At 65.6% G+C, this 53,537-nt stretch carries 56 protein-coding genes (2 of these 56 cut by a window edge); 33 read left to right on the top strand and 23 right to left on the bottom strand.

Translation table 11 applies throughout. The annotated features are described in order from the left end of the window. From ACFOKJ_RS01195 to tpx, 5 genes are all read left to right on the top strand, one after another. Positions 1-789, top strand: partial view of a sodium:solute symporter family protein gene (locus ACFOKJ_RS01195; protein ID WP_390276153.1) — the 3' portion only. It extends 660 nt beyond the left edge of the window; the window shows 789 of its 1,449 coding nt (coding positions 661-1,449); its start codon lies off the left edge, out of view; it ends in the stop codon at positions 787-789. A gap of 236 nt (positions 790-1,025) precedes the next feature. Then, a complete protein-coding gene (locus ACFOKJ_RS01200) occupies positions 1,026-1,931 on the top strand; it encodes a DMT family transporter (RefSeq protein WP_390276154.1) in 906 nt (301 codons plus the stop codon). A gap of 12 nt (positions 1,932-1,943) precedes the next feature. Further along, positions 1,944-3,017: a histidinol-phosphate transaminase gene (hisC, locus tag ACFOKJ_RS01205; protein WP_390276155.1), complete on the top strand. Its 1,074-nt coding sequence runs from the start codon at positions 1,944-1,946 to the stop codon at positions 3,015-3,017. Next, the gene (locus ACFOKJ_RS01210) at positions 3,014-3,403 is read left to right on the top strand and encodes a carboxymuconolactone decarboxylase family protein (protein ID WP_390276156.1); all 390 of its coding nucleotides are present in this window, start codon (positions 3,014-3,016) and stop codon (positions 3,401-3,403) included. Before hisC ends, ACFOKJ_RS01210 begins: the two co-directional genes overlap by 4 nt. A gap of 104 nt (positions 3,404-3,507) precedes the next feature. Further along, positions 3,508-4,005: a thiol peroxidase gene (gene tpx, locus ACFOKJ_RS01215; RefSeq protein ID WP_390276157.1), complete on the top strand. Its 498-nt coding sequence runs from the start codon at positions 3,508-3,510 to the stop codon at positions 4,003-4,005. A gap of 494 nt (positions 4,006-4,499) precedes the next feature. Here the strand turns inward: tpx and ACFOKJ_RS01220 are convergent, their stop codons facing one another. Continuing rightward, positions 4,500-6,086: a methyl-accepting chemotaxis protein gene (locus ACFOKJ_RS01220; RefSeq protein ID WP_390276158.1), complete on the bottom strand. Its 1,587-nt coding sequence runs from the start codon at positions 6,084-6,086 to the stop codon at positions 4,500-4,502. Between the two features lie 151 nt (positions 6,087-6,237). On the opposite strand from ACFOKJ_RS01220, the gene ACFOKJ_RS01225 reads away from it, so the two are divergent. After that, a complete protein-coding gene (locus tag ACFOKJ_RS01225) occupies positions 6,238-6,648 on the top strand; it encodes a flagellar protein FlhE (protein WP_390276159.1) in 411 nt (136 codons plus the stop codon). Here ACFOKJ_RS01225 and ACFOKJ_RS01230 read toward each other — a convergent pair. Next, positions 6,633-7,202, bottom strand: coding sequence for a gamma carbonic anhydrase family protein (locus ACFOKJ_RS01230; RefSeq protein ID WP_390276160.1), 570 nt, complete (start codon positions 7,200-7,202; stop codon positions 6,633-6,635). The two genes, ACFOKJ_RS01225 and ACFOKJ_RS01230, sit on opposite strands and share 16 nt — an antisense overlap. A 252-nt stretch (positions 7,203-7,454) precedes the next feature. On the opposite strand from ACFOKJ_RS01230, the gene ACFOKJ_RS01235 reads away from it, so the two are divergent. From ACFOKJ_RS01235 to ACFOKJ_RS01255, 5 genes are all read left to right on the top strand, one after another. After that, complete coding sequence (locus tag ACFOKJ_RS01235) at positions 7,455-9,497, top strand: M3 family metallopeptidase (protein ID WP_390276161.1); 2,043 nt, start codon at positions 7,455-7,457, stop codon at positions 9,495-9,497. 202 nt (positions 9,498-9,699) lie between these two features. Beyond that, positions 9,700-10,149 carry an Imm50 family immunity protein gene (locus ACFOKJ_RS01240; protein ID WP_390276162.1) on the top strand — a complete coding sequence of 150 codons (450 nt, stop codon included), beginning with the start codon at positions 9,700-9,702 and terminating at the stop codon, positions 10,147-10,149. Between the two features lie 140 nt (positions 10,150-10,289). After that, positions 10,290-10,631, top strand: a complete 342-nt coding sequence (locus tag ACFOKJ_RS01245) for a low molecular weight protein tyrosine phosphatase family protein (protein ID WP_390276163.1) — start codon at positions 10,290-10,292, stop codon at positions 10,629-10,631. Between the two features lie 107 nt (positions 10,632-10,738). Then, entirely contained in the window at positions 10,739-11,164 is a 426-nt protein-coding gene (locus ACFOKJ_RS01250; RefSeq protein ID WP_390276164.1) for an SRPBCC domain-containing protein, read from the top strand. Positions 11,165-11,328: 164 nt separating this feature from the next. Continuing rightward, a complete protein-coding gene (locus ACFOKJ_RS01255) occupies positions 11,329-11,793 on the top strand; it encodes a luciferase domain-containing protein (protein WP_390276165.1) in 465 nt (154 codons plus the stop codon). Positions 11,794-11,798: 5 nt separating this feature from the next. Here the strand turns inward: ACFOKJ_RS01255 and ACFOKJ_RS01260 are convergent, their stop codons facing one another. Next, positions 11,799-12,704 (bottom strand): LysR family transcriptional regulator, encoded by a 906-nt coding sequence (locus tag ACFOKJ_RS01260; RefSeq protein ID WP_390276166.1) that lies wholly within the window; start codon positions 12,702-12,704, stop codon positions 11,799-11,801. Positions 12,705-12,979: 275 nt separating this feature from the next. Between ACFOKJ_RS01260 and ACFOKJ_RS01265 the strand changes: the two genes are divergently transcribed. Beyond that, entirely contained in the window at positions 12,980-13,528 is a 549-nt protein-coding gene (locus ACFOKJ_RS01265) for an NADPH-dependent FMN reductase (RefSeq protein ID WP_390276167.1), read from the top strand. A 220-nt stretch (positions 13,529-13,748) separates the two neighbouring features. Here ACFOKJ_RS01265 and ACFOKJ_RS01270 read toward each other — a convergent pair whose 3' ends face one another. Then, positions 13,749-14,369, bottom strand: a complete 621-nt coding sequence (locus ACFOKJ_RS01270; protein ID WP_390276168.1) for a LysE family translocator — start codon at positions 14,367-14,369, stop codon at positions 13,749-13,751. 603 nt (positions 14,370-14,972) lie between these two features. Here ACFOKJ_RS01270 and xth point away from each other — a divergent pair. The 4 genes from xth to ACFOKJ_RS01290 all read left to right on the top strand — a co-directional run bounded on the left by xth (position 14,973) and on the right by ACFOKJ_RS01290 (position 18,023). Then, on the top strand, positions 14,973-15,743 hold the full coding sequence (xth, locus tag ACFOKJ_RS01275; RefSeq protein WP_390276169.1) for an exodeoxyribonuclease III: 771 nt from the start codon (positions 14,973-14,975) through the stop codon (positions 15,741-15,743). Positions 15,744-15,761: 18 nt separating this feature from the next. Then, positions 15,762-16,121, top strand: a complete 360-nt coding sequence (locus tag ACFOKJ_RS01280; RefSeq protein WP_390276170.1) for a 5-carboxymethyl-2-hydroxymuconate Delta-isomerase — start codon at positions 15,762-15,764, stop codon at positions 16,119-16,121. Next, the gene (locus ACFOKJ_RS01285) at positions 16,118-16,771 is read left to right on the top strand and encodes a ribonuclease T2 family protein (protein ID WP_390276171.1); all 654 of its coding nucleotides are present in this window, start codon (positions 16,118-16,120) and stop codon (positions 16,769-16,771) included. The genes ACFOKJ_RS01280 and ACFOKJ_RS01285 overlap by 4 nt, the downstream gene beginning before the upstream one ends. Before the next feature lie 298 nt (positions 16,772-17,069). Then, positions 17,070-18,023 (top strand): GlxA family transcriptional regulator, encoded by a 954-nt coding sequence (locus ACFOKJ_RS01290; RefSeq protein WP_390276172.1) that lies wholly within the window; start codon positions 17,070-17,072, stop codon positions 18,021-18,023. A gap of 8 nt (positions 18,024-18,031) precedes the next feature. Here the strand turns inward: ACFOKJ_RS01290 and ACFOKJ_RS01295 are convergent, their stop codons facing one another. The 7 genes from ACFOKJ_RS01295 to ACFOKJ_RS01325 form a co-directional block, all read right to left on the bottom strand. Beyond that, a complete protein-coding gene (locus ACFOKJ_RS01295; protein ID WP_390276173.1) occupies positions 18,032-19,993 on the bottom strand; it encodes an acetoacetate--CoA ligase in 1,962 nt (653 codons plus the stop codon). Further along, complete coding sequence (locus ACFOKJ_RS01300) at positions 19,990-20,478, bottom strand: thioesterase family protein (protein WP_390276174.1); 489 nt, start codon at positions 20,476-20,478, stop codon at positions 19,990-19,992. Before ACFOKJ_RS01300 ends, ACFOKJ_RS01295 begins: the two co-directional genes overlap by 4 nt. Positions 20,479-20,902: 424 nt before the next feature. Further along, complete coding sequence (locus ACFOKJ_RS01305; protein WP_390276175.1) at positions 20,903-21,856, bottom strand: L-carnitine dehydrogenase; 954 nt, start codon at positions 21,854-21,856, stop codon at positions 20,903-20,905. 58 nt (positions 21,857-21,914) lie between these two features. Continuing rightward, positions 21,915-22,805 (bottom strand): BKACE family enzyme, encoded by an 891-nt coding sequence (locus tag ACFOKJ_RS01310; protein WP_390276176.1) that lies wholly within the window; start codon positions 22,803-22,805, stop codon positions 21,915-21,917. A gap of 245 nt (positions 22,806-23,050) precedes the next feature. After that, the gene (locus ACFOKJ_RS01315; protein ID WP_390276177.1) at positions 23,051-23,986 is read right to left on the bottom strand and encodes a choline ABC transporter substrate-binding protein; all 936 of its coding nucleotides are present in this window, start codon (positions 23,984-23,986) and stop codon (positions 23,051-23,053) included. A 772-nt stretch (positions 23,987-24,758) separates the two neighbouring features. Then, positions 24,759-26,000, bottom strand: coding sequence for an NAD(P)/FAD-dependent oxidoreductase (locus ACFOKJ_RS01320; protein ID WP_390276178.1), 1,242 nt, complete (start codon positions 25,998-26,000; stop codon positions 24,759-24,761). A gap of 207 nt (positions 26,001-26,207) precedes the next feature. Continuing rightward, positions 26,208-26,987, bottom strand: coding sequence for an ABC transporter substrate-binding protein (locus ACFOKJ_RS01325; RefSeq protein ID WP_390276179.1), 780 nt, complete (start codon positions 26,985-26,987; stop codon positions 26,208-26,210). A gap of 337 nt (positions 26,988-27,324) precedes the next feature. On the opposite strand from ACFOKJ_RS01325, the gene ACFOKJ_RS01330 reads away from it, so the two are divergent. Beyond that, entirely contained in the window at positions 27,325-28,296 is a 972-nt protein-coding gene (locus tag ACFOKJ_RS01330; protein ID WP_390276180.1) for an ornithine cyclodeaminase family protein, read from the top strand. 44 nt (positions 28,297-28,340) lie between these two features. Continuing rightward, positions 28,341-28,976, top strand: coding sequence for a helix-turn-helix transcriptional regulator (locus ACFOKJ_RS01335; protein WP_390276181.1), 636 nt, complete (start codon positions 28,341-28,343; stop codon positions 28,974-28,976). A gap of 19 nt (positions 28,977-28,995) precedes the next feature. Here ACFOKJ_RS01335 and ACFOKJ_RS01340 read toward each other — a convergent pair whose 3' ends face one another. From ACFOKJ_RS01340 to ACFOKJ_RS01365, 6 genes are all read right to left on the bottom strand, one after another. Continuing rightward, positions 28,996-29,322 (bottom strand): type II toxin-antitoxin system RelE family toxin, encoded by a 327-nt coding sequence (locus ACFOKJ_RS01340; protein ID WP_390276182.1) that lies wholly within the window; start codon positions 29,320-29,322, stop codon positions 28,996-28,998. Further along, the gene (locus ACFOKJ_RS01345; RefSeq protein WP_390276183.1) at positions 29,312-29,563 is read right to left on the bottom strand and encodes a type II toxin-antitoxin system Phd/YefM family antitoxin; all 252 of its coding nucleotides are present in this window, start codon (positions 29,561-29,563) and stop codon (positions 29,312-29,314) included. Before ACFOKJ_RS01345 ends, ACFOKJ_RS01340 begins: the two co-directional genes overlap by 11 nt. Before the next feature lie 395 nt (positions 29,564-29,958). Next, positions 29,959-30,684, bottom strand: coding sequence for an anaerobic ribonucleoside-triphosphate reductase activating protein (locus ACFOKJ_RS01350; RefSeq protein ID WP_390276184.1), 726 nt, complete (start codon positions 30,682-30,684; stop codon positions 29,959-29,961). Next, positions 30,647-30,808: an anaerobic ribonucleoside-triphosphate reductase gene (gene nrdD, locus ACFOKJ_RS01355; RefSeq protein ID WP_157725060.1), complete on the bottom strand. Its 162-nt coding sequence runs from the start codon at positions 30,806-30,808 to the stop codon at positions 30,647-30,649. The genes ACFOKJ_RS01350 and nrdD overlap by 38 nt, the downstream gene beginning before the upstream one ends. 139 nt (positions 30,809-30,947) lie before the next feature. Further along, the gene (locus tag ACFOKJ_RS01360; protein WP_390276185.1) at positions 30,948-32,669 is read right to left on the bottom strand and encodes a ribonucleoside triphosphate reductase; all 1,722 of its coding nucleotides are present in this window, start codon (positions 32,667-32,669) and stop codon (positions 30,948-30,950) included. 128 nt (positions 32,670-32,797) lie between these two features. After that, on the bottom strand, positions 32,798-33,364 hold the full coding sequence (locus tag ACFOKJ_RS01365; protein WP_390276186.1) for a helix-turn-helix domain-containing protein: 567 nt from the start codon (positions 33,362-33,364) through the stop codon (positions 32,798-32,800). An 81-nt stretch (positions 33,365-33,445) separates the two neighbouring features. Here ACFOKJ_RS01365 and ACFOKJ_RS01370 point away from each other — a divergent pair, with 81 nt between their 5' ends. Then, on the top strand, positions 33,446-34,348 hold the full coding sequence (locus ACFOKJ_RS01370) for a DMT family transporter (RefSeq protein ID WP_390276187.1): 903 nt from the start codon (positions 33,446-33,448) through the stop codon (positions 34,346-34,348). Positions 34,349-34,354: 6 nt separating this feature from the next. Here the strand turns inward: ACFOKJ_RS01370 and ACFOKJ_RS01375 are convergent, their stop codons facing one another. From ACFOKJ_RS01375 to ACFOKJ_RS01385, 3 genes are read right to left on the bottom strand one after another with little or no spacing between them, the layout of a single operon-like run. Continuing rightward, positions 34,355-35,122 carry a hypothetical protein gene (locus tag ACFOKJ_RS01375; RefSeq protein WP_390276188.1) on the bottom strand — a complete coding sequence of 256 codons (768 nt, stop codon included), beginning with the start codon at positions 35,120-35,122 and terminating at the stop codon, positions 34,355-34,357. A gap of 40 nt (positions 35,123-35,162) precedes the next feature. Continuing rightward, a complete protein-coding gene (locus tag ACFOKJ_RS01380) occupies positions 35,163-36,239 on the bottom strand; it encodes a glycosyltransferase family 4 protein (RefSeq protein ID WP_390276189.1) in 1,077 nt (358 codons plus the stop codon). Then, complete coding sequence (locus ACFOKJ_RS01385; RefSeq protein ID WP_390276190.1) at positions 36,230-37,087, bottom strand: UDP-2,3-diacylglucosamine diphosphatase; 858 nt, start codon at positions 37,085-37,087, stop codon at positions 36,230-36,232. The genes ACFOKJ_RS01380 and ACFOKJ_RS01385 overlap by 10 nt, the downstream gene beginning before the upstream one ends. 177 nt (positions 37,088-37,264) lie before the next feature. Between ACFOKJ_RS01385 and ACFOKJ_RS01390 the strand changes: the two genes are divergently transcribed. From ACFOKJ_RS01390 to ACFOKJ_RS01445, 12 genes are all read left to right on the top strand, one after another. After that, complete coding sequence (locus ACFOKJ_RS01390; RefSeq protein WP_390276191.1) at positions 37,265-38,890, top strand: phosphoethanolamine transferase; 1,626 nt, start codon at positions 37,265-37,267, stop codon at positions 38,888-38,890. Between the two features lie 70 nt (positions 38,891-38,960). After that, complete coding sequence (locus ACFOKJ_RS01395; protein WP_390276192.1) at positions 38,961-39,662, top strand: phosphatase PAP2 family protein; 702 nt, start codon at positions 38,961-38,963, stop codon at positions 39,660-39,662. A 95-nt stretch (positions 39,663-39,757) separates the two neighbouring features. Further along, positions 39,758-40,024, top strand: coding sequence for a PepSY domain-containing protein (locus ACFOKJ_RS01400; RefSeq protein WP_390276193.1), 267 nt, complete (start codon positions 39,758-39,760; stop codon positions 40,022-40,024). Between the two features lie 168 nt (positions 40,025-40,192). Continuing rightward, positions 40,193-40,729 carry a cytochrome b/b6 domain-containing protein gene (locus tag ACFOKJ_RS01405; protein WP_390276194.1) on the top strand — a complete coding sequence of 179 codons (537 nt, stop codon included), beginning with the start codon at positions 40,193-40,195 and terminating at the stop codon, positions 40,727-40,729. 9 nt (positions 40,730-40,738) lie between these two features. Beyond that, the gene (locus tag ACFOKJ_RS01410; protein ID WP_390276195.1) at positions 40,739-41,398 is read left to right on the top strand and encodes a response regulator; all 660 of its coding nucleotides are present in this window, start codon (positions 40,739-40,741) and stop codon (positions 41,396-41,398) included. Continuing rightward, entirely contained in the window at positions 41,399-42,700 is a 1,302-nt protein-coding gene (locus tag ACFOKJ_RS01415; protein WP_390276196.1) for an ATP-binding protein, read from the top strand. Positions 42,701-42,836: 136 nt separating this feature from the next. Then, on the top strand, positions 42,837-43,838 hold the full coding sequence (locus tag ACFOKJ_RS01420; protein WP_390276197.1) for a sulfate ABC transporter substrate-binding protein: 1,002 nt from the start codon (positions 42,837-42,839) through the stop codon (positions 43,836-43,838). Beyond that, complete coding sequence (locus ACFOKJ_RS01425) at positions 43,838-44,302, top strand: hypothetical protein (protein WP_390276198.1); 465 nt, start codon at positions 43,838-43,840, stop codon at positions 44,300-44,302. Before ACFOKJ_RS01420 ends, ACFOKJ_RS01425 begins: the two co-directional genes overlap by 1 nt. 521 nt (positions 44,303-44,823) lie before the next feature. Continuing rightward, the gene (gene cysT / locus ACFOKJ_RS01430) at positions 44,824-45,663 is read left to right on the top strand and encodes a sulfate ABC transporter permease subunit CysT (RefSeq protein WP_390276199.1); all 840 of its coding nucleotides are present in this window, start codon (positions 44,824-44,826) and stop codon (positions 45,661-45,663) included. After that, positions 45,663-46,538: a sulfate ABC transporter permease subunit CysW gene (gene cysW, locus ACFOKJ_RS01435; protein WP_390276259.1), complete on the top strand. Its 876-nt coding sequence runs from the start codon at positions 45,663-45,665 to the stop codon at positions 46,536-46,538. Before cysT ends, cysW begins: the two co-directional genes overlap by 1 nt. A gap of 180 nt (positions 46,539-46,718) precedes the next feature. Continuing rightward, positions 46,719-47,795, top strand: a complete 1,077-nt coding sequence (locus tag ACFOKJ_RS01440) for a sulfate/molybdate ABC transporter ATP-binding protein (RefSeq protein ID WP_390276200.1) — start codon at positions 46,719-46,721, stop codon at positions 47,793-47,795. Continuing rightward, positions 47,792-48,721: a CysB family HTH-type transcriptional regulator gene (locus ACFOKJ_RS01445; protein WP_390276201.1), complete on the top strand. Its 930-nt coding sequence runs from the start codon at positions 47,792-47,794 to the stop codon at positions 48,719-48,721. The genes ACFOKJ_RS01440 and ACFOKJ_RS01445 overlap by 4 nt, the downstream gene beginning before the upstream one ends. A gap of 69 nt (positions 48,722-48,790) precedes the next feature. Here the strand turns inward: ACFOKJ_RS01445 and ACFOKJ_RS01450 are convergent, their stop codons facing one another. Continuing rightward, positions 48,791-49,669, bottom strand: a complete 879-nt coding sequence (locus tag ACFOKJ_RS01450; protein WP_390276202.1) for a DMT family transporter — start codon at positions 49,667-49,669, stop codon at positions 48,791-48,793. Positions 49,670-49,756: 87 nt separating this feature from the next. Here ACFOKJ_RS01450 and ACFOKJ_RS01455 point away from each other — a divergent pair, with 87 nt between their 5' ends. Continuing rightward, positions 49,757-50,683 (top strand): LysR family transcriptional regulator, encoded by a 927-nt coding sequence (locus ACFOKJ_RS01455; protein WP_390276203.1) that lies wholly within the window; start codon positions 49,757-49,759, stop codon positions 50,681-50,683. Here ACFOKJ_RS01455 and chrA read toward each other — a convergent pair. After that, positions 50,663-51,988: a chromate efflux transporter gene (chrA, locus tag ACFOKJ_RS01460; RefSeq protein WP_390276204.1), complete on the bottom strand. Its 1,326-nt coding sequence runs from the start codon at positions 51,986-51,988 to the stop codon at positions 50,663-50,665. The genes ACFOKJ_RS01455 and chrA overlap by 21 nt on opposite strands. A 79-nt stretch (positions 51,989-52,067) precedes the next feature. Further along, positions 52,068-52,847 (bottom strand): ferredoxin--NADP reductase, encoded by a 780-nt coding sequence (locus tag ACFOKJ_RS01465; RefSeq protein WP_390276205.1) that lies wholly within the window; start codon positions 52,845-52,847, stop codon positions 52,068-52,070. A gap of 216 nt (positions 52,848-53,063) precedes the next feature. Between ACFOKJ_RS01465 and ACFOKJ_RS01470 the strand changes: the two genes are divergently transcribed. Further along, positions 53,064-53,537 carry the 5' end (the start) of an isocitrate/isopropylmalate dehydrogenase family protein gene (locus ACFOKJ_RS01470; RefSeq protein ID WP_390276206.1) on the top strand. 546 nt of this gene lie beyond the right edge of the window, so only the first 474 of its 1,020 coding nucleotides appear in the window; it begins with the start codon at positions 53,064-53,066; its stop codon lies off the right edge, out of view.

Here is a 53,537-nt window from a genome sequence, read left to right on the forward strand (position 1 = left end):
ACCAGCCCGAAAGGCATTGTCGCCTTCATCGGCGCCGCGCTGACCATGATGCTGGGTTCCATTCCGCAGCAGGACGTGTACCAGCGCGTGATGTCGGCCAAGAACGAGAAGGTGGCAGTACAAGGCTCCGTGCTGGGCGCCATCATGTACCTGACTTTCTGCATGCTGCCGATCTTCCTGATCAGCGCCGCTTCCATCATCGACGCGAAGATGGTGGCTACCCAGCTGGGCATCGATCCGCAGATGGTGCTGCCGCGCCTGATTCTGGACAAGACCCCGCTGTTCGCGCAGATCATGTTCTTTGGCGCGCTGCTGTCGGCCATCATGTCCACCGCCTCCGGCACGCTGATGGCACCGTCGGTGACCTTCGTGGAAAACGTGCTCAAGCATTTCGTTCCCAAGATGAGCGACCGCCAGTTCATCAAGGCCATGCGGGTGTCCATCGTGGTGGCCGCGGTATCCACCACCGCGTTTGCGCTGTACTCCGATGCCAGCATCTACGAGATGGTGGGTAACGCCTACAAGGTCACCCTGGTGGCGGCCGTGGTGCCGCTGTTTGCCGGCCTGTTCTGGAAGCGTGCCACTACCCAGGGCGCCCTGCTGGCCATGCTGCTGGGTGCCGGCAGCTGGATCATGCTGGAGATCGGCTATACCGACGATGCCTTCTGGCCGCCGCAACTGGCCGGCCTGCTGATGAGCGTGCTGGGCATGCTGATCGGTACCCTGGGGCCGCAACTGGTTGCCCATACCGAAGGCAGCCACAGCAAGGCGCAGACCCAGACCGCCTGATTTCCTGATCCGTCTGCTGCAACCGGGGCATATGCCCCGGTTTTTTCTTGTAGGGTGGGCAAAGCGTAGCGTGTCCACCATCGGCCAGCAGCGCTACCTTGCCGGTGGGCACGGCCCAAGGCCTTTGCCCTCCCTACGCTGGGCGCACCCCTGTAGCCCCTTTTTTATGGAACTGAACACACTGTTGCCGCTGGCAGGCTTGTAATCGGGGTTGGCCGCATGGCATGGTCGGGGGCATGACTGCCATTTCCCAACGTTCCCAACGTACCGCCTACCTGCTGCTGGCGCTGACTGCCTTGTTCTGGTCCGGCAATTTCGTGCTGGCGCGGGCCATGCATGCCAGCGTGGCGCCGCTGACTCTCTCTTTTGCCCGCTGGGGCATCGCGCTCCTGCTGCTACTGCCGTTTGGCGCGCTACCGGCCTGGCGTCAGCGTGCGCTATGGCTGCCGCACTGGCGGCGCCTGCTGTGCCTGGGGCTGCTGGGTGTCAGCGGCTTCAATTCACTGGTGTACTGGGGGCTGCAGTACACAGCCGCCACCAATGGCGTATTGCTCAACTCCTTCATTCCCATCCTGATCGTGCTGTTCGGCGCGCTGTTTTTCGGCATGCGCATCGGCGGGCGGCAGGTGCTGGCGGTGGCGGTATCGTTTGTCGGCGTGCTGCTGATCGTGGCGCATGGCGACTGGCAACGGCTGGCGGCGCTGGACATCAACCGTGGTGACGCGGTGCTGTTCCTGGCCATGGTGGCGTGGGCGTTGTACACCCTGCTGCTGAAAACACTGCCCGCCGAGCTGGACCGCATCGGCCTGCTTACCGTGCAGGTGGCCATCGGCCTGGCCGGCATCGCGCCGTTCTTTGCCGCGGAGCTGTACTCCGGGCGCAGCACGCCGCTGAATGCCGCCACGCTGGCTACCTTTGCCTATGTTGGCACCCTGCCATCGGTGGCCGCCTACTATTTCTACAATCTGGGTGTCAGCAGGGTGGGGGCGGCGCGTGCCGGCATGTTCATCCACCTGATGCCGATGTTTGGCGCGCTGCTGTCGATGCTGTTCCTCGGCGAGCAGCTGCATGGCTATCACCTGGCCGGTATCAGCCTGATTCTGGGCGGCGTGTTCCTGGCTACCCGCGCCCCGCAACATTGAAAGAGCACTGTCATGAGCCGTTTCTGGAGCCCCATCGTTCACGCGCTTACCCCCTATGTGCCGGGCGAGCAGCCGCGCATCACCCAGCTGGTGAAGCTCAACACCAACGAAAACCCCTATCCGCCATCGCCGAAGGTGCAGGCCGCCATTGCCGCGGCCAACGCTGACAGCCTGCGGCTGTACCCGGACCCTGAATCCACCGCGCTGCGCGCCAGCATTGCCGGCTACTACGGCGTGCAGGCGGAGCAGGTATTCGTCGGCAATGGCTCGGACGAAGTGCTGGCGCTGGTGTTCCAGGCGCTGCTGCAACACCAGGCGCCGCTGCTGTTCCCGGACATCAGCTACAGCTTCTACCCGGTGTACTGCAAGCTGTATGGCATCGATTACCGTACCGTGCCGCTGGATGATGACTTCGCCATCGACCCGGCGACATACCGCCAGCCCTGCGGCGGCATCATCTTCCCCAACCCCAACGCACCTACCGGCCGCCTGCTGGCGCGCGAGGCCATCGAGGCCATGCTGCAGCAGCATCCGGACACGGTGGTGGTGGTGGACGAGGCCTATGTGGACTTTGGCGGCGACAGCATGATCCCGCTGGTGAACCAGTACCCGAACCTGCTGGTGGTGCAGACGCTGAGCAAATCGCGCTCGCTGGCCGGGCTGCGCGTCGGCCTGGCGGTGGGCAATGCCGAGCTGATAGACGGCCTGAAGCGGGTGAAGAACAGCTTCAATTCCTACCCGCTGGACCGCCTGGCGCAAGCCGGCGCCCAGGCAGCGTTCGAGGACGAGGCCTACTTCCAGCAATGCCGCGAGCAGGTAATCGCCAGCCGCGAGGTGCTGGTGGCCGGCTTGCACGCGCTGGATTTTGCCGTGCTGCCGTCTGCGGCCAACTTCGTGTTCGCCCGCCACCCGGCTTACGACGCGGCAATGTTGGCCGCACGCCTGCGCGAGCGCGCCATCATCGTGCGCCACTTCAGGCAGCCGCGTATCGACCAGTTCCTGCGCATCAGCATCGGCACCGAGGCGGAATGCCAGCTGCTGCTGGCTGCGCTTACCGATATTTTTGCCTCTGGAGTCGAAGCATGAGCGAGCAGGACAAACAGGCGGGCTTGGCACGCCGCACCCAGGTGATGGGCGAGGCCTTCGCCAACCGCGCGATGAGCAATCTGGACGGGTTTTCGCGCCCGCTGCAGGACTGGCTGAACGAACACGCCTGGGGCAGCACCTGGCAGCGCGACGGCATCGACCTGAAAACCCGCAGCCTGCTGACCTGCGCCATGCTGGCAGCGCTGGGGCGCAGCAACGAGCTGAAAGGCCATGTGCGCGGCGCCATCAACAACGGCGCCAGTCTGGTGGAAATCCGCGAGACGCTGCTGCACTGCGCGGTATACGCCGGCGCACCGGCGGCGGTGGAAGCGTTCCGCGCCGCGCGCGAGGTGCTGGCAGAGCTGGGCCTGAGCCTGCCGGAGTAATGCCGCGCGCGACCTGCGGCCAACCCTGCTGTGCGCAGGGTTGAAATTCTGCCGCCATGCGCCAAACTGCCAGCTCTCTCCCTCACCTGAACAAAGGAATTCTCATGGCAAGCGTTACCCTGCGCGGCAATCCCGTAGAAGTCGCCGGCAATCTGCCGGCAGTTGGCAGCCAGGCGCCGGCCTTCAGCCTCACCTCCGGTGATCTGGCCGACATCGGTCTGACCGCTTTTGCCGGCAAGAAGAAGATCCTCAACATCTTCCCGTCGGTGGATACTCCGACCTGCGCCACTTCGGTACGCAAGTTCAACGCCCAGGCCGCCGGCCGTGACGGCGTGGTGGTGCTGTGCATCTCCGCCGACCTGCCGTTCGCGCAGAAGCGCTTCTGCGGCGCCGAAGGCATCGAGGGCGTGGTGAACCTGTCCACCTTCCGCAACCCGGGCTTTGCCGAAGCCTACGGCGTGAAGCTGGCTTCCGGCCCGCTGGCCGGCCTCACCGCGCGCGCGGTGGTGGTACTGGATGAAAACGACCAGGTGCTGCACAGCGAGCTGGTGGCCGAGATCGGCAGCGAGCCGAACTACGACGCCGCGCTGGCCGTGCTGTAAGCACTGCGCCATGCGGCCAAAGTTGGCCGCAAGCGTGATCAGGCAGGCTCCCTTCGGGGAGCCTGTTTTGTTTTTGGAGGGGGTGATGCCGTCTTGGTGGTCAAACCGCTATAAGCCATGCGGCCAACGTTGTGAGGCACCCAATTGCCCTACGGGGAGCGCCGGTCAAAATGGTGTTCGCCAGGTTTTAAGACGGCAGCTGAGCCGTTTGACGTTAGCAAACGGCGAATTGCCGGCGCCTGGCGAATGCCTTTTTGGCCGGGGTTTCGCGGACCATTAGGGCGAGCGGGGTCGCGAGGGGGCGGCGGCACGCCCCCTGGCCCGTGCGCCGGGCGGAACCGGCGACTTCAATCATCATCCGCGTAGCGGATTCCACTCCTGAGACAGCACAAGCAAAACAACGCGGTAAACGTTGGGCTTCGCTGCGCTCAACCGCAACCTACACGGCAGGCGGACACCATTGTGGCCGGACTACGGTTTGCGGCAGTAGGCGTTCACACCCCCTGCATGCGGAACCAGCCCAGGTCCTGGTTGAGCTGCTGCGAGGCGCTGGTGAGCTGCTGCATCGCCGGCGCCAGCTGCTGCATGCGCTGGAAAATATCGCTGGCCAGGCTGGATACCTGCTCGCCGTGATCCAGAATGCTCTGGCTGGCGCTGTTCTGCTGGCCACTGCTGGCGGCAACGTCCTGCAGTACGCGGTGAATGCCGGCCATGGCGGCGTCCACGCCCTGCAGTGCGGTGCTCAGTGCTTCCTGTGCGCGGGTGCTGTCGCTGCTGGCCTGGCTGGCGGTATCCATGGTGCCGGTCAGCGCGGCGGTGGCGCCCTCCACCCGCAGCAGGGTGTCGAAGATGCGGGCGGTGGCGTCGGCGGTGCGCTCCGACAGCTTGCGCACCTCGTCGGCCACCACGGCAAAGCCGCGTCCCTGCTCGCCGGCGCGGGCCGCCTCGATGGCCGCGTTCAGCGCCAGCAGATTGGTCTGCTCGGCCACGTCGCGGATCAGGGTGCTGATCTGGGCGATATCGCTGATCGAGGCTTTCAGCTGCTCGGTTTCCTTTACCGCGCCCAGAATGCGTTGCGACAGCGCCTGCAGCGTGCCGGCGGTGGTGTCGGCCAGCTGGCGGGCGTGGCTGGCCCTATCATTGGCCTGCTCGCTGTCGGCCAGTGCCAGCGCGATGGCGCGGTCGATATTGGCGGATACCCCGGCAATGGCCTGCGCCGACTGCCGGCTCTGCTCGCTCTGGCCGGCCTGTTGCTGGGTGATGCCGGTTACCTGGCTGGTGAGTGCCAGCACCTGGTGTGCTTCGCGCTCGCTGGCGGCGGCGGTACGGCTGACGCTGTGCAGCAGCTCGGCCAGCTTGTCGAGGAAGCGGTTGATGTGGCCGGCGGCCTGCGACAGCTCATCCTGGCCTTGCTGCGGCAGGCGGGCGGACAGGTCGCCTTCGCCCAGGCGGTCGGCGGCACGCTGCATGGCGGCAATCTGCTGTTTCAGGCGTCGCGCCAGCAGTACCTGCGACAGCACCACCACCACGCTGGCCAGCAGCAGTGGCCCCAGCAGCCACAGGCCCAGCTGCAGCATGCGCTGCTGCATGTCGGCCTCGGCCTGTTGTTGTTGCTGGCGGCCAGCCTGCAGCCGGCTGTCGATCTGTGCCACCAGCGGCACGATGCTCATGTTGTAGGCCTGCTCGGGAATGGACAGCGCATCCTGTGGCGCGCTCTCGGCAATCTTCAGCGCCGATTGCAGATTGGTATGGAAGCTCTGCCAGTGCTTGCCGGCGCTGCTGGCAAACAGCTTGCCTTCGTCGGCCGGCAGCGCGGCGGCGATGGCCGGTAGCAGGCGGCCAACCTCGCCATGCACGCTGGCCAGCTTGCTGGCGGTTTCCGGCAGCAGCGGGTCGGCGCGCGACAGCGACAGCACATCGGCTTTCAGGGTTTGCAGATCGGAAGACAGCTGTTGCTGACGGCTGTAGCCGGCAAACTCGCTGCGCAGGGCAAGCCACTGCTGGCCGCTGCTGAGTGCCACTGCCAGCAGGCAGGCCAGGGTAAGCGCCACGGTGAGCCACAATCTTTGTACCAGCGTCATACGGTCTATCCTTATTTCGATAGGCCGAAGTTTATGTAGCGCGCATTACAGCAGGATGACGTGTTATACGCGGCATGCCCTGCGGGAAACCGTTGCGTCAGCAAGCGGTCTAGCCCTGATCTGCCGCCGTTGCGGCCAACAGGAGGTCAGCATGCAGCTGTTACGTGTTGCCGTTGCCGGCGCTTTATGGCTGCTGGCCGCTAGTGCCGGTGCGGCGTCCGGCTCCTATGGCGCGGATGCCGCCGGTCAGGCGGTGCATGCCCGCAATGTCTACTACTACGCCCATTTCGCCGTGCCGCCGGCCACCCCGGCCGATGGCCGCATCAGCAGCGTGAGCTACCGCTGGCAGTTTTCCGCACAGCCAGAAGGCCTGCGCGTCTACCTGTGCCTGGGCAGCCAGTGCCTGGATGTCAGCCAGCAGCCGCAGGGCAGCAGCGATGTCTTCAAGGGCGCCAGCCCGAGCCTGCCGTTCCGTTTGAAGTACCTGCTGCCGGGGCGGGGAGGTGTGGCGCCACTGTACCCCGGCCGCCAGCAGCTGGCGGTGAATTACACGCTGCCCTGATCCGCGCCATCCGCCACCAGGCTGGCCTTGTGCTTTTCCATCACTTTCACATAGTGCTGGGCGGAATATTTGAAGTAGGCCAGCTCGCCCTCGGTGAGCGGGCGCACCTGTTTTACCGGGTTGCCCAGGTACAGGTAGCCGGATTCCAGCCGCTTGCCCGGCGGCACCAGGCTGCCGGCGCCGATCAGCACGCGGTCTTCGATTACCGCGCGGTCCAGAATGATGCTGCCGATGCCGATCAGCACCTCGTTGCCAATGGTGCAACCGTGCAGGGTAACGTGGTGGCCGATGGTGACATCGCGGCCGATCACCAGCGGCGCGCCCAGCGGGTCGCTGTCCTTGCGGTGGCTCACGTGCAGCATGGCAAAATCCTGCACATTGCTGCCTGCGCCGATGCTGATGCTGTTCACATCGCCGCGCACCACCGCGCATGGCCACACCGACACGTTGGCCGCCAGGCTGACCTCGCCGATCACCACCGCGGCCGGGTCGATATAGCAGGAGGAGTCGATCTGCGGCCGGTGGCCGTCGTAGCTGCGGATATTGCGATTCACCGAGTTGTCCTTATCTATCTTGAAAATATTGCGAGGTTCGTATGGGCGCCTCCAAAAACCCCGGTTTCTAAGCGAGACAAGGCGCGAACGAAAAATCCCGACGCCGCATAGGTTTGCTATGTCAGGAGGGATTTTTCGTGAGCAACGCAGTATCGCAACGAAAGCGGGTGTTTTTCGAGGTGACCTTATAATATCGCTCGCGTCTGCTTGCCACATCGTCCGCGTACCACGCGGCTGCCACAGGAAACCGCCATGAGCCAAACCAACCCGCTGCTCGACTTTACCGACCTGCCCCGTTTCGATGCCATCAAGCCGGAACACATCACCCCGGCGCTGGACGTGCTGCTGGCCGAAGCGCGCAGCGCCATCGATGCCGTAATCAAGCAGGGCGGCGACAGCTGGGAAGAGGTGGCCGAGCCGCTGTCCGACGCCACCGAGAAACTGTCGCGCGCCTGGGGCGTGGTGGGCCACCTCAACGGTGTGGTGGGCAATACCGAAGGCCTGCGTGAGGCGTACAACGCCGAGATTCCGCGCATCTCCGCCTTCTTTACCGAGCTGGGGCAGAACCTCGACCTGTTCGCCCGCTTCAAGGCCGTGGCGGCCAACCCTGCGTTTGCCGGCGCCAGCGCCGCGCGCAAGAAGGTCATCGAAAACGATCTGCGCGACTTCCGCCTGTCCGGCGCCGAACTGCCGGATGCACAGAAGGCGCGCTTTGCCGAGCTGTCCAGCCGCCTGGCCGAGCTGTCCAACCAGTTCTCGCAGAACGTGATGGACGCCACCGACAGCTTCGCGCTGTACATCGACGACGTGGCCGAGCTGGCCGGTATTCCGGAAGACAGCCTGGCCATGTACGCGGCGCTGGCCGAGGCCGACGGCCAGCCGGGCAAATACAAGCTGGGCCTGCAGTTCCCGCTGCTGTTCCCGGTGCTGCAGTACGCCGACAACCGCGCGCTGCGCGAGAAACTGTACGAGGCCAACGCCAAGCGCGCCTCCGAATTCGGCCCCGCCGAGCAGGACAACGGCCCGCTGATCCGCGAGAAGCTGCAGTTGGCCGCAGAAGAGGCGCAGCTGCTGGGCTTCGCCAACTTCGCCGAACTGTCGCTGTACACCAAGATGGCGGAAAGCCCGCAGCAGGTCATCGACTTCCTGCGCGACCTGGCGCAGCGCGCCAAACCGTACGCGCTGCAGGATCGCGCCGAACTGGAAGCCTTCGCCCGCGACGAGCTGGGCCTGGCCGAATTGCAGGCCTGGGACATCAGCTACGCCGCCGAGAAACTGCGCGTGGCACGCTATGCCTTCTCCGAGCACGAAGTAAAACAGTACTTCCCCGAGCCCAAGGTGCTGGCCGGCCTGTTCGGCGTGGTGGGCAAGCTGTACGGCGTGCGCTTTGCCCCGCGCAGCGTGGCAGCCTGGCACCCGGACGTGCGCTACTACGAAATCTTCCAGGGCGATGCGCTGCTGGGCGGCTTCTACCTCGACCTGTACGCCCGCGACGGCAAGCGCCCCGGCGCCTGGATGGACGACGTGCGCGGCCGCCGTGTGAAGGGCGGCCAGGTACAGACGCCGGTGGCCTACCTGGTATGCAACTTCAGCCGCCCGGTGGGCGACAAGCCGGCTTACTTCACCCACGACGAGGTGATCACCCTGTTCCACGAGTGCGGCCACGGCCTGCACCACCTGCTCACCCGCGTGGACGAGCTGGGCGTGGCCGGTATCAGCGGCGTGGAATGGGACGCGGTGGAACTGCCGAGCCAGTTCATGGAGAACTTCTGCTGGGAATGGGATGTGCTGCAGGGCATGACTGCCCACGCCGACAGCGGCCAGCCGCTGCCGCGCGAGCTGTACGACAAGATGATCGCCGCCAAGAACTTCCAGTCCGGCATGCAGATGGTGCGCCAGCTGGAATTCTCGCTGTTCGACATGCTGCTCTACACCGCGGCCAACCCCGGCAGCATCGACTGGCTGGCGCTGCTGGAACAGGTGCGTGACGAAGTGGCGGTAAACCGCCCGCCGGCCTACAACCGCTTCCCCAACAGCTTCAGCCACATCTTTGGCGGCGGCTACGCGGCCGGCTACTACAGCTACAAGTGGGCGGAAGTGCTGTCCGCCGACGCCTACGCGGCATTTGAGGAAGCCGGCGGCGCCAACCCGGTGGTGGGCCGCCAGTTCTGGGACGAGATCCTGGCCGTGGGCGGCAGCCGCCCGGCGCTGGAATCCTTCCGCGCCTTCCGCGGCCGCGACCCGCAGATCGATGCGCTGCTGCGGCACAGCGGCATGAGCGAGCCGGGGGCTTGAGCGCTGCTTAGCGGGTGAGTGCGGCCAAGCTTGGCCGCAGGGTAGTGTGAACAAGGGCAAGCCTGTAATGGGCTTGCCCTTTTGTCATGTTGGGTGGAACTATGATGGCTGGCCGGTTCTTGCCAGCAAGTAGCCCGGATAAGCCGCAGGCGCATCCGGGTTAGCGGCGACTTAGCTGTATCGATTTTCTGATGGAGTCACTATGCAGGCGCACGAGTTCATCGAGGGGCATGAGCTGGTTATTGCCCGGTTCGGGCTGTGGCCCAGTTTTCATGATGGGGAAGTGCTACGCATTATTCTGGATCGGTCACCCCGCGTGCCTGACGGGGCAAGCATTCCTTCTGTCGAGGTTCATCTGCGGGGCTGGATCATGGGGCCAGAGTTGGCCGAGGATGGCCACTATAAACTTCACAACGACTCCGTTATTCGCTTCCTGTTTGAAGACATTTCGGAGTTTGAGCTTGAAGGCTTCAATCAACAGAATGTGGTGACCTCGTTAAACCTTGAACTGCGTGACGAGCCACAGAGCGGTGCTAATGTGCTGCATGTCGAGTTTGAGCACTGCTACCAGTTTTGCTGCGCTTTCATTGCTCGGTGGGCCAAGGTTGTTGATATCCGTCCATATGCTGAGCCGCCTGCTAGTTTGGCTTGAACGTATCAAGTAGCCCGGATAAGCCGCAGGCGCATCCGGGGAGGTATGCTCACTTGGCCCCGGATGCGCTGCGCTTATCCGGGCTACATAGAGCCCGTTGGCCGCAAGGCAGCTTCTGCAACTTTCTGGATAGCCACTCGATGCAGCACCTCCTCTTCCTCTGCTCGCAAAACCGCCTGCGCAGCCCCACCGCCGAGCAGGTGTTTGCCTGCTACCCGGGTATCGCCTGCGACTCAGCCGGGCTGCACGAGTCGGCCGAGGTCTATCTGAGCCCGGAGCAATTGCTGTGGGCGGACATCGTCTTTGTGATGGAGAAGGCGCATCGCAGCAAGCTGTCGCGCAAGTTCCGACGCTACCTGAACGGCAAGCGGGTGATCGTGCTGAACATTCCCGACAACTACGGCTATATGGACCCGGTGCTGGTGGACCTGTTGCAGCGCAAGGTGGCACCGTTTCTCAAGTCGGCCAGCCTGGCTGACTGATGGCAGGCGTGGTTCACCCCCGGCCAGCCGCAGCGAGGCTGCATATCGGCCTCACTGCTATAACGAAACCTCCCCACGCCGTCCGGCCACCACTACGAGGCATCCACATGAGCACCACCTTCCGCACCAGCCGCCAGTTCGCCGTGCCGCCCGCCACCGTGTTCGCCGCCATTGCCGATGCGGCGCGCATTGCCCGCTGGTGGGGGCCGGCCGGCTTCAGCAACCGCATTGCCGAATTCGATTTCCGCCCCGGCGGGCGCTGGCTGTTCGACATGATCGGGCCGGATGGCACGGTGTATGCCAATGAGTCGGTGTTCGTGACGATCGCCCCTGACCGGCAGCTGGTGTTGCGTCATCTCTGCCAGCCGCACTTCCAGCTGACCATTACCCTGCAGCCGGCGGCTGGCGGCACGCTGCTGCTGTGGGAGCAGACCCTGGACGACGATGCGGTGGCGGCAGCGGTGCGGCATATCGTGGAGCCGGCCAACGAACAGAATCTGGATAGGCTGACTGCTGAATTGGCGGTGCATTAAGCCGCAGTAATTGCAGTTGTCTGGTCGTAAAGGGTTGGCCGCAAGTCTTGCAATGCAGTATTTCCGCTGCTGAATTTTTCCGGCAGTGCGGTTTGGCTATGCTGGTTTCCCGTCACCTGTGGCAGCCATGCCCGGTGGCTTATTCACCCGTGAAAGGAAACCGCATGTTCACCCTCCCTGCCCGCAGCGGCCCGCGCCCCAATGTGCGCCAGACCACTCCCCACCAGCAGCTGGACCAGCTTGCGCCTGTGCATCTGCAGCAAGCGTTGGCCGCGCGCGTGTTTGCCTTGCCGGATGTGGTGGAGCACGAGTCGCTGGTGAGCGTGCCGGGCGCGCGGGCGCTATGTCTGCGCCAGGAGGTGCCTGCCGGCGCGCCGGAAGCCTTCATCGCCGCACGCGAGTTTGCCCATCTGCATCCGCATTACGATGGCAGCCTGCATATCCGCCTGCCGCCGGCACTGGCGCAGGAGGCGCTGGACAAGGGCTGGGCCGAGCCGCATTTCCTGGTGCACTCCGGCCATCTGCCCGGGCATTACGTGATGCTGTATGGCCCGCGAGACGAGGCGGAGCTGGACATCATCTACGGCATGATCGAGGCGTCCTACCACTGGGCAGGCGGTAGGAGCTGATGCGGTCAATCGGCGGTGGTATCGGCCTCGGGGCGGAAGGCCGCCAGCAGCATGTCGATGAATAGCCGGCTTTTGGCGGGCAGGTGGCTGCGGTTGGCATACACCACCCATGCTGGCATCTCGATGGGCGGGATGTCCGGCAGCAACCGCAGCAGCGCGCCCCGGGCAATGTCTTCCGCAGCCTGAAAGGCCGGCAGCATGGCGATGCCCATGCCTTGCCGCGCAAGGGCACACATCATGTCGCCGCTGTTGGCGCGCAGCCGGTAGCGAACTTGCAGGCGTGGTGCGTCGCTGCCATCCGCAAATCGCAGCGCATCACGGTTGGGGTTGTAGGCGTAGCCCAGAAACGGGTGCTCCGACAGCGCCTCCCGCGTGGCGGGCTGGCCGTGTGCTGCCACATAGGCTGGCGAGGCACAAAACCAGAACGGAATGGTAGCGAGCTGGCGGGCGATCAGGTTGGGCGGTACCGCGTTGGCGATGCGTATAGCCAGGTCGTAGCCTTCTTCCACGATGGATACCGGGCGGTCGGTGGCCAGCAGGTCCACTTCGATATCCGGGTACAGCCGGCTGTATTTGGCCAGCACGGCGGCGAAGGTGCCGTGATGGAAGCCACCCGGCACCGTCAGGCGCAGTGTGCCGCACAGCGCTTGCCGCTCGTTGGTCAGCAGCGACATGGCCTCATCGTAGGCATCCAGCAGCAACAGACATTTCTCATGGTAGGCCGCCCCTGCCGGCGTCAGGCTGACCGAACGCGTGGTGCGGTTGAGCAGCCGGGTCTTGAGCTCGCTTTCGAGATAGGCGACCTGGCGGGTGGCATGGACAGCGGAGATGTCGAGAAAGTCGGCAGCCTCGCGAAAGCTGCGCCGTCTGGCGACTTCAACAAAAGTACGGATGCAGTCGATGCGGTCCATGGTGGTGTCCGGGTAAGGCCGTGGTGTCGGCGGTGTGACGGTTCAGCATAGCCAGGCCAGGCAAACGTGCAGTAATAGCTGTTCTGACGGTGCAAGCGGCATCGGAATCTTCGGGTAGTGGTTGCGCTATGGCTGCCCCCGCCGTAATCCCCTTGCATGATGGCCGCGCCGTGCTGACAGCTACCGGTAGCCAGCGCAGCCGCATGACACCGGGCCGTGTGATTCATCCCGCCTGTAATAGCCGTTTTTCATTCTTACACCCACATGGAGCACACATGGACACCATCAAACTACTGGGCATTGCCGGCAGCCTGCGCAAGACCTCCACCAACAAGGGGCTGCTGCGCGCGGCGCAGGCCGCCTTGCCGACAGGAGCAACGCTGGATATCGCGGAACTGGCGGATATCTCGTTCTACAACCAGGACATCACTGAAAAGCCGGAAGCGGTAAAGCGCGTACTGGCGCAGATTGACGCTGCCGATGCGCTGGTGCTGGCCAGTACCGAATACAACTACTCGCTGGCGCCGGCACTGAAAAACATTCTGGATTGGGCATCGCGTGAACCGGGCAACACCTTGCTGGCTGGCAAGCCGGTGGCAATCATGGGTGCCGGTGGCGGCATGGGTAGCTCGCGGGCACAGTACCATTTGCGCCAGGTATGCGTGTTTCTTGACCTGCAGCCGCTGAACAAGCCGGAGGTGTTCGCCAACGCCTTTGCCGGCAGTTTCGATGCGGATGGCAATCTGGTGGATGAGCGCCTACAGACGCTGATCGGCGAGCAGATGCAGCTACTGGCCGACCGTGTACTGGCACGCCGTAACTGAACGCCGGGAGCGGAATTAATTTGCCGGAGGCGGAACCATTACCCCGGCAGCGGCTCCCACTTGCTGTTGCATGTCGTCATGCTTCAAGGTAGCAAGAGCGAACAAGACTGATTTCCCCCGCCACACGCGGGGGATTTTTTTGCCTGCGACAAATGAAAAAAGCCGCGAGCAAGTCGCGGCAAGGGAGAGCAGGCGCCTGTCAGGCAGGCGGCCCACGTGATCAGCGTTGTACCGCCGCCAGCATCAGACCGGCCACCACGAACAGGCCGGCGCTGGTGCGCGAGAAGCGCTTCAGGCGCTGGCCGTGTGCCAGCCATTCGCCCAGGCGGCCACCGGCGGCAGCCAGCAGCACGGCAATCACCAGGTCGGCCACTACCCAGGTCACGGCCATGGTTAGGTACTGCGGCCACAGTTCACGCGCCGGGTCCAGAAAGCGCGGCAGCAGGGCGGAGAAGAACACGGTGTCTTCCGGGTTGCTCACCGCCAGCAGGGAGGCGGGGCGGAAGCCGCTCCACAGCTTGCTGGCCGGGCCGCTCTGGCTGTTGCTGCCCAGGCTGAACGGCTTGCGCCACAGGGTGATGCCCAGCCACACCAGGTAGCCGGCGCCCAGCAGCTTCACGATATTGAAGGCGGTGGGCGAGGCGAACAACAGCGCGGTGATGCCCAGCGCCGACAGCGCCATCAGCAGCAGCGCGCCGGCGGAAAAGCCCAGCGCATTGGGGATGCCGCCACGGGCACCATGCTGCGCGCCGTGCGACAGGGTAAGCAGCGGGCCCGGGCCGGGCGCCGCCATCAGCAGCACGATGGTGCCAAGATACAAAATCCAGTTACTGAAAGTCATGATTCGTCCAGTGCGCCACGGCGCGGGGCCGTAAACGCGGTTTCCTGCCCGTGCACAGTGTTGGCGCGGCGTGCGGCCAACATGGCGGCGGGCATGATGAAGTCTGCGTGCGGCAGTGTGTGGCTGCTGGCACGGGCAGACGGTTGCTCTGGGCGCGCGGGTAGCGGGCTCAGGCGCTATTCAATGGGGAAACGGGCAGGAAACGACGCTAACGCGGCGGTTTGGACTGGGTGTCTGGCTGGGCTGCCGGATGCTCGCGACGGGCGAGTGGCTTGGCGGCGGTGCGGATGGAGAAGTCGACGGCCAATGGGGCCAGGCGACGTTGATGCGGGTTCTTGGTAGGGCACTCGGTGCGTGCCTGATTTGCCGGATGGCGGGAATGACGAGAGAACAATTGGATCTTCCGGTTACGACGATGGGGGCATTCTAGGTGGCCACCGGGGGGCTTGGCAAGCTTACTGTTTATTTTGTTAGACGGCTGCGTGCAATAAATGGCTGATTATTGGCACTGTTGCCGGCATGGGTGTTTGGTATTTTAGCCGCGTTGTCAGCCTGCGCCGGCCGCGCTAAGGTGACGCCCTGCAATCTGAACCGGAGCCTCCCATGCAACTTGCCACCTGGAACGTCAACTCGCTGAAAGTGCGCCTGCCGCACGTGCTGCAGTGGCTGGCGGAAAACCCCGTAGACGTGCTGTGCCTGCAGGAGCTCAAGCTGGACCAGCCTGCGTTCCCGCTGGCCGAGATCGAGGCTGCCGGCTACCAGGCGGCATGGCTGGGGCAGAAGACCTATAACGGTGTGGCCATCCTGGTGAAGAACGGCTGCAGCATGGCCGACGTGGTCACCGGCATTCCCGGCTACGACGACGAGCAGCGCCGGGTGATTGCCGCCACCGTGGATGGCGTGCGGGTGATCTGCGCCTACTTCGTCAACGGCGAGGCGGTGGATTCGCCCAAGTACCAGTACAAGCTGCAGTGGCTGGCCAACATGGAGCGCTACGTGGCCGCCGAGTTGGCCGCACATACGGATTTTGCGCTGCTGGGCGACTACAACATCGCGCCGGAAGACATCGACGTATATGACCCGGAAGGCTGGCACGAGCAGGTACTGTGTACCACGCCGGAGCGTGATGCCTTCCGCCGCCTGATCGGCATGGGCCTCACCGACAGCTTCCGCCACTTCAACCAGGAGCCGAAGATGTACAGCTGGTGGGATTACCGCGCCATGATGTTCCGCCGCAACATGGGCGTGCGCATCGACCATATCCTGATCAGCGACAGCCTGAAGGCGCGCGCCAGCGGCTGCATCATCGACAAGGCGCCGCGCAAGTGGGAACGCCCGTCCGACCACACCCCGGTGGTACTCACCCTGAACTGATAACAAGAGGATTCCGCCATGCCGCATCTCACCGTTGAATATTCGGCCAACCTGCAGGCGCTGCCTGCCGCGCCGCTGCTGCAACGCCTGAACGACGTGCTGCTGCAAAGCGGCCTGTTCGCCGGCCCGGACATCAAGAGCCGCGCACTGCCGCTGCCGGTGTTCCTGGTGGGCGACGAGCCGGAAGGCCACGCCTTCGTGCACGTGAAGCTGGCGCTGCTGTCCGGCCGCCCGCCGGAAGTGAAGAAGATGCTGTCGCAACAGCTGCTGGACGCGTTGCAGCAGGCCTGTGCCTGGCCACGCGGGTTGGCCGTGCAGCTGTGTGTGGAGCTGATGGATATCGAGCGCGAAGGCTACAGCAAGGTAACTGTGCAATGAGGGCAGGGCTGCTTGCCACCCTGCTGACTGGCGTACTGGCCGGGCTGCTGCCCGTGGCCGCTCGCGCCGGCGATGTGCCGGGGCGCTTCGATTTCTATGTGCTGGCATTGTCGTGGTCGCCGGATTACTGCGCCGCCCGGCCGCAGGATGCCGAACAGTGCGGCCGGCCATATGGCTTCGTGCTGCATGGCCTGTGGCCGCAGTACCAGCGCGGCTACCCGGCCGATTGCAGCAGCGAGCTGTTGCAGCCGCAGATCGAGCGCCAGTTCGCCGGCCTCTACCCCAGCCGCAAACTGTACCGCCACGAATGGCAGAAGCACGGCAGCTGCAGCGGGCTGAGCCAGCAGCAGTTCCACCAGCTGGCGACCAGCCTGAAGGCCAAGGTGCGCATCCCCGCCGCCTACCAGGCACCGGCACAGCCGCTGCGCCGCAGCCTGCCGCAGCTCAAGGCTGATCTTTCGGCGGCCAACCCCTGGCTGCCGGCCAGCGCCATCAGCGTGGCCTGTAGTGGCGGTGGCCGCTTCCTGCAGGAGGTGCGGCTGTGCCTCGACAAGCAGGGTAGCGCCGCGGTGGCCTGCAGCGAGCAGATGCAGCGCGCCGAAGCGCGCAGCTGCCGCCAGCCGGACCTGCTGGTGCGCAGCGTGCGCTGACGGCTTGTGGCCAAGTTTCGCGCACGATGACGATGGGTAGGGTGGGCAAAGCGTAGCGTGCCCACCAGCGGCATCTTTTCGGTGGGCACGGCCTGCGGCCTTTGCCCACCCTACGCACTACGCACTGAACGGCGGAACGCCCGGTGTTACCGGGCTTCCGCCCTACGCCCGCAGCAGCCCTGCTGCGGGTTGGCCGCAACAGTTATCGCCCTTCACCCTGCACCGCCGGACAGCAGGGCTGCCGGCCGGCAGCGGGCGCAGGTATGCTGGGCATCCTGTTCCGTAGCGCTGGCGTGCCATGTCCGAAGACATCCATTTCCTGCTGTTGCCCGAATTCTCCATGCTGGGCCTGCTGTCTGCCATTGAGCCGCTGCGCGTGGCTAACCGCTTTCGCAGCGAGCTGTATCGCTGGCACCTGCTGAGCATGGATGGTGCGCCGGTGCGGGCAAGCAACGGCATGACGCTGGAGGCGGAAGGCAACTTTGCCAGTGTGGCCGCGGTGCAGACCCTGTTCGTGGTGGCTGGCTTCAACCCGCTGGCGCATGGCGCGGCCGGGCTGAATGGCTGGCTGCGGCAGCTGGATAGGGCCGGGGCCACGCTGGGCGGCATCGATACCGGCTGCTTCGTACTGGCCGATGCCGGGCTGTTCCAGCAGCAGCGGCTGACCCTGCACTGGGAGGCGATTGCTGCCTTCCGCGAACGCTTTCCGCTGCTCAACGTCACCCAGGAGCTGTTCGAGATCGATGGCCGACGCATCAGTTCCGCCGGCGGCACTGCCTCGCTGGACCTGATGCTGGAGCTGATCGGCCGCCGCCACGGCGTGGCGCTGGCCACCCAGGTATCGGAGCAGTTCGTGCTGGGGCGCATCCGCGCCAAGAGCGATCACCAGCGCATGCAGTTGGCCGCACGCTATGGCGTGCACAACAAGAAGATCGTGCAGGTGCTGGCTGCCATGGAGGCCAACACCGAATGCCCGCTGTCCAGCGACGAACTGGCCGACGGTGTGGGGGTGACGCGGCGGCAGCTGGAGCGGCTGTTCCGCGCCCAGTTCGACGAGACGCCGAGCAGTTTCTACCTGCGGCTGCGGCTGGAGCGGGCGCGCGAGCTGCTGCGCCAGACCGATATGAGCGTGCTGGAAGTGGGCGTGGCCTGCGGTTTCGAATCGGCGACCTATTTTGGCCGCGCCTATCGCAAGCAGTACGGCACCACCCCCAGCCACGACCGCAACGCCATCGCGCCCGGCCACGGCTAGGGGGAGTTTCAGCCCGCCAGCTGCGGCAGGTCGCGGAACAGTGCCAGCGCTTCCGGGTTGGCCAGCGCCTCCTGGTTGCGCACCGCGCGGCCATGCACCACGTCGCGCACCGCCAGCTCTACCGGCTTGCCGCTGCGGGTGCGCGGGATGTCCGCCACCTGCACGATGCGCGCCGGCACATGGCGCGGGCTGGCGTGCTGGCGGATGCGCTGGCGGATGCTGTCTTCCAGCGCCGCATCCAGCTGCAGCCCGGTGGCCAGGCGCACGAACAGCACCACGCGCACATCGCCCTGCCAGTCCTGCCCGATGCACAGCGCTTCCTGCACCTGCGGCACGGTTTCCACCTGGCGGTAGATTTCGGCGGTGCCGATGCGCACCCCGCCGGGGTTGAGCACCGTGTCGGAGCGGCCGTGGATGATCATGCCGCCGCGCGCGGTCAGCTCGGCATAGTCGCCATGCACCCAGGTATTGGCGTAGCGGGCGAAATAGGCGGCGTGGTACTTGCTGCCGTCGGCATCGTTCCAGAAGCCCAGCGGCATGGACGGAAACGGCGCCACACAGACCAGCTCGCCCTTGTCGCCCACCACCGGCTGCTGCGCTTCGTTCCACACCTCTACCGCCATGCCCAGCCCGCGCACCTGCAGCTCGCCGCGATGGATAGGCAGCGTCGGGCAGCCCAGCGCGAAGCAGGACACGATGTCGGTGCCGCCGGAGATCGAGCACAGCGCCACATCGGGCTTGATGGCGCGGTATACGTAGTCGTAGCTCTCCGGCAGCAGCGGCGAGCCGGTGCTGTACAGCACGCGCAACGCGGACAGATCGTGTCGCGCCGGCTCCACGCCAGCCTTTTCCAGGCCGGCCTTTTCCAGCGCCGACAGGTATTTGGCGCTGACGCCGAGGTGGCTCACGCCCAGCCGGGCGCATAGCCGCCACAGCAGGTCTTCATCGCCGGACGGCAGCGCCGCGCCGTCGTACAGTACCAGGCCGGCGCCGCAGGCCAGCGCGCTGGCCATCCAGTTCCACATCATCCAGCCGCAGGTGGTGTAGTACAGCAGGCGGTCGTCCGGGCGCAGGTCGCCGTGCAGTTGGTGTTCCTTCAGGTGCTGCAGCAGCGTGCCGCCGGCGCCGTGCACGATGCACTTGGGCACGCCGGTGGTGCCGGAGGAATACAGGATGTACAGCGGCGCATCGAAGGGCAGTGGCTCGAAGGCAATTTCCGCTGCCGGGTAGGGGGCGATGAAGTCGTCCCAGCTGCAGATGCGCTCGCCGGCCGGCAGCTGCGGGCTGTCGCCGTCTGCGGTGCTGACGATCAAGCGCTCCACGCCGGGCAGCGCGGCGGCCAGTGCGGCCAACTTGTCGATGAGCGCGATGCGCTTGCCGTTGTAGCGGTAGCTGTCGCTGGCGAACAGCAGCCGCGGCGCGATCTGGCCGAAGCGGTCCAGCACGCCCTGCACGCCGAAATCCGGCGAGCAGCTGCTCCACACCGCGCCAACGCTGGCGCAGGCCAGCATTGCCGCCATGGTGTGCGGGCTGTTGGGCACCAGCGCGGCCACGCGGTCGCCAGGCTGGATGCCGTGCGCGCGCAGCGCCTGCGCCAGGCGGCTGACGGTGTCGTACAGCTGGCGCCAGCTCCATGCCACCGGCTGCAGCCGTTCGTCCACGCCGTACACGGCAATGGCGTCGTCGCGGCGGCGCAGCAGGTTCTGTGCGAAGTTGAGGCGGGCGCCGACGAACCAGCGTGCGCCGGGCATGCGCTCGCCGTCTTGCAGCACGCAGTCCGCTTCGCGCTGGCTGATCACGCCGCCAAAGCGCCACACCGCCTGCCAGAATGCCGCCGGCTCGCGGATCGACCACTGGTACAGCGCGTGGTAGTCCGGCAGCGCCAGCTGCTGCTCGGCGGCCACCTGCGCCTGGAATTGCTGCAGCAGGCTGTCGCCGCGCGGCTGCCACAGCGGGGCGCCGGTGCTCATGCTGCACCTCCCTGGCGGGTGCCGGGCAGGGCGATCACCCGCCCGGCGTAGGCCGGCCACGGCCCGGCACTGCTTACGGCCAACTGTTGCACCTGCGCCAGCACCGCCGGGCTGAACGGCGCGCAGCGTGCAATGCCGGTGTCGATGTGCATCAGCATCTGCTCGCTTACCGCCGCCGGCTCGGCATCGTCGCCGCGGTACAGGCTGAAGTAGACATGCAGCCGTTTGCTGTCGTGGCCCAGCAGCTGCGCTTCCACCCGCAGCGGTTCGCCCAGCTTGAGTTCGCGCAGGTAGTTCAGGTGCACTTCCAGCGTGTACACCGAGCGCTGGCTGCGCTGGCGCTCCGCCTCGTCCAGGCCGATGCGTTCGATCAGCGCGTCGCTGGCCAGGCTGAATGCCAGCAGGTAGTAGGCGTCGCGCATGTGGCCGTTGTAGTCCACCCAGTCGCTGCGCACGCTGTCGCGGTAAAGGCACAGTGCCGTCATGTCACACTCCGTGTGGGTAGGGTGCTCATCTGGGAGGTGAGCACGTAGTTTTGGCTGAGTTTGTAACGCCGCACGTAGGTTGGGCCCGACGCAGCGAAGCCCAACGTTTACCGCGTCTGGCGTTGTATCCGCTGCGCGGATGATGATTTTGATCCCGGTTCCGCCCGGCGGGCAGGTTAAGGGGGCCACCGCGGCCCCCTTAACAATCCCCGGCTCCCCGGCGGCTGCTCGAAACCCCGTGCAAAACGGCACGCCCCAGGCGCCGCCGAACTCGTCCCTCGCTAACGGCTCGGGACTCAGACAGATCGGCGTCTTAAAACCTGGGGCGCACCGTTTTGCCCGGCTCGCGCCAACGGGTTCAGGGCGCGTCGCTATCGTTTCAGCTGCTGAACCTCCGGGCAGATTTTCATCAGGTGTATCCCGCTCACACCCCGTGTTTCGCCTTGCAGGCCTCGATGGCGCGCTGCACCTGGATGATGCAGTCGTCGCGGTAGCGCTCCAGCGCCTTGATCGAGTGCTGCCCCAGTTGCTCACTGGTACCGGCCACTACGCTGTCGATCAGCTCCTCGGTCAGCTCCGGCGCCTGCAGCTTGGTCCACGGCAGTTGCAGTGCCGGGCCGAACTGCTGCATGAAATGTCGCATGCCGGCGTCGCCGCCCGCCAGGGTGTAGGTGAGGAAGCTGCCCATGAACGACCAGCGGATGCCGGCGCCGTAGCGGATGGCGTCGTCGATCTCGCCGGTGGTGGCCACGCCGTCGTTCACCAGGTGCAGCGCCTCGCGCCACAGCGCTTCCAGCAGGCGGTCGGCAATGAAGCCCGGCACTTCCTTGCGCACGTGCAGCGGGTGCATGCCGAGCTCTGCGTAGATGCGGCTGGCGGCGGCGATGGTCTCCGGTGCGGTGTGCTGGCCGCCCACCACTTCCACCAGCGGCAGCAGGTATACCGGGTTGAACGGGTGGCCCACCACGCAGCGCTCCGGGTGCTGCGCGTCGCGGTAGAACTCGCTGGGCAGCAGGCCGGAAGTGGAGGAGGCGATGATGGCGTCCGGCTTGGCGGCTGCCGAAATGCGGGCGTGCAGCTCCTGCTTCAGCGACAGCCGCTCCGGCGCGCTTTCCTGGATGAAGTCGGCGTCGGCCACTGCTTCTTCCACCGTGGCGACGAAGCGCAGCCGTTCCGGCGAGGCGCCGGGCTTCAGCCCCAGCTGCTGCAGTGCCGGCCAGGCGTTGGCGACATTGGCGCGCAGCTGCGCCTCGGCGCCTGGTGCCGGGTCCCAGGCCACCACGTCCAGGCCGCCCGCCAGCGCGCGTGCCACCCAGCCGCTGCCGATGACGCCGACGCCGAGGGCGGCAAAGGTTTTCAGTTCGGTAATCACTGCCATGTTGTATCTCCTGCCGGCGCGGGCCGGCACTTCGGTGTTCGGTATGCGGCCAACGTGCTTAGCCACGCTTCTTCAGTCCCAGCTTCTTGCGGCCTTCTTCCGGCGTCAGCGTGCGCGCGCCCAGCTTCTGTACGATGTCGATGGCGCGCTCCACCAGCGAGCCGTTGCTGGCGAACACGCCCTTGTCCAGGTAAAGGTTGTCTTCCAGCCCCACACGCACATTGCCGCCCAGCAGCACCGCCTGCGCCACCATCGGCATCTGCATGCGGCCGATGCCGAAGCCGGCCCAGATGGCGCCCGGCGGCAGGTTGTCCGCCAGCGCCTTCATGCTGGTGGTGTCGGCTGGCGCGCCCCAGGGAATGCCGAGGCAGAACTGGAACAGCGGCGCATCGTCCAGCAGGCCTTCCTTCAGCATCTGCTTGGCAAACCACAGGTGGCCGGTGTCGAACACCTCCAGCTCCGGCTTCACCCCCAGTTCCTGGATGCGCTTGGCGCCGGCGCGCAGCTGCGCCGGGGTGGACACGTAGATGTAGTCGCCGTCGCCGAAGTTGAGCGTGCCGCAGTCCAGGGTGCAGATTTCCGGCAGCAGCTCCTCGACGTGGATCAGCCGCTCCAGCCCGCCCACCAGGTCAGTGCCTTCGCCGAAGGCCATCGGCGTTTCGCCGGGGCCGATCTGCAGGTCGCCGCCCATGCCGGCGGTGAGGTTGAGGATCATGTCCACGCCGGAGGAACGGATGCGGTCCACCAGCTCGCGGTACAGCTTGGGGTCGCGGCTGCCCTTGCCGGTGTGCGGGTCGCGCACATGGCAGTGCACCACGGTGGCGCCGGCCTTGGCCGCCTCGATGGCGGCATCGGCGATCTGGCGCGGGGTAACGGGGAGCTTGGGGTGTTTGCCGACGGTATCGCCGGAGCCGGTCACCGCACAGGTGACGATGACTTCCTGATTCATGTGTGTGTGCTCCTATGGTTCAGGGCAAAGGGGGTTCAGGGCAAAGCCTCTCCTGCTGCGCGCCAGCGGGGCGCGGTGGGATGTAGCGAAAGAAGGGGAGGCTTAGAGTCTGCTCACGATCTGCTGCGCGTCGGCGATACGGCGTTAAAAACGTCTTCGGAATGCTCATTTACCACTTGTAAATTCCGCTTCCTCAGCCGTTTTCGCCTTGTCTCGCTCTAGCTCGCAAGATCGTGAATACGCTCTTACTGCTGCGCGAGGTAGGCCTTGACGGCGGACAGACCGGGCTTGCCGTCATAGGTGGTGACGCCATCCAGCCACTGCTCCAGCACTTGCGGGTTGCGCTGCAGCCATTGCCTGGCGGCGATCTTGGGGTCGATCTTCTGCATGATCGGCGCCATCACGTGGTTTTCCATGTCCAGCGTGTACTTGAGGTTGCCCACCAGCTTGCCGGCATTGGGACAGCGCTGCTGGAAGTCGTTGGCCACCACGGTGTACACCTTGGAGCCGCCGTAGTTGGGGCCGAACTGTTTATCGCCGCCGGACAGGTAGGTGAGCTTCATCATGAAGTTCATCGGGTGCGGTTCCCAGGCCAGGAACACCACCATGCGCTTCTGCCTGAAGGCCTTGGTGGCCTCCACCAGCATGCCGGCTTCGCTGGATTCGATCAGCTTGAAGCCGCCCAGGCCGAGCTCGTTGTTGTCGATCATCTTCTTGATCTGGGCATTGCCCTGGCTGCCGGCCTCGATGCCGTAGATCTTGCCGTCCAGTTCCTTGCGGAAGCGGGCGATGTCGGCAAAGGTGCGCAGGCCCTTGTCGGCGGCGTAGCTGGGCACTGCCAGCGTGTACTTGGCGCCGTCCAGATTGGGGGTGGGCAGCACCTGCAGTGCCTTGGCCTGGATGTAAGGCGTGATGGCCGGGGTCTGCGACGGGTCCCAGTAGCCCAGGTAAGCATCCAGCTGCTTGCTCTTCAGGCCGGCGAACACGATGGGCTCGGAGGCGATGGTCTTGGTGGGGGTGTAGCCCAGGCCCTGCAGCACGACGCTGGCAAGGCCGGTGGTGGCGGCGATGTCCGTCCAGCCCACGTCGGCAAAGCGCACGCTGCGACAGCTTTCGGGTTCGGCAGCCAGCAGCGGGGCACTGGCCAGGCACAGCAGCAATCCGGTGGTACGTAGCTTCATGTCTCATCTCCTCGGGTGGTGACGACTTCACGGGTACGACGGGGGATACCTTACCGGTGCCGGCGTGGCGCTCTGCCACCTGTAGCGACAGCTGTTCAAACTGCAGCGACACATTGTGACGCGGGAGTGAAAAAAGTGGGAGCTGGGGCGGGGGCGTCTTGTTACGCCCCGTGTAGGGCGGAAGCCCCGCAGGGGCATTCCGCCGTGATGCGAGCACCTTGCGGCCAACCTTGCGTGCTGTTGCAGGTGAACGGCGGAACACCCGGTGTTACCGGGCTTCCGCCCTACGGGTAGCGTGTAGGGCGGGCCCCGCGCAGCGAAGTCCAACGTTTACCACGTCTGTTATGTATCCGCTGTGCGGATGCTGTTTGAAGTCGCCGGTTCCGCCCGGCGGACGGGCCAGGGGGCGTGCCGCCGCCCCCTGGCGACCCCGCTCGCCCTAATGGTCCGCGAAACCCCGCCAAAAACGGCACCCGCAAGGCGCGGCCGAACTCGCCGCGCGCTAACGTCGCGCGGCTCAGACAAAGCGGCCGCTTAACTCCTTGCGAATACCGTTTTTGCCGGCGCTCCCCGTAGGGCAGTTTTGGCGCTACACAACGTTGGCCGCAGGCTTTTTACGTTTTGAGTCGGTTACGTTTCTTGTAGGGGGCGGAAGCCCAGCAGGGGCGTTCCGCCGTGATGCGAGCACCTTGCGGCCAACCTTGTGTGCTGTTGCAGGTGAGCGGCGGAACGCCCGGTGTTACCGGGCTTCCGCCCTACGGGCTGGAGGGGCTTACAGAAACCGTGCCGGCGCGTACGGCGTCGGGTCGGTGAACGGGGTTTCGCCGCAGATCTGCTGCGCCAGCAGTTGGCCGCATACCGGGCCCAGCGTCAGGCCGTGGTGGGCGTGGCCGAAGTTGAACCACAGGCCGCGGTGGCGCGGGGCGGCGCCCAGTGCCGGGCGCATGTCCGGCAGGCAGGGGCGGCTGCCCATCCACGGGGTGGCGTCCAGCCGTTCGCCCAGTGGGAACAGCCCGCGTGCCAGCGCCTCCGCCTGTTCCAGCTGCGCGTAGTTGGGCGCAGCATCGCGGCGCGCCAGCTCCACGCCGGTGGCGATGCGCAGGCCGCGCTGCATCGGGGCAATCACGAAGCCGCCTTCCACGTCGGCCACGGTGTACTGCAGCCCCGGCCCCAGCGGGCGGTAGTGCATGTGGTAGCCGCGCTTGGCCTGCAGCGGGATGTGGTAGCCCAGCGGGCGGAACATGTCGTCCGACCACGGCCCCATCGCCACCACCACTTGCGCGGCGTGCAGCTTGCCCTGCACGGTGGCGACCTGCCAGCCGCTGCCGTCCGGCGTCAGCGCGGTGGCCTCCTGTTGCAGCAGCACGCCGCCCAGGCTCTGGAAATAGGCCGCATAGCCGCGGGTAAGTGCGCCGGGGTCGGCCACGCGCTGCGGGTCGCGCCAGTGCACTGCGCCGGCAAAGCCTTCGCCCAGCCCCGGCTCGGCGGCGCGCAGTGCCGCGGCGCCCAGGATCTGCAGCCGCAGGCCGTGTTCGGCGGCGATGCGGCGCGCGTTGTCGGCCTCGCGCTGGAAACCGGCCTCGGTGCGGTAGGCCTCGTACAGGCCGTCGTCGCTGCACAGCTGCTGCATGTTGGCCGCAGCCAGCAGCGTGGCGTGCTCGTCCAGGCTGCGGCTGATCAGCGGCAGCATGTCGTGCGCGGCGGCGGCCAGGCGGTGCGGGGCGGAGGCGCGGAAGTAGCGCCACAGCCACGGCGTGCTCTGCAGCAGGCTGGACGGCTGGTAGCGCACGTCGGTGCTGCGGTTGCGGCCAATGCGCAGCACGCTGCCGATATCACGCGGAAAACCGTACGGCACCACGGCGGCGCGTTCCAGCAGACCGGCGTTGCCGTGGCTGGTTTCCTCGCCGGGGGCGCGGCGGTCCAGCAGCGCCACGCGCTGGCCGCGCTGCTGCAGGGCGATGGCGGTGGAGACGCCAACCATGCCGGCGCCCAGGACGATGATGTCGAAATCCATATTCTGGCTTGGTAGCCCGGATAAGCCGTCTGGCGCATCCGGGGTGGGGAACAGGCGTCCCGGATGCGCTGCGCGTATCCGGGCTACGGTGTGTGTTTCCAGCGTGTAGCCCTGATCAGCAGCCTGGCGCATCCGGGGTGGGGAACAGGCGTCCCGGATGCGCTGGGCTTATCCGGGCTACAGCGTTGGTTGCCAGTTTGGCCTGGCTTACTTGGCGATGATGTCGCGATTGAAGTATTTCATCGACAGGCGGCTCAGGGTACCGTCTTTCTTCAGGCTGGCGATGGCCTTGTTCAGCTCGGCGGTCAGTGCCTTGTTGTCCTTGTTCACGCCAAAGCCGGTGCCTTCGCCCAGGGTGGAGAAATCACTGAGCACCTTGCCGGCAAAGTCGAAATCCTTGCCCTGCGGCTTGCTGAGGAAGCCCTCCATGGCGTTTTGTGCTTCCTGCACGCTGGCATCCAGCCGGCCAGCGGCCTGGTCGAGGTAGATCTGCGCCTGATCGCGGTAGGCCACGATCTTCACGCCGTTCTTTTCCCAGTGCTTGCGCACGAAGTCTTCCTGCGTGGCGCCCTGCAGCACGCCCACGGTCTTGCCTTTCAGGCTGGCCACGGTGGGCATCAGTCCGCTGCCGCGTTTGGCTACCATCTGAATCGGCACGATGTACACCGGCTGGGTGAAGTCGATGGATTCGCGACGCTTGGCGGTGATGTTCATCGACGAGTTGATCAGGTCGAATTTCTTGGCTTTCAGACCGGGGATCAGGCCCTCGAACGAGGTTTCCACCCAGCTGCACTTGGCCGCCATGCGTTCGCACACTGCCTTGCCGACGTCGATATCGAAGCCCACCAGCTGGCCATCGGCCTGCTTGCTTTCGAATGGCGGGTAGAACGGCTCCAGTCCCATGCGCAGGGTGGTCTGGGCGATGGCCGGCATGGCGAGCAGGGCCAGCAGCGGCAGGGCGAGCTTGTGAAGGGTACGGCGAGTCATGTGGCTTCTCCAGAGGTGATCGTTTGGTCTTCCCGTGAATCTTGCGCGGTGGGCCGCATCTCGTTGGGGTGGTGTTAATGTAGACAAAAAATCCAATGTAGACAATTTATTTCCAATTTTGTGTGAGCACTGCTAGTCTGTGTAGACAAATTTTCCACACTGGAGGGTGCCTCGGAAAACCCCGGGTTTCTAAGCGAAACTAGGTGCGAACGAAAAATTCTGACGCAGCATGCATTGGGTATGTCAGCAGAAACCATCGTGAGCAAGGCCATGTCGCGACGAAAGCCGGCTTTTTCGAGGAGCCTCGGACACAGGCGCGCTGCGCCGGGAGACACCCATGACCATCTCGCACAACCGCCCGCCGCTTACCCTGAACGCGGAACAGATCCGCCCGCTGCTGGCCGGCCTGCCGCTGGCCGCCACCCTGCGCCGCCTGTTTGCCGCATTGGCCGATGAACAAGCCGTGCAGCCGGCGCAGAGCCTGACGCTGTTCCCGCAGGGCGCCGGCGACTTCATCACCTATCAGGGCGTGCTGGCCAGCGAGCAGGTGTTCGGCGCCAAGCTGTCGCCGTACATCGTTACCGGCGGCAAGCCGGTGATCACCGCCTGGACCGCGCTGATGTCGATGCAGACCGGCCAGCCGCTGCTGTTCTGCGACTCGGGCGAGCTCACCGCCGAGCGCACCGCCGGCACCACCGCGCTGGCGGTGGACGAACTGGCGCCGCGCGACAGCCGCGTGCTGGTGCTGATCGGCTGCGGCGCATTGGGCCAGGCGCACCTGCGCCACGCGCTGCCGCTGCGCGACTGGCGCGAAGTGCGCGTCTACGCGCCGGACCTTGCGGCCAACCCGGCGCTGCAACAACAGCTGTCCACCTTGGACGCACGCGTGCGCTGCTGCGACAGCCAGGCGGCCGCCACCGACGGTGCCGACGTGATCATGCTGTGCACCTCGTCCGCCGCCGCGGTGCTGGACCCGGCCACGCTGGGCAAGCCGGCGCTGATCACCTCCATCAGCACCAATGCCGTCAACGCGCACGAAGTGCCGCCGGAAAGCCTGGCCGGCATGGACGTGTACTGCGACCACGCCGCCAGCACCCCCGGCCGCGCCGGCGAGATGGTGCTGGCGGCAGAACGCGGCTGCTGGCACCCGGTGGCGCTGTGCGGCGACCTGGCGGCGCTGGTGTCCGGCCGCGCACCGCGCCCGGACTACAGCCGCCACGTGTTCTTCCGTTCCATCGGCATGGGGCTGCAGGATGTGGCCATTGCGCACGCCATCTGGCAGCGCCATGCGGCCACTTGTCCGGCCTGAACACATCGGTCACTATCCTGCGGTTAACCACGCCCGACGCAACCATGAGCGCAACCCCAAATCTTCGCCTGCATCCGCTGCTGGAGCGCTATCAGCACCTGGCAGACGGCATCGCCCGGCTGTTCTTCCCCTATGCCGAGGTGGTGATCCACGACCTGGGCACCCAGCGCGTGCTGTACCTGGCCAACAACCTGTCGCGGCGCGAGGTGGGCGACGATGCGGCGCTGGAGGAGATCGAGCGCACCATAGACGAGCGCACCGTGGGGCCGTACGAAAAGCTGAACTGGGACGGCCGCAAGATGCGCTGCACCAGCTCGGTACTGTTCGACGACGCCGGCAAAGCGCAGGGGGTGATGTGCATCAACTTCAACATCGCGGTGTTCGAAGACATGCACGGCATGCTGGGCATGCTGCTCAAGGGCGCCGGGCTGGTGGAGCAGCCGGCCGAGCTGTTCCGCGATGACTGGCAGGAGCGCATCAATACCTTCATGCATGCCTGGCTGCGCGAGCGGCAGCTGGCGCTGAACACGCTGTCGCGCCAGCACCGGCGCGAGCTGGTGGCGGCGCTGTACGCCGAGGGCGCGTTCAACGGCAAGAGCGCCACGCACTACATCGGCAATGTGCTGGGGCTGGGACGGGCGACGGTGTACAAGTACCTGAAGGAGCTGCGCGGGGAGTAGCCGTGAGATAGCAGCATAGTTAGCGTTGCAGCAGCCGCTTCACGGCACTCTTGTAGGCGGTGGAGCGTTCACGCTTGTCGATAGCCAGTACCAGCACCACCAGCTCGCCATCTTCCACGCTGTATATCAGCCGGTAGCCCTGCTTGCGCAGCTTGATCTTGTAGCAGCCGCGCAGCTCGGCCATGAGTGCCGAGCCCGGCACATGAGGATTTTCCAGCCGCTTTTGCAGCAGGCGCTTGAACGCCTGCTTGACCGAACCATCCAGCGCCTGCCATTCGGCCAGCGCCTCCGGCATGAACTTGAGGGTGTAGGGCTGCTGGGGGCTGGAGGCCTGTTCAGAGTTCATCCAGCTTTACTTCGACGGCTTCGTGTTTGCGGGACAAGCGCTCCTGCAGTACGGGTAGCAAGTCGATGTCAGCCAGTTTTTCCAGCATCGCCTCGAAGGTATCCGGGTCGATCATGTAGAACGCGGGCTTGTTGTGGTTCAGCACGGCAACCGGCGTGTTGCCAGCCTCTCGAACCACCTTCGACGGGTTCTTTTTGAACTCCGACATGCTTACTGCCAGCTTGGTCAATACGGTTTCCATGGTGGTGCCTGCGCTTGAGTGATGAACTGTATTCTACAAGAAAAAGCGCCAAATTCAGGGCTGAATTTGGCGCTTTTTACGTGTGTATATTTGTTGTCACTGTTGCTGCCACGGGATGTTTGTAGCCCGGATAAGCCGCAGGCGCATCCGGGGTTGGCTGGTGCGAGTGCTTGCAGCGTCCCCGGATGCGCTGCGCTTATCCGGGCTACGGCTGTTCGCGTTCACTCGCTGCGCATTTCAAACTGCTCGAACATTGCCGCCACCTGCTGCTGTAGTTCAGCTTGCGGCCAACCCTGTGTAGCCCGGATAAGCCATAGGTGCATCCGGGGTTTGGCAGCCGTTGGGCGGGGCTTCCCCGGATGCGCTGCGCTTATCCGGGCTACGGCTGTTCGCGTTCACCCGCTGCGCATTTCAAACTGCTCGAACATTGCCGCCACCTGCTGCTGCAAGCCGGCTTGCGGCCAACCCGTAGCGATGGGAGCGAAAGGCTGCGGCAGTTGCGGGCCGGGGCGCAGCAGTTGCCAGGCGTAGTGGCGCACGCCACGGTGGGCCAGTTCGCCGGCCAGTTGCAGCAGGCTGCTGGTGTCGTGCAGTGCCGGGTGGATGGTGCTGCGGCATTCGAAATCGCTGCCGTGCGCCAGCAGCAAATCCAGGCAGGCGAAGGCGCGGGCGCCGCTGCCGCCGCTGCCGGTGAGCGCGGCGTAGCGGCCGGGCTGGGTCTTGATGTCCAGCCCCACCCAGTCCAGCAGCGGCAGCACACGTTGCAGGCGGTGCGGGTAAGCGCCGGCGGTGTGCAGGCCGGTGGCGAAGCCCAGTGCCCGCACTTCTGCCAGCAGCGCCGGTAGTGCCGGGTCGGACAGCGGCTCGCCGCCGGAAAACACTACGCCATCCAGCAGGCCGTGGCGCCGCTGCAAGTGTTCGCGCAGCTGCGGCCAACGGTGGTGGCCGTGGCGGCGTTGCAGCAGGCCGGGGTTGTGGCAGTAGCCGCAGCGCCACGGGCAGCCGGCCAGGAACACCACGGCGGCCAGCCGCCTGGGCCAGTCGCAGGCGGAAAACGGCTGCCAGCCGCCGATGCGGGCGCGCTCAGCCGGCGCGCTGTTGGTCGAAGTGGCGGCGTTCATGGAATTCGCCCTGCTTGCCGGTGTTGAACGAGGCCACCGGGCGGTGGTAGCCCATTACCCGTGTCCACACCTCGCAGCGGGTGCGTTCTTCGTCTTTCAGTTCGATGGCTTGCTGGTTCTGCATGGGGTTTCCTTTCAAGGTTGGCCGCATGGCGGCGGTGGGTATTGTTTTTCTCGTAGCCCGGATAAGCGCAGCGCATCCGGGGATGGCAAGTGCCTGAGCTGTTCCCCGGATGCGCCTGCGGCTTATCCGGGCTACGGGGTCAGTCGCAGCAGGCGGCCTGGCGCTTTCTGGCAATCAGCTCGGCATCGCACTTCGGGCAGAAGTCGTGGCGGCCGGACAGGTAGCCGTGTGTCGGGCAAATCGAGAAAGTGGGCGTGATGGTGATGTAGGGCAGGCGGAAGTTTTCCAGCGCGCGGCGCACCAGCTGGCGGCAGGCGTCGGCGCTGCTTACCGCCTCGCTCATGTACAGGTGCAGCACGGTGCCGCCGGTGTACTTGCGCTGCAGCTCGTCCTGGCGCAGCAGCGCCTCGAACGGGTCGTCGGTAAAGCCCACCGGCAGCTGGCTGGAGTTGGTGTAGTAGGGCTGCTGCGGCGTGCCGGCCTGCAGGATGCCGGGGTAGCGCTTGTTGTCCTCGCGGGCGAAGCGGTAGGTGGTGCCTTCCGCCGGCGTGGCTTCCAGGTTGTACAGGTGGCCGGTAGCCTGCTGGAACTCGACCATGCGCGCGCGGATGTGGTCCAGGTAGCGGCAGGCGAAGGCGTGGCCCCAGTCGCTGGTGATGTCGTGGGCATCGGCGCTGAAGTTGCGGATCATCTCGTTGATGCCGTTCACCCCCAGGGTGGAGAAGTGGTTGCGCAGGCTGCCGAGGAAGTGGCGGGTGTACGGGTACAGCCCGCCGTCGATGTGCTGCTGCACTTTGCTGCGGCGCGCTTCCAGCACTTCGCGGCCCAGGTTCAGCAGGCGGTCGGTCTCGGCCAGCAGCGCCGCCTCGTCGCCGGCAAAACGGTAGCCCAGGCGCGCGCAGTTGACGGTGACCACGCCTACCGAGCCGGTCTGCTCGGCGCTGCCGAACAGGCCGTTGCCGCGCTTCATCAGCTCGCGCAGGTCCAGCTGCAGGCGGCAGCACATGCTGCGCACCATGTGCGGCTCCAGTTCGGAGTTCACGAAGTTCTGGAAGTAGGGCAGGCCGTACTTGGCGGTCATCGCGAACAGCAAATCGGTGTTGTCGCCGTACCAGTCGAAGTCCCTGGTGATGTTGTAGGTGGGAATCGGAAAGGTGAAGGCGCGGCCGCAGGCGTCGCCGGCCAGCATTACCTCGATGAAGGCGCGGTTGATCAGCGCCATTTCCGCCGCGCAGTCGCCGTAGCGGAACGGCATCTCCTCGCCGCCCAGCACCGGAATCTGCTCGCGCAGGTCTTCCGGGCAGACCCAGTCGAAAGTGAGGTTGGTGAACGGTGTCTGCGTACCCCAGCGGCTGGGCACGTTCAGGTTGTAGACCAGCTCCTGGATGCACTGCTTCACCTGGGCGTAGCTCAGCGCGTCCTTTTTCACGAACGGCGCCAGGTAGGTATCGAAGGAGCTGAATGCTTGCGCGCCGGCCCATTCGTTCTGCAGCGTGCCGAGGAAGTTGACGATCTGGCCGCAGGCGCTGGACAGGTGGCGCGGCGGGGCGGATTCCACCTTGCCGCCCACGCCGGCAAAGCCCAGTTGCAGCAGGGTGCGCAGCGACCAGCCGGCGCAGTAGCCGGACAGCATGTCCAGGTCGTGGATGTGCAGGTCGCCGTGGCGGTGCGCAGTGGCGGCCTCGGCGGGGAATACTTCGTGCAGCCAGTACTCGGCGGTGAGCTTGCCGGCGATGTTGAGGATCATGCCGCCCAGGCTGTAGCCCTGGTTGGCATTGGCCTGCACCCGCCAGTCGGCACGGGACAGGTATTCGCTGATGCTGCTGACCGCATCCACGTGGTGGCTGGGGCGTGCGTCCATGTTTGCTCCAATATCTAGTGTTTGGCGCATTGTATGGACGCAGCATGTGGTGTTAATTGATGTGCATCAAGTCTGGAAAAATACCTTTGGCATGATGCGGCGCGGCAGGGTTGGCCGCATCATTTCCCCTATTTTCCCTGGGGCGCCGGCATCACGATGCTGCGCTGGAAGCGCAGCAGGCCACGCCCGGGGTTGTGGTAGCGGTAGCCGTATTCGGTGCCGTAGCCGGCGGTGGCGCCGGCCAGCAGCGTGAGCGCCTTGTCGGCGTAGCTCAGCTGCAGCGTGCCGCTGTGCACCTCCACGATCTCGCCGCAGCCGCTCGGGTCCGGGGTGGCCTGGTAGCTGTCGCCGGGTGCCAGCTGCCACTGCCACAGCTCCAGCGTGCAGTGCGGTAATGCCAGGCTGTGCAGCAGGGTGGCGTGACTGTGCTGATTGTGCCCCTGCCACACCCGTACCGGCGACTCGCTGCCCGGCTGGCGCACCAGCTCGGAAAAGGTCAGCCCCAGCGCGCTGGCCAGCCGGTCCAGGGTGGCGATGCTGACATTGCTGGCGCCGGCTTCGATATTGATCAGCATGCGGCGGCTGACATCGGCGGCGGTGGCCAGCTTTTCCTGGCTCCAGCCCAGGCGCTGGCGGGTGGTGCGCAGATTGTGGGCGACGTGACTGAAGACTTGCAGAGAGCTGTGGTCGGTCATGGTGCAGTATATTGCGCTATTATCGATATGTGCACTATAGTGCACTGAATTGTTTCCATACCTTAGCTGCGAGACCAGTATATGTCCACTCTTGCCACTACCGCGCCTGCGACTCACCACCGGCTGCTGCCTGATCTGTCGCTGGTGGGCGTCACCATGCTGTGGGGTGCCACCTTTCTGGCGGTACAGACCGCGCTGCAGTGGAGCGGCGCCTTTGCCTTTGTCGGCATGCGCTTCGCCGTGGCGGCGCTGGCCGCCTGGCTGCTGTGCCGGCGCGAACTGGCGCAGCTGAATCGGGCCGAACTGCTGGGTGGCCTGGCTATCGGCGCGGTGCTGTACTTCAGCTACAACCTGCAGACGCTGGGGCTGCCGCATATTCCCAGCAGCACCTCGGCATTTCTCACCGGGCTGTATGTACCGCTGGTGCCGCTGCTGCAGTGGGTGCTGTTCCGTGATCGCCCCAGCCTGGCGGCCTGGGGCGGGATAGCGCTGGCCTTTGTCGGCCTGCTGCTGCTGGCTGGCGCCGACGGCCTGAACATCCACCTGGGGCTGGGCGAGTGGCTGACCATCGCCGCCACCGCCACCATTGCGCTGGAGATCTGTCTGATCAGCCGCTTTGCTGTCGGCTGCAATGCACGGCGCATGGCGCTGGTGCAGTTGCTGACCGTGTGCCTGCTGTCGCTGCTGAGCGCGCCGCTGGCCGGCGAGAGTCTGCCGCAGTGGCATCCGCTGCTGCTGGCCAGTGTGCTGGCGCTGGGAGCGATGACGGCGCTGATCCAGATCGTGATGAACTGGGCGCAAAAAACGGTGCCGGCCACCCGCGCCACCATCATCTACGCGATGGAGCCGGTGTGGGGCGGGCTGATCGGCTGGCTGGCGGGCGAGATGCTGACCGGCGGCAAGGTCGCTGGTGCGGCGTTGATCGTGGCCAGCGTGTTGCTGAGCCAGCTGGGCGCGCGCAAGACCGAACATGCGCCGGTGTGAGCCGGCTCAGGGCTGGCGCAGCTGGCCCTGCAATTGCGGCAGATAGTGCAGTGTCAGGCGGGAGACCTCCCGGCTGGCTACCAGCCGCTGTAGCGCCTGGCGCAGCTGGCTGCGATCGGGTGGCGACATGCGGCGCGACAGATAGCTGCCGACGGTGAGATACACCTCGGGCTGGAATGACAGGTAGCGTAGGGTGGCCCCCTCGGTACCCTGCGGGCTGCCCAGCCAGCTGGTGGTTTCCAGCAGTGCCTGCAGCCGGCGGTGCTGCAGTTTCAGATACAGGCTGCCGCGATCGTTGCTGTACTCCAGGCGGCCGGCCTGCCGTAGCGTTGCCAGCCGTTGTTCGATTTCCGTTGGGAACAAGGCACCGCTGAGAATGCCGATGCGTGCGTTCGGATCGGCCAGCAAGGCATCGGCGCTGCGGTAGTTGCTGCCAGCCAGCACCGTGGTCTGCAGCGGCAGGCGGAACAGCGGGACAAACTCCAGCAGCGGCTCCAGTTCGCTGCTCTGTATCGCCAGCAGCAACAGCTGCAGCTGGTGCTGCTGCAGCATGGCATTGCGTCGTGCCAGTGGCAGTTCGCGCGGGGTCAGCACGCAGCCGGTCAGCTGCTGCAGGCGCCCGGCCAGTGCCGGCAGCAGCCCCTGCGGGCTGCCGTTACGGGCCTCGCTGTATAGCTGTGCTGCCCGGCTATAGCTCGGGTAATCGTAGCGGCAGGGGGCGGCGGCCTGGGCCGCAAGCGAGGCAAGCAACAGCAGGCCGGCGAATGCTTTCATGGGCACCACGCAAGATCATGATGCTCACATTGTGCGACATTTATCGAACTTTGCCACTCGCCGTGGCATGGCTGGCAGATACCCCGCTGGCAGGCCGGCGCCGCGGATTGAGGTTGGCCGCAAACTGCCGCGTGGCCTCGGCCCAGGAGAAGCGCTCGGCAATGCGGCGCACGTGATCGCGGTCCAGCGCCAGCGCCTGCAGGCAGGCCAGGCGCAAGTCCTGGTGCAGCACGCCGCCGCCGCTGTTGCCCACCACGTCCAGCGGCCCCGCCACCGGGTAGGCCGCCACCGGTGTGCCGCAGGCCATCGCTTCCAGCAGCACCAGACCGAAGGTGTCGGTAAGGCTGGGGAACACGAATACATCCGCCGCGCGGTAGAAGCGGGCCAGCTCGTGCTGCGGAAACACGCCGGCAAAGTGTACCTGCGGGTAGCGCTGGCGCAGCTCTTCCAGCTGCGGACCTTCGCCCACCACCCACTTGCTGCCCGGCAGGTCCAGCTGCAGGAAGGCCTCGATGTTTTTCTCCACCGCCACGCGGCCGATGTAGACAAAGCGCGGCGGCGCGGTTTCCAGCCGTTCGCGCTCGCCGGGGCTGAACAGCGTGGTATCCACGCCGCGTCCCCACAGCACCACATTGCCGAAGCCACGCTCCCGCAGCGCGCGCACTATGCTGGGCGTGGGCGCCATCACTGCCGCCGCCGGAGCATGGAAGTGGCGCATGAAGGCATAGCTGATGCCCAGCGGCAGCCGCGTGCGGGCGGCGACGTATTCCGGAAAGCGGGTGTGGTAGGCGGTGCTGAACGGCTGCTTGTGGCGCAGGCACCAGCGGCGCGCGGCCCAGCCCAGCGGGCCTTCGGTGGCAATGTGCACCGCGTCGGCATCGAATGCGGCCAAGCTTTGTGCCACCTTGCGGTAGGGAAACAGCGCGATGCGGATATCCGGGTAGCTGGGCAGCGGCATGGTGGTGAACGCTTCGCCATCGTCGTGTTCGCCGCCCAGCGGGGTGAGCAGCGCCACCTCGTGGCCCATGGCGCGCAGCTCGCGCACCGTTTCCAGCAGGCTGCGTACCACGCCGTTCACCTGCGGCAGCCAGGCATCTGTCACGATCATTACGCGCATGGGCGGCTCTCCTGATGGGCATGTACCGGCAGGGCAGCTGGTAGCTCGGTTGGCAACGGCAGCAGCAGCTCCTCGTGGCTGGCAGGGTGGGCCGGGCTGGCTGCCGGGGTATCGATGCGCGTCCAGTACACCACTTCCAGCCGGCCATCGTGGTGTTCCACCAGCGCCGACAGGCTTTCCACCCAGTCGCCGCAGTTGCCGTACACGATGCCGTCGATGTCCTTGACCTCGGCCTTGTGGATGTGGCCGCAGATCACGCCGTCAAAGCCGCGGCGGCGGGCCTCGGCGGCCAGGATGTGCTCGAAGTCGCTGATGAAATTCACCGCGTTCTTCACCTTGTGTTTCAGGTACTGCGACAGTGACCAGTACGGCCGCCCCAGCTTCTGCCGCAGCCAGTTGAAATGGCGGTTCAGCCCCAGGATCACCGTGTACAGGCTGTCGCCGACATAGGCCAGCCACTTCACGTGCTGGATCACGCCGTCGAATTCGTCGCCGTGGATGATCAGCAGCCGGCGGCCGTCGGCAGTGCGGTGTTCGGCTTCGCCGCGAATGGCGATGCCGCCGAAATCCAGCCCGTGGTACTGGCGCGCCGCTTCGTCGTGATTGCCGGGCACATACACCACCTGCGTGCCCTTGCGTGCCTTGCGCAGCACTTTCTGCACCACGTCGTTGTGCGCCTGCTTCCAGTACCAGGATTTTTTCAGCTGCCAGCCATCGATGATGTCGCCCACCAGGTACAGGGTGTCCGACTCGTTGTGGCGCAGGAAATCCAGCAGAAAGGCGGCCTGGCAGCCGCTGGTGCCAAGATGGACATCGGATAGCCAGATGGTGCGGTAACGGTGGCTCATGGAGCATCTCCACGCTGCAGATGCCCCGATGCTGCCGCCGCCGTGTGACAGCAGCATGAGTGTGCTGTGACAGCCTGGTGACGGTAACATGGCATGAGAAAATTCCGATGTCGGCGACGCCATAAGCTTGGCTTAATGCTGCTCCGCTTCAATGCGCGTATTCCGCCCTAGAGACTGATGATGAACAAGCTGTTGCGCCCGGCCCGTGCCGAGTGGCTGGCGCTGTCCGCCGCCCTGCTGTTTGTAGTGCTGTTCAACCTGCCGTTCTGGCAGCGGCTGCTGGCCATCATCGGCCCCATCGACGGCCACGGCATCAAGTTGCTGGGGCTGTCCTTCGTATTGCTCACCGCGCTGCTCAACCTGCTGCTGCTGCTGTTGCTGTGGCCGCGCATCGGCCGCCCGCTGCTTACCGTGCTATTCGTTACCACCGCCGCCATCAGCTATTTCATGAGCCAGTACGGCGTGCTGATCGACATGAACATGGTGCGCAACGCCATGCAGACCGATGGCGCCGAGGTGCGCGATCTGCTCACCGTGAAAATGCTGCTTACCGTGCTGCTGCTGGGCGGCCTGCCCAGCCTGTGGCTGTGGCGCGCGCCGCTGAGCTACCGCCCGGCGCTGCGCGAGCTGGGCAGCCGCGCCGTGGCGCTGCTGGTGACCGGCGGCGTGGTACTGGGCGTGGCGATGGTGGGTTACCAGGATTTTGCCTCGCTGTTTCGCAACAACCGCGAGCTGCGCTTTGCCATCACCCCCACCAACTACCTGCAGGCCACCAGTTCTTATCTGAAACGCAGCTATGCCAAGGAGGTGCCGCTGCAGCAGATCGGGCTGGATGCCCGCCGCGGCCAGGGTTGGCCGCAGGGCAGCAAGCCGCGTGTGCTGGTGCTGGTGGTGGGCGAGACCGCTCGCGCCGACCACTTCTCGCTTAACGGCTACCCGCGCCCGACCAACCCGGAGCTGGCCAAGGTGGGCGGGCTGCTGAACTACCCGGATGCCTGGTCCTGCGGTACCGAAACCGCGGTCTCGGTGCCATGCATGTTCTCGTCGCTGCCGCGCGAGCAGTTCGATGCTGACGAGGCCAAGCACCGTGAAAACCTGCTGGATGTGCTCAAGCGCAGCGGGCTGGACGTGCAGTGGCTGGACAACAACTCCGGCTGCAAGGAAGTGTGCAACCGCGTGCCATCGCAGATGCTGTTCGGCGCCAAGGACCCGCGCTACTGCAATGAGGAAGAATGTTTCGACGACATCCTGCTCACCGCACTGGACGACAAGCTGAAAACCATCAAGCAGGACACGGTGATCGTACTGCACCAGAAAGGCAGCCACGGCCCGGCCTACTACAAGCGCTCGCCGCCGCAGTATTCGCCGTTCCAGCCGGCCTGCCAGAGCAGCGAACTGCAGAAATGCAGCCAGGCCGACATCGTCAACGGCTTCGACAACACCATCCGCTACACCGACCACATCCTGGCGCAGGCCATCGCCCGCTTGCAGGCGCGGCAGGACATCGCCGGCAGCCTGTTCTACCTGTCCGACCATGGCGAGTCGCTGGGTGAAAACAATATGTACCTGCATGCCACGCCCTATATCGTGGCGCCGGATGCGCAAAAGCACATCCCGATGCTGGCCTGGTTCTCGCCGCAATGGCTGGCTGCGGCCAATCTCAGCCAGGCCTGCCTGCAGCAGGGCAGCCGCCAGCACTACAGCCAGGACAACCTGTTCCACACCGTGCTGGGGCTGATGGATGTACAGACCAGCCTGTACCAGCGCCCGCTGGACATGTACGCCGGCTGCCGCCGGGCCTGATGTGCTGTTAAGCCCCGGTTAATGCCGGGGCGGCACACTGCCGCATTCCATTCTGCCGACGTCACCAGCTATGACGCCTTCCACTTTCTACCGCCGCCAGCTCCTGTGCCTGCTGTTCTGCCTGCTGGCCCTGCTGTGGCTGGAACACTACCCGCAGCTGGATTTCTCCTTGCAAGCCTGGTTCTACGACCCGGCCAGCAGCCGCTTCCCGCTGCAGGACGCGCGCTGGCTGGAGTGGCTCAATCACCGGCTGGCCAAATACCTGGTGCTGCTTACCGGCCTGCTGCTGGCCTGGCGCGGCTGGCGGCAGCGCGATGCCCGTCGGCTGCTTACGGTCGTCGCCATGCTGCTGGCCGGCGCCGTGGTGGCCTGGCTCAAATCCGAGAGCGCGCATTCCTGCCCGTGGGATCTGCAGGCTTTTGGCGGCACCGCCAGCTGGTTTCCGCTGCGCGGGCTGGTACCTGCGGATGCCGGCCCCGGGCATTGCTTCCCCGGCGGCCATGCCTCGGCCGGATTTTCGTTGCTGGCGCTGGCTTATTGGCAGTGGCTGTTGCGGCCAACCCTGGCGCGCGGCCTGTTCTGGCTGGGCATGGGGGCTGGCATGCTGATGGGCTTTGGCCAGATGCTGCGCGGCGCCCATTTCCTGTCGCACAACCTGTGGAGCGGCTGGCTGGTATGGGCGACTTGCTGCCTGCTGTTCGCCTGCTACGACCTGCTGTGGCAGCCGTGGCGGCAGCGTAGCGCGGCGCGCCGGCAGCTAAGCGCCGCTTAAGTACAGGCTAAGGCTGCATTAAGACTGGCGGCATAAATTGAACGGGTACCTGCAGGCGTGCAGGCACCCTACAGATCACTCCAAGGAGCTTTACCATGAAAAAACTGCTTGCTATCGCCCTGATGGCTTCCTTTGCTTCCACTGCCTTTGCCGCTGCCCAATGCCCGGCCCAGCCGAAAGACAAATGGCAGAAAGAAGCCGACTTCAAAAAGCAGCTGCAAGGTCAGGGCTACCAGATCAAGAAATTCAAGGTGTCCGGCAACTGCTACGAAATCTACGGCAAGAACAAGGATGGCAAGAAAGTTGAAATCTACTTTGACCCGGTAAGCGGCAAGCCGGTGAAGAGCGATATCGCTGACTGATAACCACCACGCAGGTCGGGCAAGCCCGACCTGCGTGAGGGCTGACAAAGCCCTTTCGCCACGCGGAAGGGCTTTGTTCCATACACAGGAAGGCTGTCGAATAACAGAGCCTGAGCAGGATGCCGCAGCCCTTGCTGCATGCTGCACAGGCTTTTCAAGGAGAAAACCATGACTCACCCCGTTACCGCCCGCAGCGTGAAAGTGTGGGACCCATTTGTGCGCCTGTTCCACTGGTCGCTGGTGAGCTGTGTGCTGCTCAACCTGTTTGTGCTGGAAGAAGGCGACCCGCCGCACCGCTGGGCAGGCTATATCGCCACCGGCCTGGTAGTGGCGCGCATCATCTGGGGCTTCATCGGCAGCGAGCATGCGCGTTTCAGCAGCTTCTTCCCCACCCCGGGCCGCATCAAGGCGCATCTGGGCGCGGTGAAGGAAGGCCAGCACCCGCAGACGGTGGGGCATAACCCGCTGGGCGCGCTGATGATGTTTGCGTTGATGGGGCTGGTACTGTCGCTGGGTGTCAGCGGCTACCTGATGGGTACCGATGCCTACTTCGGCGAAGAATGGCTGGAAGAGCTGCACGAGGCTCTGGCCAACACCCTGCTGGCCGCCGCCGGACTGCATGCGCTGGCCGCCATCGTGATGAGCCGTGTCGAGCGCGTGAACCTGGTTCGTGCCATGATTACCGGTGTCAAACAATGGCGCTGAGGTAAAGCTATGCGGGTATTGATCGTCGAGGATGATCCGCTGATCGGAGATGGCCTGCAGGCTGGCCTGCAGGCCCTTGGTTTCAGTTGCGACTGGCTGCGCGACGGCAAGCTGGCGCTGTCCGGCATCCGCGCCGCGCCTTACGACGCGGTGGTGTTGGACCTGGGCCTGCCCGGCATGGATGGCCTGGACGTGCTGGCCGCCTGGCGCAAGGCCGGCCAGCAGGAGCCGGTGCTGCTGCTCACCGCGCGTGATGCGGTGAACGACCGCATTCGCGGCCTGGATGCCGGCGCCGACGATTACCTGGTGAAACCGTTCGCGCTGGGCGAGTTGGCCGCAAGGCTGCGCGCCCTGCTGCGCCGCCGTGGTGGCCAGAGCCTGCCGCTGCTCAGCCACGGCCGCGTCAGCCTGGACCCGGCTGCGCGCCAGGTCACGCTGGATGGCGTGCCGGTGGCCTTGTCCGCCCGCGAGCTGGCGGTGCTGGAGGTGCTGCTCAATAACCGCAACCGCGTGCTCAGCCGTGCCGAGATCGAGGAAAAGCTGTACGACTGGGCGCACGAGGTAGAGAGCAACGCGGTGGAAGTGCACATCCACCACCTGCGCAAGAAACTGGGCGCCGACTTCATCAAGACCCGCCGCGGCCTGGGCTATACGCTGGGAGATGCCTGAGTGAGCAACAGCCTGCGCGGCACCCTGATACGCAGCCTGCTGGTGGTGGTTACCCCGCTGTGGCTGGTGGCCAGCGTGCTGCTTGCACTGCATGCCCGCCATGAAATCAACGAACTGTACGATGGTCAGCAGCAGACCTTTGCCCAGCAGCTGTACAGCACGCTGCCGATGCTGGCGGCACGGCAACAGGGCCTGCCGCCGGAACAGAAACAGGAAAGCGATCACCAGGCGGTAGCCGCCTGGGACGCGAGCGGACAACGCCTGCTGGTGGACAGCGAAGGGCTGGACCTCGACTACCGGGCCGATGGCAGCGGCTTTCACAGCCTGCAGCACGATGGTGAAAACTGGCGGGTGTACTACCTGTCCGGCCCCGACGGTACCGTGGCGGTGGCGCAGGAGCTGGACGAACGCTGGGAGGCGCTCTCCGGGCTGTTGCTGACCCAGAGCCTGCTGTGGCTGGTGCTGCTGCCGGTGGCGCTGGGCGCGGTGTGGTGGGCGGTGGCGCACAGCCTCAGGCCGCTGGCGGTGCTGCGCGGCGCATTGCAGCAACGCCAAGCCGACGACCCCACGCCGCTGGAGCGCGATGTGCCGCGCGAGATCCAGCCACTGATCGACGGCATGAACAGCCTGATCGACCGTGTGGCAGACACCCTGCAGCGCGAGCGGCAATTCACCGCCAGCGCCGCGCACGAGCTGCGCAGCCCGCTGGCGGCGCTGCGGGTGCAGGCCGAACTGCTGACCCTGCTGGACGAACCGGCCGCGCGCAATGCCGCCGCCGGCAAGGTGATGCAGGGCGTGGACCGCGCCAGCCACCTGGTGGACCAGCTGCTGGCCCTGTCGCGGCTGGAGCAGCAGCACGACCTGCCGCGTCAGCCACTGGACTGGGCGCAGATTGCCGAGCACGCCTGCCAGCAGGTGGCCGATTACGCCGCGCAGCGCGGTAGCCATATCGTGCCGCAGCTCAGCGGTGAACCGTTGGCTGCGGGCGAGGCCACGCTGCTCACCCTGCTGCTGCGCAACCTGCTGGACAATGCCCTGCGCTATTCCCCACCCGGCAGCCACATCGTGCTGGAAGTCGGCCCGCAGCAGATACGGGTACTGGATAACGGCCCCGGTATCGCCGCCGAATATCTGGCGCAGGTTGGCCAGCGCTTCTTCCGCCCCCCGGGGCAAGGTCAGAGCGGCAGCGGGCTCGGCCTGTCCATCGTGCGACGCATTGCCGAGCTGCACGGCCTGCGCCTGAGCTGGCACAACCGTAGCGAAGGCGGGCTGGAAGTCTGCCTGCAGCCGGACAGCCACTGATACCCGGCTGAGAGCCTGCCACTGCATTGCTTATCAACCGATAGCTGATAAGCAATGCAGATTTTCTTGGTTCGCCGCCGCCTGGTGCTTCGCTAGATTCTCCCCATTGCTTATCGTTACCCAGGGGAGAACATCCATGAACCGCCTTACCCGACTTGCCACTGCCACCACCCTGTTGTTCGCACTGGCCGGCCACGCGCTGGCCGATGTCAGCCTGCTGAACGTGTCCTACGACCCCACCCGCGAGCTGTACCAGGACTTCAACACCGCCTTTGCCAAGTACTGGAAAGCCAAGACCGGCGAAACCGTCAACATCAAGCAGTCACACGGCGGTTCCGGCAAGCAGGCACGTTCGGTGATCGACGGCCTGGAAGCCGACGTGGTAACACTGGCGCTGGGTTACGACGTGGATGCGCTCAACACCGAAGCCAAACTGATTCCGCCCAACTGGCAAAAGCGCCTGCCCAACAACGCTTCGCCGTACACCTCCACCATCGTGTTCCTGGTGCGCAAGGGCAACCCGAAAGGGATCAAGGACTGGAATGACCTGATCAAGCCGGGCGTGGAAGTGGTGACGCCGAACCCGAAAACCTCCGGCGGCGCGCGCTGGAACTACCTGGCAGCCTGGGGCTACGCGCTGAAGCAGCCGGGCGGTAACGACACCAAGGCCCGCGAGTTCGTGCGCAAGCTGTTCCAGAACGTGAAAGTGCTGGATTCCGGCGCGCGTGGCTCCACCGTGACCTTCACCCAGCGCGGCATCGGCGACGTGCTGCTGGCCTGGGAGAACGAGGCCTATCTGTCGGTGAACGAATTCGGCCCGGACAAGTTCGACATCGTCACCCCATCGCTGTCCATCCTGGCCGAGCCGCCGGTGAGCGTGGTGGACAAGGTGGTGGACAAACGTGGCACCCGCAAGGTGGCCGAAGCCTACCTGCAATACCTGTACAGCCCGCAAGGCCAGGAGCTGGCGGCCAAGAACTACTACCGCCCGCGTGACCCGAAAACCGCCGCCAAATACGCCAACCAGTTCAGCAAGGTAAAACTGTTCACCATCGATCAGGTGTTCGGCGGCTGGACCCGCGCGCAGAAGACCCACTTTGCCGATGGCGGCATCTTCGACCAGATCCAGGTGAAGTAATGCAGACCCGCCTGCCGTTGCTGCTGCTTGCCGACGGCCGGCAGCACGATGGCCGCACCCTGCTGGCGCTGGCGCGCGGGCAGGGTGTTTTTGTGCTGGAGGAGGTGGCGGCACTGGCGCACTGGCTGCAGCTGGGCGCCACGCCCGTTCTGCTGCTGGCGCATGGCGCACTATGCGTGCCGGCACTGGAGCTGCTGGCGGCAGACACCCGCTGCCGCGCCGCCTTGCTGCTGTCGCCGCAGGGCGATGCGCTGGCCGCACGGCCGCTGCCGTTTCCCGCGCTGGTGGCCTGCCACCGCCCCGACCCGCGCTACCCGCGGCTGACCCAGGCCGCCGGCCTTGCCACCGCCTGGCAGGCGCGGCTGCATCTGTTGTCCGGCAGCGGGGAGGACGCTAGCGAGCTGTCACCGCTGCTGACCGACCTCATCCGCCTGGCCAGCCAGCCGCTGGCGGGGGAGTGCTGAGCTGTCGATATGACACACCCGCCGCACAACGTTGGCCGCAAGCCTGTACCGAGGGTTGCGGCCAATGTTCCTTTTCTCGCGTAGGGTGGGCTAAGGCTATCAGCCGTGCCCACCGGCAAGATGTCATCGGTGGGCACGCTCCGCTTTGCCCACCCTACGTGTAGTGCTCACGTTGCCGCGGTTTTAGCACCACCTGCCACACAACGTTGGCCGCAAGCCCGTACCGGGCGCTGCGGCCAATGTTCCTTGTCTCGTGTAGGGTGGGCTAAGGCTGTCAGCCGTGCCCACCGGCAAGATGTCATCGGTGGGCACGCTCCGCTTAGCCCACCCTACGTGTAGTGCTCACGTTGCCGCGGTTTTACAACCACCCGCTATATCAACCGGCCGCATTCCGCTTTTTCAGTTATTGAATAAGTAACGAAGAAATCCTTATTTTTCGAATAAGGAGCCGGCCAATATCCTGTGGCCAGTTATATAGCCACAGGAAACAGCATGAAACCCACTACCCGAGGAGCCGCCGCATGAGCCGTGCCGCTACCTTGCCCCGTGTCCTGCCCGGCTTTGGCCTGTCGCTGGGCTTTACCCTCACTTACCTGTCGCTGATCGTGCTGATCCCACTGTCGGCGGTGTTCATCCGCGCCAGCGGCATGAGCCTGGATGCCTTCTGGGAGGCGGTGACCGCGCCGCGCGTGCTGGCCTCCTACCGGCTGAGTTTCGGCATGGCGCTGCTGGCGGCGGCCATCAATACGGTGTTCGGCCTGCTGCTGGCCTGGGCACTGGTGCGCTACCGCTTTGCCGGAAAGAAGCTGGTGGATGCGCTGGTGGACCTGCCGTTCGCGCTGCCCACCGCGGTGGCCGGCATTGCGCTTACCGCCCTGTACGCCGGCAACGGCTGGCTGGGCCAGTACCTGGAGCCGCTGGGCATCAAGGTGGCGTTCGGGCCGCTGGGGGTGCTGGTGGCGCTGGTGTTCATCGGCCTGCCCTTCGTGGTGCGCACGGTGCAGCCGGTGCTGGAAGACCTGGAGACCGAGCTGGAAGAGGCCGCCTCCAGCCTGGGCGCACACCGCTGGCAGACTTTCCGCCACGTGATCCTGCCGGTGCTGCAGCCGGCGCTGATGACCGGTTTCGCGCTGGCCTTTGCCCGCGCGGTGGGCGAGTACGGTTCGGTGATCTTCATCGCCGGCAACATCCCGATGGTGTCGGAGATCACCCCGCTGATGATCATCAGCAAGCTGGAGCAATATGACTATGCCGGCGCTACCGCCATCGCCGGGGTGATGCTGGTGTTTTCCTTCCTGCTGCTGCTGGCCATCAACGGTCTGCAGGCATGGCAGGCGAAACGTAGCGGAAGGAGTGCATGATGGCCGGTGCCGTTTCCAATCTCTATGCCCAGCATGACCGCGCGGCGCTGCTGGAAAGCCGCCAGGCCACCCGTGAGCCGGCGTGGGTGAAGACCCTCATTCTCACCGTGGCGCTGGGCTTCTTCGCCGTGTTCCTGCTGCTGCCGCTGGCAGTAGTGTTTGCCGAGGCGCTGGCCAAGGGCTGGGATACCTACCTGGCGGCGCTGCTGGAGCCGGATGCGCTGTCGGCGGTGAAGCTCACGCTGTTGGCCGCGGTGATTTCGGTGCCGCTGAACCTGGTGTTCGGCGTGGCGGCGGCGTGGGCAATCACCCGTTTCGATTTTCGCGGCAAGCAGCTGCTGATCACGCTGATCGACCTGCCGTTCTCGGTGTCGCCGGTGGTGGCCGGCCTGGTGTATGTGCTGGTGTTCAGCAGCCACGGCTGGCTTGGCCCCTGGTTGCTGGAGCATGACATCAAGGTGATTTTCGCGGTGCCGGGCATCGTGCTGGCTACCATGTTCGTGACCGTGCCCTTTGTGGCCCGCGAGCTGATTCCGCTGCTGCAGGCGCAGGGGCGCGAGGAAGAAGAGGCCGCCGTGGTGCTGGGCGCGCGCGGCTGGCAGGTGTTCTGGCATGTGACGCTGCCCAATGTGCGCTGGGCGCTGCTGTACGGCGTGATTCTCAGCAATGCGCGGGCGATGGGCGAGTTCGGCGCGGTATCGGTGGTGTCCGGCCATATCCGTGGCGAGACCAACACCCTGCCGCTGCATGTGGAGATTCTCTACAACGAGTACCAGTTTGCCGCCGCCTTTGCCGTGGCCAGTCTGCTGGCGCTGCTGGCGCTGGTGACGCTGGTGGTGAAGAGCTGGGTGGAGTGGCGCGCCACGCGCGATTAAACGTCGCTAACAAAACCCCTGATCCTGCGTTGCGCCTGCTTGCCGTACTCGCTGTACTGTCTGCGTCGGCGCGCCTTGGCTCAGGTCCTCTGCAAGGTTTTGTTAGCAACGCCAAATATCTATCCGCTGCGGCGAGCGCAGCGGGCAAGGTTGGCCGCAAGGCGACCACGGAGAAATGAAATGAGCATCCAGGTACAGAACATCCACAAGGCATTCGGCGATTTCGTCGCTCTCGACAACCTCACGCTGGACTTCCCCGGCGGCGAGCTGGTGGCGCTGCTGGGGCCGTCCGGCTGCGGCAAGACCACGCTGCTGCGCGTCATCGCCGGGCTGGAGCAGGCCGACAGCGGTCGCGTGCTGCTGGACGGCGAGGACGCCTCCGACACCCACGTGCGCGAGCGCCAGGTGGGCTTCGTGTTCCAGCACTACGCGCTGTTCCGCCACATGACGGTGTTCGACAACGTGGCCTTCGGCTTGCGCATGAAGCCGCGCAAGCTGCGCCCCAGCGAGGCCGACATCAAGCGCAAGGTGCACGAGCTGCTGGACCTGGTGCAGCTGGACTGGCTGGCAGACCGCTTCCCGGCACAGCTGTCCGGCGGCCAGCGCCAGCGCATCGCCCTGGCGCGCGCGCTGGCGGTGGAGCCGCGCGTGCTGCTGCTGGACGAGCCGTTCGGCGCGCTGGACGCCAAGGTGCGCAAGGAGCTGCGCCGCTGGCTGCGCCGCCTGCACGACGAGCTGCACATCACCTCCATCTTCGTGACCCACGACCAGGAAGAAGCGCTGGAAGTGGCCGACCGCGTGGTGCTGATGAACCACGGCCGCGTGGAGCAGATCGGCAGCCCGGGCGAGGTGTACCGCCAGCCGGCCACGCCTTTCGTGTACGGCTTTCTGGGGGCGGCCAACCGGTTCGAAGGCAGCGGCAGCGCCGGCGGCATCGCGGTGGGTAATGCCCGGCTCAGCAGTGAGCCGGCAGCGTATGATGGCCGGGTGATCGCCTTTGTGCGCCCGCACGAGCTGGACATCGTGCCGGGCGAGCATGGCGATGGCGTGCCGGCACGCATCAGCCGCCTGCTGACGCTGGGCGCGCTCACCCGTGTGGAGCTGGAAGGCCGTGACGAGCTGGCCGGCCAGCAGTTCGATGTGGAACTGCCGGCCGGCAGCGAGCTTGTCGCAAGCCTGCAGGCCGGGCAGCCGGTACGCCTCAAGCCGCGCAGCGTGCGCGTGTTCGCCAACCAGGAAACGGCAGGTGCCGCATGAATTTCCAGCAGCTACGCATCATCCGCGAGACGGTAAGACAGAATTTCAACCTCACCGAGGTGGCCAACGCGCTGTTCACCTCGCAGTCCGGCGTCTCCAAGCACATCAAGGACCTGGAAGACGAGCTGGGCGTGGAGCTGTTCGTGCGCAAGGGCAAGCGCTTTCTCGGCCTGACCGACCCCGGCAAGGAGCTGCTTACCATCGTCGAGCGCATGCTGCTGGACGCCGGCAACATCAAGCGCCTGGCCGAGCAGTTCAGCCAGCGCGACGAAGGCCAGCTCACCATCGCCACCACCCACACCCAGGCACGCTATGCGCTGCCCAAGGTGGTGACCGCGTTCAAGAAAGCCTTTCCCAAGGTGCACCTGGTGCTGCACCAGGCCAGCCCGGACGAGCTGGTGCGCCTGCTGCTGGCCGGCGAGGCCGACATCGGCATCGCTACCGAGGCAGTGGCCGAGGTGCCGGAGCTGGTGTCCTTCCCGTACTACAGCTGGCACCACGCGGTGATCGCGCCGCCGGAACACCCGCTGCATGGCCAGCAGTTGTCGCTGGAGACGCTGGCCGAGTATCCCATCGTCACCTACCACCAGGGCTTTACCGGCCGCGCGCAGATCGACCGCGCCTTTGCCGACGCCGGCCTGGCGCCTGACATCGTGATGGCGGCACTGGATGCCGACGTGATCAAGACCTACGTGGAGCTGGAGCTGGGCGTGGGCATCATCGCCTCGATGGCGGTGGACGCGCAGCGCGACAGCCAGGTGCAGGTGGTGGCTGGCGAGCCACTGTTCGGCCACCAGACCACCCGCATCGCCATCCGCCGCGGCCACTACCTGCGCAGCTTCGCCTACCGTTTCATCGAGCTGTGCTCGACTGCCCTGGACGAAGACACCGTGCGGCGGGCGCTGTCGCCGTTGGCGCAGGATTGAGATAGCGGCTCTCGTGCGCTTGCGGCCAACCTTGTGGCGATAAGGTTGGCCGCAAGTGTTTTCAGTGCATCAGCTACGCACCGCCCTCGCCGGCAGCGCCTGCCACAGCGCCGCGCCGGCGATCAGCAGCCCGCCGATCCAGCCGCTGGCGGCTAGCGGCTCGCCCAGCCAGGCCACCGCGAACAGTGCGCCCCACAGCGGCTCGCTGCCCAGCAGCAGCGCCACCTTGCTGGGGCTGGATTCCGCCAGCGCGCGGTTCATCGCCCAGAAGGCGAACAGGGTGCAGAACAGTACCAGGAAGGCGATGGCCAGCCAGAACGATGCTGCCGTCGGCAGTGGTGGCAGGCCGCCGGGCTGCAGCAGGCCCAGCAGCAGCGCTCCGGCGCCCACCAGTGCGCTCTGCACACCGGTGAGGCCCAGCATGTCGATGCCCTTGCCGGCGGTAAGCCGGGTGGCAAGGCAGGTCTGCGCTGCACGCAGCAGCGCCGCCAGCAGCATCAACGCATCGCCGCCGTTTATTTTGCCCGTCGCCATGCCGGTAAGCAGCCAGGTACCCAGCAGCGACAGGATGGCCGCCAGCCACAGCCGCGCCGCCGGGCGCTTGCCGAACCACAGCCATTCCACCGGCGGCGTCAGCAGCAGGCACAGGCTGATCAGGAAGGCGGCGTTGCCGGCGCTGGTATGCGCCACGCCGTAGGTTTCCACCAGAATCACCGTCAGCAGCCCACTACCTATCGGCAGCGCCGCCCGCAGCGTGGCGCCTTGCTGCGCGCGCGGCAGTCGCAGCCAGTAGGGCAGCAGCAACAGCGCGCTCAGCAGGAAGCGCAGCGCGATGACACCGGCCACCGGGTAGAAGGCCAGTGCACTCTTCACCATGCTGTAGCTGCCGCCCCAGATGGCAGCGGTGAGCAGCAGCAACAGTTCGGCGGGAATCAGGATGCGGTTCATGGCGGGCTCCTTGCATTGACTAGCCAGCAGTATGAAACTGCATCGATACCTTGATAATCCGCCTTCCAGGCACAGGATTTTTGCGCCATGAGAACAAGTGAGCTATTGCCGCTGCTGCCGGACCTGGCGGTACTGGTGGATGTGGTGGAAGCCGGCTCCTTCAGCGCCGCCGCGCGGCTGCAGGGCAGTACGCCGTCGGCGGTGAGCCGGCAGATCGCGCGGCTGGAGGCGGCGCTGGGGCTGAAGTTGCTGGAGCGCAGCACGCGGCGGCTGCACCTGACCAGCGGCGGGCAGGAGGTGCTGCGCCACGCCCGCGACATGTTGGAAGCCGCCCGTGCCGCCTGCGACGGCGCCGCGCGCCACGCCAGCAGCGTTACCGGCCGGGTAAGGTTGGCCGCACCCAAGGCGGCGCTGCGGCAGCTGATTCATCCACAGTTGCCCGGGCTGCTGCAGACTTATCCACAGCTGGTGCTGGAGCTGCAGGTTACCGACCAGGTGGTGGACCTGATCGCTGACGGCGTGGACATTGCACTGCGCCTGGGCGACCCGCCGCCCGGCTACGTGGCGCGGCCATTCATGGAGGTGCGCACCCTGCTGTACGCCGCGCCGGCCTATCTGGCGGCGCACGGCACGCCGCAGCATCCGGCCGAGCTGGTGCGCCATAGCTGCCTGCATCTGGCCGAGCTGCCGGGCGACGACGAATGGTGCCTGGTGCGCGGCAACGAGCGGGTGGTGGTGAATGTGCGCGGCCGCTACGCCAGCAACCACAGCGAGATGCGGCGCGAAGCGGCCGAGTGGGGGCTGGGCATCGCCAGCCTGCCGGATTTCTCGGTGCGGCAGCAGCTGGCGGATGGCAGCCTGCAGCCGGTGCTGCCGGGCTGGCAACTATTGGGGCGCTACCAGGGCAGCAGCTGGCTGGTCTACCACGCTGACCGTTACCGCTCGCCGCGGGTGCGCGCGGTGGTGGATTACCTGCTGCAGATCGCGGCCAATTTAGGCCAGCAGCGCGCGTAGCAGGCCGATGCCGGCGCAGCCGGCAATCACCGGAATCACGCCGCGGCCGCCTTTCACCAGCGCCCACAGGCTGGCCGCCGCCAGCAGCGCGGCAAACCAGTCGATGCCGGCAGTGAGGCCGTGCGGCCACAGCAGGTGCTGGCCGAAGAACAGCGCCAGGTTGATGATCACCCCCACCACCGCGGCGGTGATGGCGGTAAGCGGCGCGGTAAAGCCCAGCTTGCCGCGGGTGTGTTCCACCAGCGGCGCGCCGGCGAGGATGAACAGGAAGGACGGCAGGAAGGTGTACCAGGTCACCCAGCTGGCGGCGATGATGCCGCTGAGCGCCGCGCTGCCGGCGCCGAACATTGGTGCGCCGTAGCCGCCGACGAAGGCAACGAAGGCCACCACCATGATCAGCGGCCCCGGCGTGGTTTCGCCCAGCGCCAGCCCGTCCATCATCTGCCCCGGCGTCAGCCAGCCAAAGTGCGTCACTGCGCCCTGGTACACATAGGGCAGCACCGCGTAGGCACCGCCAAAGGTCAGCAGCGCCGCCTTGGTAAAGAACCAGCCCATCTGCGGCAGCGTGTGCTGGCTGCCGGCAAGCGCCACGGCGCTGAGCATCGGCAGCGTCCACAGCAGCGTGCCTGCCAGCGCCAGGCGCAGCAGCTTGCCGTGGCTGTAGCTGGCATGCGGTGGCGGCGGGGTGTGGTCGTTGATCAGCGCCTGATTATCATCCTGCGTGCTGCTGGCGGCATGGCCCTTGCCGCCGTTGAACACCTGCGGCCAACGCTTGGCGCCCAGCCAGCCGCTGATGCCGGCCAGCAGCACGATGGCGGGGAAGGGTAGCGCGAACACCGCCAGCGCCAGCAGCGCGGCGGCGGCAATGCCCCACAGCAGCGGGTGCTTCAGCGCGCGGCTGCCGATACGCCAGGCTGCCTGCAGCACGATGGCCAGCACCGCGGCCTTGATGCCGGCAAACGCGCCGGCCACCAACGGCAGCTGGCCGAAGACCATGTACAGCCAGGACAGCGCAATCAGGATCAGCAGCGAGGGCAGCACGAACAGCACGCCGGCGACGATGCCGCCACGGGTACGGTGCATCAGCCAGCCCAGGTAGGTGGCCAGCTGCTGCGCCTCCGGCCCCGGCAGCAACATGCAGTAGTTCAGCGCGTGCAGGAAACGCTGCTCGGAGATCCAGCGCTTGTTGTCCACCAGCTCGCGGTGCATCAGCGCGATCTGCCCGGCCGGGCCGCCAAAGCTGAGCAAGCCGAGCTTCAGCCAGAAGCGCAGCGCATCGCGAAACGGTACCGTGGGGTGGGACATGGGATGCTCCAGATGGCAAAACACCCCGTACGCGACGGGGTGTGATCAGCAAGGTTGGCCGCAGGGGCCTTACCTGATGTTATTTCTCGACGAAGGCACGCTCGATGGCGTAGTGCCCCGGCTCGCCCATGCGCGGCGATTCCTTGAAGCCCAGCTCGTCCAGAATGTGGCAGGTGTCGTCCAGCATCGCCGGGCTGCCGCACAGCAGCGCACGGTCGGTTTCCGGGTTCAGCTGCGGAATGCCCAGCTGGCGGGCCAGTTCGCCGCTCTTGATCAGGTCGGTCAGGCGGCCCTGGTTGCGGAACGGTTCGCGGGTAACGGTCGGGTAGTAGACCAGCTTCTCGCGTACCAGCTCGCCCAGGTACTCGTGCTCGGCCAGTTCCTTGGTGATGTAATCGTGGTAGCCCAGCTCGCTCACCCAGCGCACGCCGTGGATCAGGAAAATCTTGTCGTACAGGTCGTAGACTTCCGGGTCCTTGATGATGGACATGAACGGCGCCAGGCCGGTGCCGGTGGACAGCAGGAACAGGTGCTTGGCGTTCGGCAGCAGGTTGTCCTGTACCAGGGTGCCGGTGGGCTTGCCGGAGATCACCACCTTGTCGCCAGGCTGCAGGTGCTGCAGGCGCGAGGTCAGCGGGCCGTTCGGTACCTTGATGGAGTAGAACTCCAGGTGTTCTTCCCAGTTGGCGCTGGCCACGGAGTAGGCGCGGATCAGCGGTTTGCCGTTCACCTCAAGACCGATCATCACGAACTGGCCGTTGATGAAGCGCAGACCCGGGTCGCGGGTGCAGGTGAAGCTGAACAGGGTGTCGTTCCAGTGGTGAACGGACTGGACGGTTTCGGTCGTGAGGGTAGCCATGTGTGCTTGTCTCTACATGCGGCAGTAATTCAACAGGGGGGCATTCTACCTCAGCTTCCAAATAACTGCTTGGACGGAAAGGTTCTGTCTTTATTGCCTTTTTTGATGTTGCTCAATTTATATAATGATATACATTCCCAATCAGCAGGCGGGGCGGGCCTGTCAGGCTGTCTGACATCCGGGCTTGTCGATAAACGCTGCAGCATTTATGTTGCCATGCAACAACAACGACGCGAGATCAGGGCGATGAAACTGTGCGTGATAGCCGGCGACGGCATCGGTCGGGAAGTGGTACCGCAGGCGCTGCGGGTGTTGCAGGCATTGCTGCCGGCGCTGCAGGTAGTGGAAGCCGAGGCCGGCTGGGACACTTTCTGCCAGCAGGGTACGGCGCTGCCGGCGGCCACCCTGGCGGCGGCGCGCGATTGCGGCGCGGTGATCTTCGGTGCAGTCAGTTCGCCGGCGCACAAGGTGGCCGGCTACCGCTCGCCCATCGTGCAGCTGCGACGCGAGCTGGGCTGCCACGCCAACCTGCGGCCAACCCTGAGCCTGCCCGGCTGCGGTGCCGATGGTATCGACCTGCTGATCGTGCGCGAGAACACCGAAGACCTGTACATCGGCGAGGAGCAGTCCGATGGCGACACCGCCACCGCCATCAAGCGCATCACCCGCGCCGCCTCGCAGCGGGTGGCA

This window comes from Vogesella amnigena (assembly GCF_042648905.1).
Classification (GTDB): Bacteria; Pseudomonadota; Gammaproteobacteria; order Burkholderiales; family Chromobacteriaceae; genus Vogesella; species Vogesella amnigena.

What these genes read in the sequence shown, in the direction of transcription:
- ACFOKJ_RS01445 (WP_390276201.1), top strand. Translation starts at nt 47,792, where the DNA reads ATGAATTTCCAGCAGCTACGCATCATCCGCGAGACGGTAAGACAGAAT.
- tpx (WP_390276157.1), top strand. Translation starts at nt 3,508, where the DNA reads ATGGCAAGCGTTACCCTGCGCGGCAATCCCGTAGAAGTCGCCGGCAAT.
- ACFOKJ_RS01235 (WP_390276161.1), top strand. Translation starts at nt 7,455, where the DNA reads ATGAGCCAAACCAACCCGCTGCTCGACTTTACCGACCTGCCCCGTTTC.
- ACFOKJ_RS01225 (WP_390276159.1), top strand. Translation starts at nt 6,238, where the DNA reads ATGCAGCTGTTACGTGTTGCCGTTGCCGGCGCTTTATGGCTGCTGGCC.
- ACFOKJ_RS01365 (WP_390276186.1), bottom strand. Translation starts at nt 33,364, where the DNA reads ATGACCGACCACAGCTCTCTGCAAGTCTTCAGTCACGTCGCCCACAAT.
- cysT (WP_390276199.1), top strand. Translation starts at nt 44,824, where the DNA reads ATGAGCCGTGCCGCTACCTTGCCCCGTGTCCTGCCCGGCTTTGGCCTG.
- cysW (WP_390276259.1), top strand. Translation starts at nt 45,663, where the DNA reads ATGGCCGGTGCCGTTTCCAATCTCTATGCCCAGCATGACCGCGCGGCG.
- ACFOKJ_RS01280 (WP_390276170.1), top strand. Translation starts at nt 15,762, where the DNA reads ATGCCGCATCTCACCGTTGAATATTCGGCCAACCTGCAGGCGCTGCCT.
- ACFOKJ_RS01375 (WP_390276188.1), bottom strand. Translation starts at nt 35,122, where the DNA reads ATGAAAGCATTCGCCGGCCTGCTGTTGCTTGCCTCGCTTGCGGCCCAG.
- ACFOKJ_RS01385 (WP_390276190.1), bottom strand. Translation starts at nt 37,087, where the DNA reads ATGAGCCACCGTTACCGCACCATCTGGCTATCCGATGTCCATCTTGGC.
- hisC (WP_390276155.1), top strand. Translation starts at nt 1,944, where the DNA reads ATGAGCCGTTTCTGGAGCCCCATCGTTCACGCGCTTACCCCCTATGTG.
- ACFOKJ_RS01450 (WP_390276202.1), bottom strand. Translation starts at nt 49,669, where the DNA reads ATGAACCGCATCCTGATTCCCGCCGAACTGTTGCTGCTGCTCACCGCT.
- ACFOKJ_RS01345 (WP_390276183.1), bottom strand. Translation starts at nt 29,563, where the DNA reads ATGGAAACCGTATTGACCAAGCTGGCAGTAAGCATGTCGGAGTTCAAA.
- ACFOKJ_RS01200 (WP_390276154.1), top strand. Translation starts at nt 1,026, where the DNA reads ATGACTGCCATTTCCCAACGTTCCCAACGTACCGCCTACCTGCTGCTG.
- ACFOKJ_RS01255 (WP_390276165.1), top strand. Translation starts at nt 11,329, where the DNA reads ATGTTCACCCTCCCTGCCCGCAGCGGCCCGCGCCCCAATGTGCGCCAG.
- ACFOKJ_RS01440 (WP_390276200.1), top strand. Translation starts at nt 46,719, where the DNA reads ATGAGCATCCAGGTACAGAACATCCACAAGGCATTCGGCGATTTCGTC.
- ACFOKJ_RS01305 (WP_390276175.1), bottom strand. Translation starts at nt 21,856, where the DNA reads ATGGCAGTGATTACCGAACTGAAAACCTTTGCCGCCCTCGGCGTCGGC.
- ACFOKJ_RS01325 (WP_390276179.1), bottom strand. Translation starts at nt 26,987, where the DNA reads ATGACTCGCCGTACCCTTCACAAGCTCGCCCTGCCGCTGCTGGCCCTG.
- ACFOKJ_RS01390 (WP_390276191.1), top strand. Translation starts at nt 37,265, where the DNA reads ATGATGAACAAGCTGTTGCGCCCGGCCCGTGCCGAGTGGCTGGCGCTG.
- ACFOKJ_RS01400 (WP_390276193.1), top strand. Translation starts at nt 39,758, where the DNA reads ATGAAAAAACTGCTTGCTATCGCCCTGATGGCTTCCTTTGCTTCCACT.
- ACFOKJ_RS01315 (WP_390276177.1), bottom strand. Translation starts at nt 23,986, where the DNA reads ATGAAGCTACGTACCACCGGATTGCTGCTGTGCCTGGCCAGTGCCCCG.
- ACFOKJ_RS01260 (WP_390276166.1), bottom strand. Translation starts at nt 12,704, where the DNA reads ATGGACCGCATCGACTGCATCCGTACTTTTGTTGAAGTCGCCAGACGG.
- ACFOKJ_RS01220 (WP_390276158.1), bottom strand. Translation starts at nt 6,086, where the DNA reads ATGACGCTGGTACAAAGATTGTGGCTCACCGTGGCGCTTACCCTGGCC.
- chrA (WP_390276204.1), bottom strand. Translation starts at nt 51,988, where the DNA reads ATGTCCCACCCCACGGTACCGTTTCGCGATGCGCTGCGCTTCTGGCTG.
- ACFOKJ_RS01295 (WP_390276173.1), bottom strand. Translation starts at nt 19,993, where the DNA reads ATGAGCACCGGCGCCCCGCTGTGGCAGCCGCGCGGCGACAGCCTGCTG.
- ACFOKJ_RS01265 (WP_390276167.1), top strand. Translation starts at nt 12,980, where the DNA reads ATGGACACCATCAAACTACTGGGCATTGCCGGCAGCCTGCGCAAGACC.
- ACFOKJ_RS01360 (WP_390276185.1), bottom strand. Translation starts at nt 32,669, where the DNA reads ATGGACGCACGCCCCAGCCACCACGTGGATGCGGTCAGCAGCATCAGC.
- ACFOKJ_RS01395 (WP_390276192.1), top strand. Translation starts at nt 38,961, where the DNA reads ATGACGCCTTCCACTTTCTACCGCCGCCAGCTCCTGTGCCTGCTGTTC.
- ACFOKJ_RS01285 (WP_390276171.1), top strand. Translation starts at nt 16,118, where the DNA reads ATGAGGGCAGGGCTGCTTGCCACCCTGCTGACTGGCGTACTGGCCGGG.
- ACFOKJ_RS01465 (WP_390276205.1), bottom strand. Translation starts at nt 52,847, where the DNA reads ATGGCTACCCTCACGACCGAAACCGTCCAGTCCGTTCACCACTGGAAC.
- ACFOKJ_RS01290 (WP_390276172.1), top strand. Translation starts at nt 17,070, where the DNA reads ATGTCCGAAGACATCCATTTCCTGCTGTTGCCCGAATTCTCCATGCTG.
- ACFOKJ_RS01410 (WP_390276195.1), top strand. Translation starts at nt 40,739, where the DNA reads ATGCGGGTATTGATCGTCGAGGATGATCCGCTGATCGGAGATGGCCTG.
- ACFOKJ_RS01240 (WP_390276162.1), top strand. Translation starts at nt 9,700, where the DNA reads ATGCAGGCGCACGAGTTCATCGAGGGGCATGAGCTGGTTATTGCCCGG.
- ACFOKJ_RS01350 (WP_390276184.1), bottom strand. Translation starts at nt 30,684, where the DNA reads ATGAACGCCGCCACTTCGACCAACAGCGCGCCGGCTGAGCGCGCCCGC.
- ACFOKJ_RS01335 (WP_390276181.1), top strand. Translation starts at nt 28,341, where the DNA reads ATGAGCGCAACCCCAAATCTTCGCCTGCATCCGCTGCTGGAGCGCTAT.
- ACFOKJ_RS01405 (WP_390276194.1), top strand. Translation starts at nt 40,193, where the DNA reads ATGACTCACCCCGTTACCGCCCGCAGCGTGAAAGTGTGGGACCCATTT.
- ACFOKJ_RS01310 (WP_390276176.1), bottom strand. Translation starts at nt 22,805, where the DNA reads ATGAATCAGGAAGTCATCGTCACCTGTGCGGTGACCGGCTCCGGCGAT.
- ACFOKJ_RS01420 (WP_390276197.1), top strand. Translation starts at nt 42,837, where the DNA reads ATGAACCGCCTTACCCGACTTGCCACTGCCACCACCCTGTTGTTCGCA.
- ACFOKJ_RS01250 (WP_390276164.1), top strand. Translation starts at nt 10,739, where the DNA reads ATGAGCACCACCTTCCGCACCAGCCGCCAGTTCGCCGTGCCGCCCGCC.
- xth (WP_390276169.1), top strand. Translation starts at nt 14,973, where the DNA reads ATGCAACTTGCCACCTGGAACGTCAACTCGCTGAAAGTGCGCCTGCCG.
- ACFOKJ_RS01380 (WP_390276189.1), bottom strand. Translation starts at nt 36,239, where the DNA reads ATGCGCGTAATGATCGTGACAGATGCCTGGCTGCCGCAGGTGAACGGC.
- ACFOKJ_RS01300 (WP_390276174.1), bottom strand. Translation starts at nt 20,478, where the DNA reads ATGACGGCACTGTGCCTTTACCGCGACAGCGTGCGCAGCGACTGGGTG.
- ACFOKJ_RS01210 (WP_390276156.1), top strand. Translation starts at nt 3,014, where the DNA reads ATGAGCGAGCAGGACAAACAGGCGGGCTTGGCACGCCGCACCCAGGTG.
- ACFOKJ_RS01455 (WP_390276203.1), top strand. Translation starts at nt 49,757, where the DNA reads ATGAGAACAAGTGAGCTATTGCCGCTGCTGCCGGACCTGGCGGTACTG.
- ACFOKJ_RS01320 (WP_390276178.1), bottom strand. Translation starts at nt 26,000, where the DNA reads ATGGATTTCGACATCATCGTCCTGGGCGCCGGCATGGTTGGCGTCTCC.
- ACFOKJ_RS01370 (WP_390276187.1), top strand. Translation starts at nt 33,446, where the DNA reads ATGTCCACTCTTGCCACTACCGCGCCTGCGACTCACCACCGGCTGCTG.
- ACFOKJ_RS01340 (WP_390276182.1), bottom strand. Translation starts at nt 29,322, where the DNA reads ATGAACTCTGAACAGGCCTCCAGCCCCCAGCAGCCCTACACCCTCAAG.
- ACFOKJ_RS01245 (WP_390276163.1), top strand. Translation starts at nt 10,290, where the DNA reads ATGCAGCACCTCCTCTTCCTCTGCTCGCAAAACCGCCTGCGCAGCCCC.
- ACFOKJ_RS01425 (WP_390276198.1), top strand. Translation starts at nt 43,838, where the DNA reads ATGCAGACCCGCCTGCCGTTGCTGCTGCTTGCCGACGGCCGGCAGCAC.
- ACFOKJ_RS01270 (WP_390276168.1), bottom strand. Translation starts at nt 14,369, where the DNA reads ATGACTTTCAGTAACTGGATTTTGTATCTTGGCACCATCGTGCTGCTG.
- ACFOKJ_RS01330 (WP_390276180.1), top strand. Translation starts at nt 27,325, where the DNA reads ATGACCATCTCGCACAACCGCCCGCCGCTTACCCTGAACGCGGAACAG.
- nrdD (WP_157725060.1), bottom strand. Translation starts at nt 30,808, where the DNA reads ATGCAGAACCAGCAAGCCATCGAACTGAAAGACGAAGAACGCACCCGC.